Annotated in this window: 53 protein-coding genes; 24 read left to right on the forward strand and 29 right to left on the reverse strand. The window is 65.8% G+C overall.

Going from position 1 to position 57149, the window contains the following annotated elements:
• On the reverse strand, positions 1-334 hold a 334-nt coding region (locus ON31_RS14530; protein WP_039814112.1), incomplete at its 3' end, for a biotin/lipoyl-containing protein.
• Between the two features lie 539 nt (positions 335-873).
• On the opposite strand from ON31_RS14530, the gene ON31_RS14535 reads away from it, so the two are divergent.
• Positions 874-1200, forward strand: a complete 327-nt coding sequence (locus tag ON31_RS14535) for a hypothetical protein (RefSeq protein ID WP_039814114.1) — start codon at positions 874-876, stop codon at positions 1198-1200.
• 6 nt (positions 1201-1206) lie between these two features.
• On the opposite strand, the gene ON31_RS14540 is transcribed toward ON31_RS14535, so the two are convergent.
• The gene (locus ON31_RS14540; protein WP_039814116.1) at positions 1207-1689 is read right to left on the reverse strand and encodes a thioredoxin family protein; all 483 of its coding nucleotides are present in this window, start codon (positions 1687-1689) and stop codon (positions 1207-1209) included.
• 143 nt (positions 1690-1832) lie between these two features.
• Positions 1833-3335, reverse strand: a complete 1503-nt coding sequence (locus ON31_RS14545) for a leucyl aminopeptidase (RefSeq protein ID WP_039814117.1) — start codon at positions 3333-3335, stop codon at positions 1833-1835.
• A 302-nt stretch (positions 3336-3637) separates the two neighbouring features.
• Here ON31_RS14545 and ON31_RS14550 point away from each other — a divergent pair, with 302 nt between their 5' ends.
• Positions 3638-4201, forward strand: coding sequence for an RNA 2'-phosphotransferase (locus ON31_RS14550; protein WP_039814120.1), 564 nt, complete (start codon positions 3638-3640; stop codon positions 4199-4201).
• Here ON31_RS14550 and ON31_RS14555 read toward each other — a convergent pair.
• The gene (locus ON31_RS14555; RefSeq protein WP_039814123.1) at positions 4198-5019 is read right to left on the reverse strand and encodes a TetR/AcrR family transcriptional regulator; all 822 of its coding nucleotides are present in this window, start codon (positions 5017-5019) and stop codon (positions 4198-4200) included. The two genes, ON31_RS14550 and ON31_RS14555, sit on opposite strands and share 4 nt — an antisense overlap.
• Positions 5020-5112: 93 nt before the next feature.
• Between ON31_RS14555 and ON31_RS14560 the strand changes: the two genes are divergently transcribed.
• Positions 5113-5742 (forward strand): GNAT family N-acetyltransferase, encoded by a 630-nt coding sequence (locus ON31_RS14560; RefSeq protein ID WP_255222106.1) that lies wholly within the window; start codon positions 5113-5115, stop codon positions 5740-5742.
• A 77-nt stretch (positions 5743-5819) separates the two neighbouring features.
• Here ON31_RS14560 and ON31_RS14565 read toward each other — a convergent pair whose 3' ends face one another.
• Complete coding sequence (locus tag ON31_RS14565) at positions 5820-6491, reverse strand: alpha/beta hydrolase (protein WP_039814125.1); 672 nt, start codon at positions 6489-6491, stop codon at positions 5820-5822.
• A 145-nt stretch (positions 6492-6636) separates the two neighbouring features.
• Here ON31_RS14565 and ON31_RS14570 point away from each other — a divergent pair, with 145 nt between their 5' ends.
• Positions 6637-7668: a ParA family protein gene (locus tag ON31_RS14570; RefSeq protein WP_081592454.1), complete on the forward strand. Its 1032-nt coding sequence runs from the start codon at positions 6637-6639 to the stop codon at positions 7666-7668.
• On the opposite strand, the gene aztA is transcribed toward ON31_RS14570, so the two are convergent.
• The gene (aztA, locus tag ON31_RS14575) at positions 7646-8362 is read right to left on the reverse strand and encodes a zinc ABC transporter ATP-binding protein AztA (RefSeq protein ID WP_039814127.1); all 717 of its coding nucleotides are present in this window, start codon (positions 8360-8362) and stop codon (positions 7646-7648) included. The two genes, ON31_RS14570 and aztA, sit on opposite strands and share 23 nt — an antisense overlap.
• Positions 8363-8413: 51 nt before the next feature.
• Between aztA and aztB the strand changes: the two genes are divergently transcribed.
• Genes aztB through aztD form a run of 3 tightly spaced genes read left to right on the forward strand, consistent with a single transcriptional unit; the run spans position 8414 to position 12534 of the window.
• Positions 8414-10417 (forward strand): zinc ABC transporter permease AztB, encoded by a 2004-nt coding sequence (gene aztB, locus ON31_RS14580; RefSeq protein ID WP_039814129.1) that lies wholly within the window; start codon positions 8414-8416, stop codon positions 10415-10417.
• Complete coding sequence (gene aztC / locus ON31_RS14585; protein WP_039814131.1) at positions 10414-11316, forward strand: zinc ABC transporter substrate-binding protein AztC; 903 nt, start codon at positions 10414-10416, stop codon at positions 11314-11316. The genes aztB and aztC overlap by 4 nt, the downstream gene beginning before the upstream one ends.
• A 45-nt stretch (positions 11317-11361) precedes the next feature.
• Positions 11362-12534: a zinc metallochaperone AztD gene (aztD, locus tag ON31_RS14590; RefSeq protein ID WP_039814133.1), complete on the forward strand. Its 1173-nt coding sequence runs from the start codon at positions 11362-11364 to the stop codon at positions 12532-12534.
• On the opposite strand, the gene ON31_RS14595 is transcribed toward aztD, so the two are convergent.
• On the reverse strand, positions 12503-13420 hold the full coding sequence (locus tag ON31_RS14595) for an SDR family oxidoreductase (RefSeq protein WP_081592455.1): 918 nt from the start codon (positions 13418-13420) through the stop codon (positions 12503-12505). The genes aztD and ON31_RS14595 overlap by 32 nt on opposite strands.
• Positions 13421-13750: 330 nt before the next feature.
• On the opposite strand from ON31_RS14595, the gene ON31_RS14600 reads away from it, so the two are divergent.
• Positions 13751-15016 carry an LppU/SCO3897 family protein gene (locus tag ON31_RS14600; RefSeq protein WP_115061621.1) on the forward strand — a complete coding sequence of 422 codons (1266 nt, stop codon included), beginning with the start codon at positions 13751-13753 and terminating at the stop codon, positions 15014-15016.
• A gap of 16 nt (positions 15017-15032) precedes the next feature.
• Here ON31_RS14600 and ON31_RS14605 read toward each other — a convergent pair whose 3' ends face one another.
• The gene (locus tag ON31_RS14605; protein ID WP_255222107.1) at positions 15033-15407 is read right to left on the reverse strand and encodes a winged helix-turn-helix transcriptional regulator; all 375 of its coding nucleotides are present in this window, start codon (positions 15405-15407) and stop codon (positions 15033-15035) included.
• A 161-nt stretch (positions 15408-15568) separates the two neighbouring features.
• Positions 15569-16762 (reverse strand): Fic family protein, encoded by a 1194-nt coding sequence (locus ON31_RS14610; protein WP_039814137.1) that lies wholly within the window; start codon positions 16760-16762, stop codon positions 15569-15571.
• A gap of 227 nt (positions 16763-16989) precedes the next feature.
• On the opposite strand from ON31_RS14610, the gene ON31_RS34670 reads away from it, so the two are divergent.
• The 5 genes from ON31_RS34670 to ON31_RS34675 all read left to right on the forward strand — a co-directional run bounded on the left by ON31_RS34670 (position 16990) and on the right by ON31_RS34675 (position 22886).
• The gene (locus tag ON31_RS34670; RefSeq protein WP_051037252.1) at positions 16990-17526 is read left to right on the forward strand and encodes an Rv2240c family protein; all 537 of its coding nucleotides are present in this window, start codon (positions 16990-16992) and stop codon (positions 17524-17526) included.
• A 233-nt stretch (positions 17527-17759) separates the two neighbouring features.
• Complete coding sequence (locus tag ON31_RS14620; protein ID WP_063821497.1) at positions 17760-18122, forward strand: WXG100 family type VII secretion target; 363 nt, start codon at positions 17760-17762, stop codon at positions 18120-18122.
• Complete coding sequence (locus ON31_RS14625; RefSeq protein WP_039814139.1) at positions 18119-19564, forward strand: hypothetical protein; 1446 nt, start codon at positions 18119-18121, stop codon at positions 19562-19564. The genes ON31_RS14620 and ON31_RS14625 overlap by 4 nt, the downstream gene beginning before the upstream one ends.
• A 188-nt stretch (positions 19565-19752) precedes the next feature.
• Positions 19753-20394 carry a hypothetical protein gene (locus ON31_RS36670; RefSeq protein ID WP_147287172.1) on the forward strand — a complete coding sequence of 214 codons (642 nt, stop codon included), beginning with the start codon at positions 19753-19755 and terminating at the stop codon, positions 20392-20394.
• Between the two features lie 671 nt (positions 20395-21065).
• Positions 21066-22886, forward strand: coding sequence for a serine/threonine-protein kinase (locus ON31_RS34675; protein ID WP_157533673.1), 1821 nt, complete (start codon positions 21066-21068; stop codon positions 22884-22886).
• A gap of 10 nt (positions 22887-22896) precedes the next feature.
• Here the strand turns inward: ON31_RS34675 and ON31_RS14635 are convergent, their stop codons facing one another.
• From ON31_RS14635 to ON31_RS36675, 3 genes are all read right to left on the reverse strand, one after another.
• Positions 22897-24750, reverse strand: a complete 1854-nt coding sequence (locus ON31_RS14635; protein WP_147287171.1) for a hypothetical protein — start codon at positions 24748-24750, stop codon at positions 22897-22899.
• Positions 24751-24883: 133 nt separating this feature from the next.
• Entirely contained in the window at positions 24884-25123 is a 240-nt protein-coding gene (locus tag ON31_RS14640) for a hypothetical protein (RefSeq protein ID WP_039814141.1), read from the reverse strand.
• 271 nt (positions 25124-25394) lie between these two features.
• The gene (locus tag ON31_RS36675) at positions 25395-25661 is read right to left on the reverse strand and encodes a hypothetical protein (RefSeq protein ID WP_147287170.1); all 267 of its coding nucleotides are present in this window, start codon (positions 25659-25661) and stop codon (positions 25395-25397) included.
• Between the two features lie 244 nt (positions 25662-25905).
• On the opposite strand from ON31_RS36675, the gene ON31_RS14650 reads away from it, so the two are divergent.
• From ON31_RS14650 to ON31_RS36680, 3 genes are all read left to right on the forward strand, one after another.
• Entirely contained in the window at positions 25906-26796 is an 891-nt protein-coding gene (locus ON31_RS14650) for a helix-turn-helix domain-containing protein (RefSeq protein ID WP_081592457.1), read from the forward strand.
• 17 nt (positions 26797-26813) lie between these two features.
• Positions 26814-27002, forward strand: coding sequence for a DUF397 domain-containing protein (locus ON31_RS14655; protein ID WP_306306420.1), 189 nt, complete (start codon positions 26814-26816; stop codon positions 27000-27002).
• 345 nt (positions 27003-27347) lie between these two features.
• A complete protein-coding gene (locus tag ON31_RS36680; protein WP_157533675.1) occupies positions 27348-27512 on the forward strand; it encodes a hypothetical protein in 165 nt (54 codons plus the stop codon).
• Here the strand turns inward: ON31_RS36680 and ON31_RS14665 are convergent.
• Positions 27487-29799 (reverse strand): N-6 DNA methylase, encoded by a 2313-nt coding sequence (locus ON31_RS14665; protein ID WP_039814151.1) that lies wholly within the window; start codon positions 29797-29799, stop codon positions 27487-27489. The genes ON31_RS36680 and ON31_RS14665 overlap by 26 nt on opposite strands.
• 342 nt (positions 29800-30141) lie before the next feature.
• On the opposite strand from ON31_RS14665, the gene ON31_RS14670 reads away from it, so the two are divergent.
• From ON31_RS14670 to ON31_RS14675, 3 genes are read left to right on the forward strand one after another with little or no spacing between them, the layout of a single operon-like run.
• Positions 30142-31671: a type I restriction-modification system subunit M gene (locus tag ON31_RS14670; RefSeq protein WP_039814152.1), complete on the forward strand. Its 1530-nt coding sequence runs from the start codon at positions 30142-30144 to the stop codon at positions 31669-31671.
• The gene (locus tag ON31_RS35620; protein ID WP_081592458.1) at positions 31668-32882 is read left to right on the forward strand and encodes a restriction endonuclease subunit S; all 1215 of its coding nucleotides are present in this window, start codon (positions 31668-31670) and stop codon (positions 32880-32882) included. Before ON31_RS14670 ends, ON31_RS35620 begins: the two co-directional genes overlap by 4 nt.
• A 38-nt stretch (positions 32883-32920) precedes the next feature.
• Positions 32921-36379: a DEAD/DEAH box helicase family protein gene (locus ON31_RS14675; protein WP_039814154.1), complete on the forward strand. Its 3459-nt coding sequence runs from the start codon at positions 32921-32923 to the stop codon at positions 36377-36379.
• 89 nt (positions 36380-36468) lie between these two features.
• Here ON31_RS14675 and ON31_RS14680 read toward each other — a convergent pair whose 3' ends face one another.
• Both ON31_RS14680 and ON31_RS37555 read right to left on the reverse strand, forming a co-directional pair.
• Positions 36469-38418 carry a UvrD-helicase domain-containing protein gene (locus ON31_RS14680; protein WP_255222108.1) on the reverse strand — a complete coding sequence of 650 codons (1950 nt, stop codon included), beginning with the start codon at positions 38416-38418 and terminating at the stop codon, positions 36469-36471.
• A 65-nt stretch (positions 38419-38483) separates the two neighbouring features.
• On the reverse strand, positions 38484-41180 hold the full coding sequence (locus tag ON31_RS37555) for a DUF4357 domain-containing protein (RefSeq protein ID WP_063821498.1): 2697 nt from the start codon (positions 41178-41180) through the stop codon (positions 38484-38486).
• A 658-nt stretch (positions 41181-41838) separates the two neighbouring features.
• Between ON31_RS37555 and ON31_RS14690 the strand changes: the two genes are divergently transcribed.
• Together ON31_RS14690 and ON31_RS14695 are read left to right on the forward strand one after the other, a co-directional pair.
• On the forward strand, positions 41839-42750 hold the full coding sequence (locus tag ON31_RS14690; RefSeq protein ID WP_370450489.1) for an exonuclease domain-containing protein: 912 nt from the start codon (positions 41839-41841) through the stop codon (positions 42748-42750).
• 15 nt (positions 42751-42765) lie between these two features.
• Positions 42766-43518: a nucleotidyltransferase domain-containing protein gene (locus ON31_RS14695; protein WP_039814156.1), complete on the forward strand. Its 753-nt coding sequence runs from the start codon at positions 42766-42768 to the stop codon at positions 43516-43518.
• 15 nt (positions 43519-43533) lie between these two features.
• Here ON31_RS14695 and ON31_RS14700 read toward each other — a convergent pair whose 3' ends face one another.
• From ON31_RS14700 to ON31_RS14720, 5 genes are all read right to left on the reverse strand, one after another.
• Positions 43534-44106: a hypothetical protein gene (locus ON31_RS14700; protein ID WP_039814158.1), complete on the reverse strand. Its 573-nt coding sequence runs from the start codon at positions 44104-44106 to the stop codon at positions 43534-43536.
• A 77-nt stretch (positions 44107-44183) separates the two neighbouring features.
• A complete protein-coding gene (locus tag ON31_RS14705; protein ID WP_039814159.1) occupies positions 44184-44465 on the reverse strand; it encodes a hypothetical protein in 282 nt (93 codons plus the stop codon).
• Positions 44462-44764, reverse strand: coding sequence for a hypothetical protein (locus tag ON31_RS14710; protein WP_051037255.1), 303 nt, complete (start codon positions 44762-44764; stop codon positions 44462-44464). Before ON31_RS14710 ends, ON31_RS14705 begins: the two co-directional genes overlap by 4 nt.
• Positions 44761-46113 (reverse strand): hypothetical protein, encoded by a 1353-nt coding sequence (locus ON31_RS14715; protein ID WP_039814161.1) that lies wholly within the window; start codon positions 46111-46113, stop codon positions 44761-44763. Before ON31_RS14715 ends, ON31_RS14710 begins: the two co-directional genes overlap by 4 nt.
• Complete coding sequence (locus ON31_RS14720; RefSeq protein WP_039814163.1) at positions 46113-46436, reverse strand: hypothetical protein; 324 nt, start codon at positions 46434-46436, stop codon at positions 46113-46115. The genes ON31_RS14715 and ON31_RS14720 overlap by 1 nt, the downstream gene beginning before the upstream one ends.
• A 145-nt stretch (positions 46437-46581) precedes the next feature.
• On the opposite strand from ON31_RS14720, the gene gcvT reads away from it, so the two are divergent.
• Positions 46582-47682: a glycine cleavage system aminomethyltransferase GcvT gene (gene gcvT / locus ON31_RS14725; RefSeq protein ID WP_039814198.1), complete on the forward strand. Its 1101-nt coding sequence runs from the start codon at positions 46582-46584 to the stop codon at positions 47680-47682.
• 4 nt (positions 47683-47686) lie between these two features.
• Here gcvT and ON31_RS14730 read toward each other — a convergent pair whose 3' ends face one another.
• From ON31_RS14730 to ON31_RS14740, 3 genes are read right to left on the reverse strand one after another with little or no spacing between them, the layout of a single operon-like run.
• A complete protein-coding gene (locus ON31_RS14730; RefSeq protein WP_039814165.1) occupies positions 47687-47869 on the reverse strand; it encodes a hypothetical protein in 183 nt (60 codons plus the stop codon).
• A 46-nt stretch (positions 47870-47915) separates the two neighbouring features.
• Positions 47916-48392 (reverse strand): hypothetical protein, encoded by a 477-nt coding sequence (locus ON31_RS14735; protein WP_039814167.1) that lies wholly within the window; start codon positions 48390-48392, stop codon positions 47916-47918.
• A 50-nt stretch (positions 48393-48442) separates the two neighbouring features.
• A complete protein-coding gene (locus ON31_RS14740; RefSeq protein ID WP_039814168.1) occupies positions 48443-49441 on the reverse strand; it encodes a DUF3558 family protein in 999 nt (332 codons plus the stop codon).
• A gap of 615 nt (positions 49442-50056) precedes the next feature.
• Here ON31_RS14740 and ON31_RS14745 point away from each other — a divergent pair.
• Both ON31_RS14745 and ON31_RS14750 read left to right on the forward strand, forming a co-directional pair.
• Positions 50057-50644: a hypothetical protein gene (locus ON31_RS14745; RefSeq protein ID WP_039814200.1), complete on the forward strand. Its 588-nt coding sequence runs from the start codon at positions 50057-50059 to the stop codon at positions 50642-50644.
• A 10-nt stretch (positions 50645-50654) separates the two neighbouring features.
• Positions 50655-51755, forward strand: a complete 1101-nt coding sequence (locus tag ON31_RS14750) for a branched-chain amino acid aminotransferase (protein ID WP_029929671.1) — start codon at positions 50655-50657, stop codon at positions 51753-51755.
• 67 nt (positions 51756-51822) lie between these two features.
• On the opposite strand, the gene ON31_RS14755 is transcribed toward ON31_RS14750, so the two are convergent.
• The 6 genes from ON31_RS14755 to erpA form a co-directional block, all read right to left on the reverse strand.
• Positions 51823-52215: an Rv1352/Rv1906c domain-containing protein gene (locus tag ON31_RS14755; protein WP_039814170.1), complete on the reverse strand. Its 393-nt coding sequence runs from the start codon at positions 52213-52215 to the stop codon at positions 51823-51825.
• 116 nt (positions 52216-52331) lie between these two features.
• On the reverse strand, positions 52332-53045 hold the full coding sequence (locus ON31_RS14760; protein ID WP_039814172.1) for an MBL fold metallo-hydrolase: 714 nt from the start codon (positions 53043-53045) through the stop codon (positions 52332-52334).
• A 122-nt stretch (positions 53046-53167) separates the two neighbouring features.
• Entirely contained in the window at positions 53168-54034 is an 867-nt protein-coding gene (locus ON31_RS14765; RefSeq protein WP_039814174.1) for an alpha/beta fold hydrolase, read from the reverse strand.
• A gap of 72 nt (positions 54035-54106) precedes the next feature.
• Positions 54107-54961 (reverse strand): homoserine O-acetyltransferase/O-succinyltransferase family protein, encoded by an 855-nt coding sequence (locus ON31_RS34680; RefSeq protein WP_051037256.1) that lies wholly within the window; start codon positions 54959-54961, stop codon positions 54107-54109.
• Between the two features lie 478 nt (positions 54962-55439).
• Positions 55440-56411 (reverse strand): carbohydrate kinase family protein, encoded by a 972-nt coding sequence (locus ON31_RS14775; protein ID WP_039814177.1) that lies wholly within the window; start codon positions 56409-56411, stop codon positions 55440-55442.
• A gap of 262 nt (positions 56412-56673) precedes the next feature.
• Complete coding sequence (erpA, locus tag ON31_RS14780; RefSeq protein WP_029929660.1) at positions 56674-57024, reverse strand: iron-sulfur cluster insertion protein ErpA; 351 nt, start codon at positions 57022-57024, stop codon at positions 56674-56676.
• Positions 57025-57149 lie beyond the last annotated feature (125 nt).

Here is a 57149-nt window from a genome sequence, read left to right on the forward strand (position 1 = left end):
GGGCCGGCTCGGGCGCGGGGGCCGGAGCGGGCTTCTCCTCGGCGGCCGGGGCCGCGGCTTCGGGGGTGGGCGCGGAAGCGGGTGCGGGAGCCTCGTTGGCATCACCGATCACACCGAGTTCGCCGCCGACCTCGACGACGTCGTCCTCCTGGGCGGAAATCTTGACCAGGGTGCCCGCGGCAGGCGACGGGATTTCGGTGTCGACCTTGTCGGTGGAGACCTCGAGCAGCGGCTCGTCGACCTCGACCGTGTCTCCTTCCTGCTTCAGCCACCTGGTCACAGTGCCCTCGGTGACGCTCTCACCAAGAGCCGGCATCTGGACGGAGAAGGCCATGTCCGTTGACTCCTCTGACTGCTCGTCGGGTTAAACAGTTCGTTCTCTCGGCGGGTCTCCACCGCGGGTCGCGGGGTCCCGTACAGCCACAGCCAATTCTGTGGCCCCGGAGATCCGTAGGTTGTTGTTCCGGATACCCATCCTTGCACTACCGCGCGTGCGGCGTGTCACAGGGCGGTCGTTGCGTCCACCTCTCGGGACGGCCACCGCCGCCGTGAGCGGGCGCGGCGACGCGGCGAGCAGCGGTGATAGCCGATCGCGCGTGTCACAACTCACCGCGCGCGAGCGCTGTGACCCGAGAATTCGGGTCGCCACTCTTCCCACCACCTGGGAATGTTCCCGACCTGCCCGACGCCGTGCGCTGGCCCGCGGGCCACGAACTCGCCACCGCCGACTGCGGTCTCGAATCCGAGCACCGCTCGAGCTCCGGCTGTGTATTCGCTGTGGAGTCCGGGCGCGCCCGTCCCCACCTGGTGTTTCGCTGGCAGTATCGAGGGTGGGAAGGAACGTTTCCCAGGCTCCGGAGAGGAGGTTGCCGGATGGGATTCCTGGATCGGCTCCGCGGTGGTGCCGCCGGCGCGCGGGCGGCGGATATCGACTACCTGCGGGACTGGACGCGCACCCGTCGGGGTGTGGAGGCGTTCGTGGAACCGCGGACCACGGTGACGGACGTGTCGGTGGCACTGGTGGCCCACGACGGCGAATGGACCCGCCGGGTGGTGGGTGAGCGTGGCGCGCACCGCTTGTCGGGTGAACTCGGCATCCCCGTCTACGACGTGCGCAAGGTCGGGTATCCGCAGCGCATGCGCGATTACGACGCCCGCCGCCGCATCGAACGGCGGCGCGCCATGCTCGCCGACGACTGACCGGTGTCAGCGTGCCCGCAGGCCCGGCCAGCCGTACTGCGGCGGCCCGCCCGCGAGTCCGGCGCGGTGCGCGGCCGGGGCGGCCGCGGTCTCGGGGGTGGTGGCCTGTTGCTGCGCGGCCTGCTGCTGCCGGAGCTGTTCGGCCGCCTGCCGCCGGAACTCGTCCATATCCATCCACTGCACCTGCTGCACCACGTCTTCCAGCTGCGCGGCGGTCAGGTAGCCGGCGTGCTTGTAGACCGGCAGCCCCTCGCGGAAGGCCATGATGGTCGGGTAGCCGGTGAGTTCGGCCATGGCGGCCAGCGCCGGTTCGGTCTCCCCGTTGACGGTGGCGTGCACGATCTGCGGATGGGTCACCGAGGATGCGTCGTAGACGGGTGCGAAGCGCTTGCACCATCCGCACCAGTCGGCCCAGAAGTCCACCAGCACTATGTGATTGCTCGCCACCACCTGGCGGAAGTCCTGCTGGGTCAGCGCGCGTGTGGCCATTGAGGTCCCTCCCGAACGGCCCGGACCGTGGAGCCGCCCGTCGACTGCATCGGTCCGGATTATTGCACGGCCGTAATCGGCCGTCCGACAGCCGGTTTGCCGTGCGCGGTGGGGCCGGTGCCGACCCCACCGCGCGGTCGCGGCTATTCCGCGGCGATGTCCTCGATGGTCGCGATGAGGGTGCGAACCGGGACGCCCGTGCCACCCTTCGGGGTGTAGCCGAACGGTCCGCCGGTGTTGTACGACGGCCCGGCGATATCGACGTGCGCCCACTGCAGCCCGTCCGTGACGAACTCCTTCAGGAAGAGCCCGGCCGAGAGCATGCCGCCCCAGCGGTGGTTGGTGACATTGGCCAGGTCCGCGATCTTGGAGTTGAGGTCGGCGCGCAGTTCCGCGGGCAGCGGCATGGGCCAACCGTTCTCGCCGACGCTCTGGGACAGGCGGGCCACCCGGTCCCGGAACTCCTCGGTTCCCATGATGCCCGGGGTGCGGGTGCCCAGGGCCACCATCTGCGCCCCGGTGAGGGTGGCGACGTCGATGAGGTAGTCCGGCTCGTCCTCACCGGCGCGCACCATGGCGTCGGCCAGGATGAGGCGACCCTCGGCATCGGTGTTGAGCACCTCGACGGTGGTGCCGCCGTACTGGGTGAGCACATCGCCCGGTCGCTGGGCGGTTGCCGAGGGCATGTTCTCGGCCATGGGCACGGTCGCGGTGACGGTGACCGGCAGGCTCAGCCGGGCGGCGAGCAGGGTGGTGGCGATGACCGCCGCCGCACCCGCCATGTCGGAGGTCATGTTCTCCATGTTCTGCGCGGGCTTGATGGAGATGCCGCCGGTGTCGAAGGTGATGCCCTTGCCGACCAGCGCGACCTTCTTGTCGCCGCCCGCGTAGGTGATGCGGATCAGCCGCGGCGGCCGCGAGGAGCCCTTGCCGACGCCGAGAATGCCACCGTATCCGCCGTCGGCGAGGGCCTGCTCGTCGAGGATCTCCACCTGGAGTCCGGCGGCCTTGGCCAATTCCGCGGCGCGGTCGGCGAATTCGGCGGGGAACAGGTCGTTGGGCGGGGTGTTGACGAAATCCCGTGCGGTGGCGACGGCTTCGGCCACGGCCTGGGCACGGAACAGCGCCTCCTCACCGAATCCCGGGTCGGGCACCAGGAATTCGACCCGCTTGACCGGGGTCTCCTCCGGCTTGGGCGCGGACTTCCCCTTGTACGGCGTGAAGGTGTACGCGCCCAGGTAGAAGCCCTCGGCCGCCGCGCCCAGATCCAGTCCGGACAGCGTGGTGACGGCGGTGTCGACCCCGCTCAGCGCCCGCCCGGCGACACCGGCCGATTTGCGGATCTGCTCCGCGTCGATCTTGTCGAGCGCGCCGAGCCCGACCGCGAGCACACTGTCCACGCCCAGTCCGGCGGGCGCGGGCACCCGGGTCAGTTCCTCGCCCTTGCCCTTGGCCCCGACCGCGGTCAGCGCGGTCAGCAGAGTCGCGCGCGTCTCGGCATCGAGTACGTCGCCGAACGCGTCCGCCGGGGCGATCGCGGGTCCGTCGTCGGAACTCGTGAGTCCGATGACGAGGACATCGGCCTCGCCGATGCTTACGGTGCGTACCAATTCCGGTCCGAGCGAACGATCTGCAACAGCTGTCATGGCTGCCACGTTACTGCGCCCGGTGCGGACCGGCGTCCCGGGCGCGACGGTAGCGGTTGCTGTCGAATTGCGGGTGGGTAACGTAACGCCTCGCATAGGACTTTTCGGGTCAGGCACCAACGCATCCCGCACCGTGTTGAGCGCCGCGGTGGTAGCGGCCGCGATCGTGGCCGCCTTCGCGGTGGGCTTCCTGATCAACCGCTCCGACGAGCCGGCACCGGGTTCCGGCGGGTAGTTCGGGGGACGCGGCACGGCATTATCGCCTGGTGCCGCGCTGCTCGGTATGCGACCGTGATCGGACCATGAACGACAGGGACGTAGTGAAAGTGTCCAAGCGGCTGTCGAACTGGCTGCGGCATCACCCCGAGGCCATCGGCTTGGACCTGGACGCGGCGGGCTGGGTGCCCGTCGCGGCGCTGCTGCGACAGGCGGCCGCGCACGGAAAGGGTTTCACGCGCGCTCAGCTCGACCTCGTCGTCGAGCGGAACAACAAGCGGCGCTTCGAATTCGATGCGAGCGGCACTCGGATCCGGGCACGGCAGGGTCACTCCGTTCCGGTGGACCTCGGCTACGCCCCGGCCGCGCCGCCCGGGCGGCTCTACCACGGCACAGCCCGATCGAACCTCCCACTGATCCGGTCGCAGGGCCTGCTCCCCATGCGCCGCCATGCCGTGCACCTGTCCGCCGATCCGGACACCGCCCGCACCGTGGGCACACGGCACGGCAGCCCGGCCGTTCTCGCCGTGGCGGCGGCGGATATGCACCGCGACGGCCATGAGTTCTTCGTCACCGGCAATGGTGTCTGGCTGGTGGCCGAGGTCCCGCCCCGATACTTGGGCGTCGCGGACTCGACCGCGGTGTCCTAGCGGTTGGATGCCCCGCTGGGCGCGTGCTCGGTGGGGTAGTGGCGCGCGGCGATGCCTTCGAAGAGCAGTGCGAGGCAATCCCCGAGCAGCCGGTCCAGGTCCAGATCGAGGCCCCCGGCTTCGTTTTCGAAGTAGCGCACGAGCATCGGGTGGGATTCGGGGGTGACCATCTCCACTACGTCCTCGGCGGTGGTCTGCGGACCGAGTGGGGCGCGTTCGGAGGTGAGCAGCAGCGCCAGGCCCTGCACCAGGCCGGATACCGACAGGTAGACGGTGAGCATGCTCTCCCGCGTCATACCCGGCCGGTACAGGGCGGTGAAGGCGCGCTCCAGGGAGTCGAGCAGGGTCGGTCCCAGCGGCGGGCGGGTCTGTGCGAGCACCGGCAGCATCCAGGGGTGGCGGCGGTAGAGCTGCCATTCGCCGAGCGCCTCGTAGCCGAGCCCGTCCCGCCAGCCGGTGAGATCGGCTGGGGGCGGCGGGGTTTCGGCGAGCGTCAATTCCGCCATCTCCGCGAGCAGGGTGTCGCGGTCGGGGAAGTGGCGGTACAGGCTGGCGGTCGCCACGCCCAGTTCGGTGGCGAGACGGCGCATGGACAGCCCCTCCAGGCCCTCCCGATCGGCGAGCTCCACGGCCGCACGCACCACGGCGACGGTGGTGAGCCGTCGCGGTGGGCTGCGACGCGGTGGCGCGACCGGCCGCGACCGGGCCCGGTAGGCCCGCGCCTGACAGGACCGTGAGCAGTACCGGCGGCGGCGTCCGCGTGACGGATGCGTGATCGCCTCGCCGCACACCGCGCACTCTGGCGTCTCTGGTTTCATCACGACATCCAGTGTGACGAAATTGTCGTAACCCCGTCGGCATCGCCATACCTTGGCCCTCGAAGACACCGTTCAGATCGGGAGGTTGCAGAGATGGGTACGACGGAGATGGTGACGACGCCGACGGTCCGCCGCGCGGGCTTGGACGAGCTCGACCGGGTGGCCGCGGTCTTCGCCGAGGCGACCGCCGACGAGGTGGTGTTCAGCTGGATCATGGCGGGGCATCCGGAGATCTCCCGGCAGTTCCGCGCGCAGTACGCGCCGGAGATGATCGAGCGCACCATGCGCGAGGACGAGGTGTGGGTCGCCGGGGCCGAGGACGATATCTGGGCGGTCTCGCTGTGGCAGACCGTCACCGGCCGGGAGCGCGTACAGCGCGAAGCCGAGCAGATGCGTGAGCTGTACGAACAGGCTCCGCTGCCGCCCTTCCGGCGTTTGCGGGCGCTGTCGGGTCTGCTGGAGCAGAGCCACCCGACCGAATTCCCGCACCGCTATCTACAGGTCATCGTGACGCTGCCGCAGCACCGCGGCAAGGGCGCGGGGGCCGCCATCGTCACCGAGCGGGCCAAGGCGGCCTCCGAGGCGGGCATCCCCGCCTACCTGGAGGCCAGCACCGAACGCTCCTCGCGGCTGTACGCGCGCTGCGGGTTCGTCCTCGACGGCGACCTCATCGAATTGCCCGAGAACGGTCCCACCCTGCGGCCCATGTGGTTCCGCGGCTGAGATCGACGGTCGGCGGGCGCTCGCCAGCGGTCGGAACAGGCATCCGCCCCGGTCACCGCGACCGGGGTCGGCTGCCTTCACACGGCGACAGCGGGCAGCCCCGGCACGCGTCGGGCAGGCATCGAGGTCCGGCGCACCGCGTCCTGGACGAATTCCAGAATCGCCTCGGTGACCGCGCGATATCCCGGCTCGTGCAGCAGATCGTGCCCGGCATCGAGGAATTCGCGCATCCGCGTACCCGGCCGCTGCGCGCACCACCGCTTGATCGGCGCGATCGGAGCCCGCCGGTCGTCGGAGCCGTGCAGCACCAGCGTGGGAACGCGCGGGGCCGGAACATCCAGGATCGCGGCTCGTTCCGGCGATCCCAGCAGCACCACACCCGACACCGAATCGACCACGGCACCCTGGTCCTGCATGGCGATGAGCGCGGTACCGGCTCCGAGGGAATGCCCGACCATGATCAGCGGTAGCTCGCGGTGTTCGGTTCGCGCCAGTGCGGTGAGCCGCACCGCATTGGCCGCGAGATCGTCGATGGGCGGCATGGCCTCGCTGTCGCCTTCGCTCAGGCCGTGTCCGATGTGGTCGATGCCCCACACGTCGACACCGGATCGATTGGCCGCGCGGCAGAACCGGTGGTAATCGGCGCTCTGCTGTCCGAGCCCGTGCAGCAGAACGACTACCGCCCTGGGGTTTTCGATCGGCCACCTCCGGTAATGCACCAGGCCGCTCACACCCTCGAAATAACGCACCGAGGCATTGTGGCAGATCTGAGGTCGTCCTCATTTGTGTTCTGGCTCACGATAGAGCGCATGATGTTTCGACCCGCCGGTGTCGTAACCGGTCGCGGCGGGCCTGGGTAACTAGGCTGAACCGGATCGTCGCGGCGGTCATGGGATGAAGGGTTTCGAACTGGTGGAGTTGCGCGGTGAGGTGGTGTCCGGGGAGCGTGCGCGCTCGGTGGGATTCGCCGAAGCCGACGGCTTCGACTGGGCGTGGCCCGACAAGAGCGGCCGTATCCTGCACTTCGAACGCCCGCAACGCATCTGGGAGCAGAACCCGGTACCGGGCCGCAGCCGCCCCTACGTGGTCGCCACCTTCAATCTGAAGGGCGGGGTGGGCAAGACGACCACCACCGCGGCGCTGGCGGAGATCCTGTCCGCCGAGTTCGGCAAGCGGGTGCTGCTCATCGACCTCGATCCGCAGCGCAATCTCACCACCATGATGGTCGGTGAACGCCGGGCGGCCGAACTGGATGCCGGTGCGGACACCTTGGCGGCGGTGTTCGGCGATGTGGTGGAGGGCTACCGCCCGCGCGACGCGGCCGGGCTGGTGCAGCCCCGCGTCTCCGCCATGCGCACCGTCACCTCGGTGGACCTGCTGCCGTCCTCGTTGAAACTCATTGCGCTCCAGGACGATCTGACCCACGTCCGGGCGGTGGATCCGACCGCCGTACTGGCCGACTCGCTCAGCGGCGTGCTGTTCGACTACGACTACGTGCTGATCGACTGCCCGCCGAGTCTGGGCCTGGTCACCCAGAACGGCCTGCGCATCGCCGACGGCTACCTCATCCCGACCATTCCGGATTTCATGTCTACCTACGGAATTCCGGCGGTGCAGGCCAGAATCCGGCAGCTGTCGGCGCGGTGGGGCGCTCCCATCGAGGAGTTGGGCGTGGTGGTCACCAAGTACCGCCGCTCCTCGGCCGTGCATCAGCGCATACTCGACGACCTGCGCCGGGACCGTAGTCTGCCGCGCCTGTTCCCGACGCGGATTCCGGAGTCGAATCAGATCGCGGCGGCCGCGGAATACCTCGACTTCGGCAGCCTGCGGCAGAAGTACGGGACCGGTGGACAGTTCCTGGCGTTGCGGGAGCTGACCGACGATTTCCTGTCCACCACCAGGATCAAGCTGGCGTGGGGGCGGTAGCGGGCGGTTCGGCAGCCGGGGCCGTCGCCAGCACCCGTTCTGGCGCTCCGGAGTCGGCGAGTCCGCCGTCGCGCATCAGCAGGCAGTGATCCGCGCCGAGCGCCTCGGCGCGGTCGTGCGTGGCGTGCACGACGGTGACCCCGGACGCGGCGGTTTCCCGGATCGTGCGCGAGATCTGTTGCTGTGCTTCGATATCCAATCCGACGGCAGGCTCGTCAAGCAGCAGTAGGTCCGCTTCCTGCGCCAGTGCCCGGGCGAGCAGCGCGCGCTGACGCTGACCGCCCGAGAGGTCGGTGAGCCGCCGCGCGGCGAGGTGGGCGATTCCCATCCGCTCCAGGCAGTCCGCCACGACGCGTCGGTCGTCGCGGGTGAGCCGCCGCCACGGTCCGCGATGTGCCCAGCGGCCCATGGCCACGGTCTCGCGCACCGTGATCGGGAGGGTCGAGGGCACGCTGCCCTGCTGGACGACGAGCGCGGGTCGGCGGCCGCCGGTGCGTTCGGCGGTGCCCGCCGAGGGGGTGATCACTCCGGCCAGGACGCCGAGCAGGGTGGATTTCCCCGATCCGTTGTGCCCCACGAGCGCGGTCACCCGACCGGCCGGGATGTCGGCCGTGATCTCGTGCAGCACCGCTCGGGATCGATAACCGGCGGTTAGCCCTCGCAGCCGCACCGCCGCGGTGTCGCGATCGTTCACTTCATCACCTAACTTGTATTGAAAATCATTTCCATAATAAGGTGCCGTGTCATGGAATGGCTGTTCGCCCCGTTCGAGGTGTCCTTCGTGCAGAGAGCACTCTGGGGTGGACTGCTCGTCTCCGGTATCTGCGCGCTGGCCGGGACCTGGGTTGTGGTGCGCGGCATGGCCTTTCTGGGCGAGGCCATGGCCCACGGTTTGCTACCCGGCGTGGCCGTCGCCACCCTGCTGGGTGGGAACCAGGTACTGGGCGCGGCGCTCAGCGCCGGGGCGATGGCGGCGGGGGTGACGGCGCTGGGCCGCAATACGCGCTTCGCGGCCGACACCGCCATCGGGCTGCTGTTCGCGGGCATGCTCTCGGTGGGCGTGATCATCGTTTCGCGGTCGCAATCCTTCGCCGTCGACGTGACCGCGCTGCTGTTCGGCGATGTGCTGGCCATTCGCGAGGTCGATCTCGCGTATCTGGCGGTGGCGCTGGGACTTTCGCTGGTGATCGCGGTGCTGGGGCATCGCGCGTTCGTGGCGCTGGCCTTCGACCCGCGCACCGCGCACACCCTCGGGCTGCGCCCGCGCTGGGCGCAGGCGGCGCTGCTCGGCCTGCTCACCCTCGCCATCGTGGCGTCCTTCCACGTCGTGGGCACGCTGCTGGTCTTCGGCCTGCTCATCGCGCCGCCGGCGGCGGCCACCTACTGGTCGCATCGGATTCCGGTGATCATGGCCCTGGCGGTCGCCTTCGGCGGCATCGCCACCTTCGTCGGTTTGCTGGTGTCCTGGTATGCCGGGACGGCGGCCGGAGCCACCATCGCCGCCATCGCGGTCGGGCTGTTCTTCCTGTCGGCCGCGACCTCCCGGCTGCGTATCGCGTTGTCGGCGCGCGTCGTTCGACTGCCCGCCCCGAATGCGAATGCCCTGGTGCTGCTGGCGGCGCTGTCGATGGTGCTGGTCGGGTGCGCCGCACCCGGCGAACCGGAACCGCCCGCCGAGGTGCCGCACGGGTACGTCGAGGGCGCCGAGGAAATGGACTCGGTGCAGTCGCGGCTGGTGGTCGCGGGCTCCGGCGGTGAGCTGCGGGTGATCGATCTGATCACCGAGGAGACCACCGCATTCGACCGGATGCCCGGAATCGTCGGCCTCGCGGGCGACGACCGCTTCGGCTTCCCGCTCACCGCCGCCGCCACCCGCGTGCTGGACGGGGGCGGCTGGACCGTCGACCACGGCGATCACGTGCACTACTACCGTGCGGCCGTCCGGGATATCGGCGAGGTGCCGCACGGGGGAGTGGTCGCCGCGCACAGCGATACGGCGCTCACCGCGCTGATCGGCGCATCGAGCACGCTGCTGCTGGATCGCGCGGAACTGGAGTCCGGTGTCATCGCCGAGCGCGGCAGCGTGGACGGGCTCGCCATCCCGTACGCCGAGCACCTCGTCACCGTGTCCACCGCCGGACGTGTGGAGGTCCGCACCCGCGAGGGCGCGCAGGTCACACCGCTCGCCGGGCAATGCGCCGCGCCGAGCGGTACGGCCGTCACCCGCCGGGGAGTCGTCTTCGGGTGTGCGGACGGTGCGCTGCTCGTCGCGGCCGACGCGGGCCGGTTCTCGGCCACCGAGATCCCCTATCCGCGGCCGGTGCCCGCCGCCGAGCGCGCCTCCCGCTTCACCCATCGCGCGGGTTCGACCACCCTCACCGCGATCGCCGGGGAACGCGGCATCTGGGTGCTCGACATCGCCGCCCGGAGTTGGCGTCTCATCGAATCCGGGCCGGTGCTGGCCGCCAATACCGCGGGTGCCGGGAGCTCGATCCTCGGCCTGACCGGTGACGGCGTGCTGCACGCCTACGATCCCGGCACCGGCGCGGAAACCGCATGGGCACAACTACTCTCCGGGCCGATCGCGGCCGACTCGCCACCGGTCATCGAGGTCGACACCAATCGCGCCTACGTCAACGATGCCGCCGCCCAGGCGATTCACGAGATCGACTACCGCGACAACCTGCGTCGTGCCCGCACCTTCGCCCTCGACATCACCCCCGACCACATGGTGGAGACCGGCCGATGAGATCCCTGCTGAGCACCCTGCTGGCCTGCGCGGCCCTCCTGCTGCTGCCCGCCTGCGGCACCCCCGACGCCGACGGCCCGGAGGTGGTCGTGACCACGAATATCCTCGGCGACATCACCCGGGAGCTGGTAGGTGACGCGGCGAAGGTCACCGTGCTCATGCCGCCCGGTGCGGACCCGCACCAGTTCGGCATCTCCGCCCAGCAGGCCGCCGGGATCGGCAACGCCGCCCTGCTGATCCACAATGGCCTCGGGCTGGAAGAGGGCGTCGAGCGCCACGTCGAAGCCGCCGAAGAGTCCGGTGTCCCAACCCTTTCCGTCGGCGACCAGGTGAACCCGATCGACTACCGCACCAGCGACGGCCCCGACCCGCACTTCTGGACCGACCCGGCCCGCGTCCGCACCGCCGTCGACGTGATCGGTGCGCGTCTGCTCGCGCTACCCGGCGTCGACACCGCGCGGATCCGCGCCAATGTCGACCGCTACCGCGCCGAGATCGAGGCCCTGGACGCCTGGATGACGGCCCGCTTCGATTCGCTCCCGCCCGAACAGCGCCGCCTGGTCACCAACCATCACGTATTCGGTTATCTGGCACAGCGATTCGGTTTCGAAGTGATCGGCGCGATCATCCCCAGCGGCACCGCACTCGCCTCCCCGAGCGCCTCCGACCTGGCCGAGCTCGCCACCGCCGTCCGCACCGCCGGAGTGCCGACCATCTTCGCCGACTCGTCCCAGCCGGACCGGCTGGCCCGCGTCCTCGCCGAACAGGCGGGCGTGCGGGTGGAAGTCGTCGCCCTGCACACCGAATCGCTCACCCCGCCCGGCGGGGGAGCCGACACCTATCTCGACATGATGCGCGCCAACACCGAGGCCATCGTCACCGGCCTCGCGCCGCGCTGATCGTCGACAAGCGTTGCGCACCAACCATGATGAGGAGCACGAACCATGCGTATCCGTAGTAGAGCCGCCTCGGCGGCCGCCCTGTCCGGCCTGCTGGCCTCGGTAGTGGCCCTGAGCGGTTGTGGCACCGACGAGCCGGAGCCCGCCGCCCGCCCGGAGATCGCCAACCCCCTGGCCGTCACCTACGACGGCGGCATCTACCTGCTCGACGGACAGACCCTGAAGGTCGGCGGTGACGTGCAGCTGGACGGCTTCAACCGCGTCAACCCGGCCGGTGACGACACCCACGTCATGGTGTCGACCAAGGAGGGCTTCCAGGTCCTCGACGCCGTCCACGCCGAGCTCACCGACATCACCTTCCCCGGCGCGAAGCCCGGCCACGTGGTCCGCCACGCCGATCGCACGGTGCTGTTCACCGACGGCACCGGCGAGGTCACCATCTTCGACCCGCACGATCTGGAACACGGCAAGCCCGACACCACGAACTACACCTCCGCCGCGCCCCACCACGGCGTCGCCATCGAACTGTCCAACGGCGAACTGGTCACCACCCTCGGCACCGAGGAAAAGCGCACCGGCATAGTGGTTCTCGACTCCGACCGCAAGGAGATCGCCCGCAACGAGGACTGCCCCGGCGTGCACGGCGAATCCACCACCGCGGGCGAGGCCGTGGTGATCGGCTGCCAGACCGGCGTGCTGATCTACCGCGACGGCGTCATCACCAAGGTCACCAGCCCCACCCCGTACGGCCGCATCGGCAACCAGGCGGGCTCCGACGCATCCCCGATCGCCCTCGGCGACTACAAGCAGGACAAGGACGCCGAACTCGAACGCCCGCAGCAGATCTCACTGATCGACACCCGTAATGGCAGCCTGAAGCTGGTCCCGCTCGGCACCAGCTACACCTTCCGCTCGCTGGCCCGCGGCCCGCGGGGCGAGGCCCTGGTCCTCGGCACCGACGGCAAGATCCACGTCATCGACCCGGTCGCCGCGACCGTGACCCGCAGCTTCGACGTGATCGCCCCCTGGGAGGAGCCCCTGGACTGGCAGCAGCCCCGCCCCGCCATCTTCGTCCGTGGTGACGACGTCTACGTGAGCGAGCCGGCCACCAAGCAGATCCACCGCATCGACCTGACCGCGGGCACCACCGCCGCCTCGGTGACCCTGGACGGCACTCCGAACGAGCTCAGCGGCGTCGTCGGCGGCCACGACCACTGATCCGGCGATTCGCTGTCGCCGTGCCGGGCTCATCGAGCCCGGCACGCGCGAAGCAGCGGAAAGCCTCGGCGTTCTCCGCGACCCACCGGCGGTAGGTCCGCCCGGCATTCCCGGTGAGCCGCTGGACCGTATCGCGCACCCGCAGCAGCTCGTCATTGACATCCCCGCCGGTCACATCCAACACCGCATCCGCCGCCTCCGCACCGAACACCTCCACCATGCGCGCCCGCGCCTGCTCGCGGCCGATCTCGACGACCTCGATCTCCCGGCCGAGCTCCGCCGCGATCGCCGCCACCTGCTCGCGCGGCGAGATCCGGGCCGGACCGGTCAACGCGTACGTCTGCCCCCGATGCGCGCGATCGGTGAGCGCGACCCGCGCCACCGCAGCGATATCGGCGGGGTGAATGGTAGGCAGCCCGATATCGGCGAACGGCACCTCGACCGGATGTCCGGCACGAATCGCGTCCGCCCACATGAGAGTGTTGGACGCGAACTGGGTCGGCCGCAGCACGGTCCACTCCATTCCACTGTCCTCGACCATTCGCTCCACGGCCGCATTCTCCGCCGCCGGTCCCAGCCACGGATGGGTGAGCACGGTTATGGACGACACCAGCACCACCTGCCGCACCCCCGCCGCGCGCGCCGCCGCGATAATCTCCCGATCCGGTCCGAACCGCGACAGGTAGAACATGGCCCGCACGCCCTCGAACGCCGGCTTCAACGAAACAGGTTCGGCGAGATCGCCTTCCACCGCCTCGGCCCCCGCCGGAAACGACGCCCGGGTGAGGTCGCGCGCCAGCCCGCGCACCGGCTCGTCTCCCGCCGCGCGCAATTCCGACAACAATGCGCCGCCGATACCTCCGGTGGCTCCCGTAACGAGAATCACGACCGATCTCCTCCTGTCTACCGACAACTGCCGACGACGCTAAAACCTCGAGTCGACTTCAGGTCAAACCGGCGCGGCGATACCGCCTTTCGATATGGGTGGCGTCGTTCTCGGCGCGGGCGCTAGGCTCGTCGCGGCATTACAGGAATGAATACACCGGTGCGCAAGGCGGTTTGACTCCGAACGGCATCCGGATCAGGGGAGGGAATCCGCACAGCCGTATCACCGGCGCGCTGGGCGACATCAGGTGTCGCCTCGTCCGCACGCGCCAGCTGCATCTCGATCCATGACGCACCGCGTTCATTCATTTCCGGGGAGGGCCATCCGACCATGAACAACGACGACCGACCATCCGGTACCGGCATTCCGCCCGCCGTATCGCCATTCGACGAGAATCCCACCGAGGTCCAGAACGTCTGGCCTCGCCCGGAGACATCGCCCGGTGCCCGGTCGCCTGATATTCCGCAGCCCCCTGCTCCGCCCCCGATCGCCCCGCCACCCGCCGGGCCGGTCGGTTATCCGCCACCGTACGTACATCCGGCCTTCCCGCCGCAGTACCCGGCCGCACCGCCCCCACGGTCGCGCCGGTGGATCTGGGTGACCCTCGCCGTCACCATCGTTCTCGTCGCGGCAGCCATCTCGGCCACGTACGTCCTCACCCGCCCGGAGCCCATCGCCCTCGCCGTCGACGACTGCGTCTCGATACTCGACAAAGACAACCCGGTCGAGTACACCTGCGGACAAATCAATGCCGCCTATCGCATCGTCGCACGCGAAAATGTGGTCTATCCAGTGGAATCCGCGTGCATGAAGTATGACGACGCGACCCGCGCCGTACTCGACGACGCCGACCAGGGCTCCGATCCGGATACCGTCCTGTGTCTGGCCCCCACCCGCGTGAACTCGGCCGATCCGGGCGCCATCGAGACCGGCGATTGCGTGAAGGTGACCGACGGCGGCGCGACGGTCACCCGCGTCGCCTGCGCGCCCGAGTCCGGCGTAGCCGAAGTGCTGGCCATCCGACTGCACACCAAGGTCCCCGTCACCGACCGGGCCTGCCACGATGTCCCCCGGGTCCGCCAGGCGTTCGCCTACTCCTCCCTGGGCGGCCGAGCCCTCGTCCTCTGCGTCCGTGCTGCCAACCTCAGCTCGACCGGCAACGCCGAACCCGGCGACTGCGTCAACGAGAACATGACCAGCATTGTCGCGTGCACCCTGCCCGAGGCCGCGGAGCGAGTGCTGACCGTCCGCGTGCAGCACACCGAACCCGTTGCCCCCGAATGCCTCGGCGTCACGGGAGCAACCGGCTTCACCATGAACTCCCACGGCACCACGGATCTGGTGGTGGCCCTGTGCGTCGGCCCCGTCGACGACGCCGATGTCGGCTACGCCATGGCCGGGGACTGTGTCATCCCGCCGGACGAGGGCAACGACTTCCGAGCGACGAAGGCCGATTGCTCCGACCCGGCCGCCAGCGTCCGTGTGACCTCCCGCCACGACACCGACACCGCCGAATGCCCCGGCGACTACGTGGCCCGCATGACCCGCAAACCAGGCGTCACCAACGGCATGACCCTCTGCTTCACCAGCAACTGATCCGCCACGGAGTCGGCTACCCCGCCGACTCCGCCTGCTCCACCGCCCACGCGCAAATAGCCGCCAACGGCGTCTCCAACGACTTCCCCAGCTCACTCAACGCATACTCCACATGCTGCGGCGCCCGCTCCCGATACACCCGCCGCACCACCAGCCCATCCGCCTCCATCCCCCGCAACGTCTCCGTCAACACCTTCTGCGTCACCCCCGGCAACCGCCGCCGCAACTCCGCATGCCGCCGCGGCCCATCCAACAGGGCGTAGATCACCAGAATCCGCCACTTGGACGCGAGTCGCTCCAACGCCTGCCGCGTGGCACAGGACTCCTCGAGTACATCCGGAATCTCCAGCGCCATATCGTTCTCCCACGCCACGGGCACGCTCTCGCCCACCGCTACGGTCTGGGTTCACGGTAGTCGACGAGCTTCGGTGCACCACAGCCCTTCTCACCGATGCTGCTTCAGCGTGGTGGAGTTGTCGGTGTCATCGCAACGTTCCAACTGGTCCCGCAGGGTGGCGGCCGGACTGTGCCGTGTCGTCGCCTGGATCAGGCTTACCGCAGGTGCTCACTTGTACGTTTGCCGATGGCCGCGCTGAGCGCATCCAACTCGGCCAGCACGTCGGTCGCCGCCCAGACACGATTGCGCTTGCTTTCCGAGAGAACTACCAGAATGCCCGCGTCCGTCAGCCTGCCCAGCGCGCGGTAGGTGCTGGCGTCGGTGGTACCCGCGATGCGCTGGGCGGTCTCCGCATTGAGAATCGGCGTGTCCAACAGCGCTTCGATCAGCGCCTCATCGGCTGAGTTCGCCCGCGGTCGTGCCGCCGCCCGCCACCGTGCGGGCAGACTGGCCAGGGCGCACGCCGATTCCTGCGCCGCTTCACTGGCATGGATCGCGGCGAGCGACAGGTACTCGACGAACGGGTCGATCTGCCCCCGTCGGTAGGTGTTGAGGTGTCCGAAGTACCTGCCGGTATCCGCGAGCATCACCGACGCCAGCGGAACAGTCACGCGCTCGGTCAACCCGCGACGGCGCAGGACCGCACTGATGAGAGCCCTGCCGATGCGGCCGTTGCCGTCGGTGAACGGATGAATCGATTCGAACTGGGCATGCGCGAGCGCGGCCTGCGCGAGTATCGGCAGGTCGGCCCGATTGACGAAGGTGATCAGGTCTGCCATCAACTCGGGCACGAGTTCCGGCGGCGGTGGGACGTGTACCGCGTCGATCGGCGTGTAATCGCTGCCGCCGATCCAATTCTGGACATCGCGCAACCGACCGGAATCCCGGGCCGTGTAGTACTCCGGTGCCATCAGCAGCCGGTGTGCGGTCAGCAGATCCTCGATTCCGACGGTCCTCGCGCTGGCGGCATCCACCATGGCGACGAGCGTCTTGACCGCCGCCAACTGGGCCTTCGCCTCATCGCTCGCCTTGCCGCCGCCGACCGCTTTGCCGAAAGCCCGCCACCCCGCATCGATGTGCTCGATCTTCGACGACGCCACCGATTCGCTGCGCAGTAGGAAATCCGCCAGCGGTGCCAGGTGCCGACCGAAGCCGGCTTCGAGCCGCGCGATCGCGATCACAGCCGCCTCATGAGCGCGGGCGACCGCTCCCACGGGGTCATAGTCCAGGTTGGCGATAGGAGGTGGGATCGACGCCTCGATACGCTCCAGGGTGCGGTCGGCCCTGGAGCCCTGCCGCTGACGCGGGTGCCAGGGGCGCTCCTCAACCCGATGCGATGGCCAGTCCATGTGGTCGCACTTTCGGTTGGATTCTCCAGCAAGTATGTTTTAACTATACCTTCCCCATATGAAACGTAGTTAACAACCCCGTTGTTGTATGTTTGAGGTCGATTCCGCCTGTAATCTCAGATCTCGGTCAACCCCTCGCATGACGCGAGACTGCTCACAGGTTCGTTCGGCGCGCCTTCTGCTGTCATAAGTTTGATCGGCTTGTCGACTACGAGGGGGAGTGTTTGATGAACGTGCGTGCTCTCGGGCAGAGCTTTGCCCTGACGGCAGTAGCAGTCGGCCTGATCGCGGCCGGTTGCGCCCGCACCATCGACGGCGAGGCGGTGGCCAATGAGACCGACCGCGCCGCCTACGTCTCCTCGGTATCAAGCTCCGCCGCCGCGGCGACGTCCGCCCGAGCGCACTCCGCCAAGGTCACCGTCTGCGGGGCCTTCTTCAGATCCGCGGTCGACGTCAAATTCAAGCTCAGTGCCTTCAGTCGCGAGCTGGAGGCCCAGCAGGACCGCGAGGCCGCCCGAACCAAGGCTCGCGACGCCGCAACCGCACTGTCCTCCGCCGCCACCACGGTCACCGACGCACTGCGCGACAACCCCTCGATTGCCGCCGTTCTCAACTCGGCCCTGTCCGAATATGCCAGTGCCGCAAAAGACTTCGCATCCGAACTGAACAAGCTGGCCGTCGGCTCGACCTCGCCCGAGGTATTCATCGCCGCCGACGACCGCTACCGCGCGGCCCGCGACGCGGCACTCGACAGTTGCTCGTAGGGGAGCGGAATAACTACCCGATCAAGTAGTCGCCGCATGGCATGCGTGGGTGGCCGGCATATCGGTCGCGGTTCCCGGTCAACCGCCCTGGGATTGTCCAGCAGAAGGATGCCGCTGGCGACGTCTTGCGCTCGTCTTGGCGACGTCAGCTCGGTTGCCATGGACGCGCTCGATAGCTGCGGATCTGGTAGCGTGCCTGGTCAATTGAGTTGGCTTGACAGGGGGTAGGTATCGTGCTGGTCGATCCAGCGATCTTGCGGACGTTCGCGGGGCAGGTCGAGGGCGCGTCGCAAACGATCACAGGGGCGGATTTGGCGGGCAAAGTGAAGACCGCTTTCGACGGGCTGCCTGGTTCGGAGGCGCAGTGGGCTGCGAGTCTGGCTGGCGATTGGTTGCGGCAGCCGCTCGACCAGTTTGCAGGTCAGGTGTCGGCCATGGGCGACGCGGTGCGGGGTGCTGCCGGTACCTACGAAGTGATGGACGAAGACCTCGCCGCCACGTTCGAGGGTCTGATGGTCGATGACCCGAGTTCGGGCGGGTCGCTCTATGGGCCCCTGGGCGACAATATCGAGATCATTGGGGAGCCCGAGCGGTGATTCCGACTCGCACGACCTTCGCTACCTGGGATATCGCTGGCCTCCAGGCTGCCGCCACGACCACCAACAGCAGCGGCAACACCCTGGAAGTGGCGACCCACGAGTTGCAGCGCAATTGTGAGAACCTGCCCGAGATGCGTGGGTGGGAGGGCAAAGCACACGATGCTGCGACAACTATGTTCACCCGGACGTCCCGGCAGGGCCGCTTCTTCAATGACGTCGCGTTGGCGATGGCTGCCGTGCAAGCCAACGCTGGCCAGACCTTTTCCTCATTGAAGACTCGGCTCGACAACGCTGTCACGATGATTGAGTCAGGACCGCTGTTTGTCAACGACTTGTGGGTCGTCCTGCTCAAGCCGGAGCCGATGGACGACGAGCGCTACAAGGCGTTGCAGAATGCCCAGAAGGCGATGCAAACTAACGTGATCAATCCTCTGCTCGTCGAATTCGATGCCGCCGACAAGGATCTGGTACACCGCGTCTTCACGGTCGCCTCCAAGTACACCAGCATTCCTCTATCAATCGCCCAGCTCGTGCCCAAGCCCGACAGCGGTGTGCCTGTCCCCAACACCGAAGACGGACTCGCCCGTCAGGAGCAGATCCAGAAGCAGGACGCCGCGACCACAGTCCGGGATACCCAGGAGCAGGAGTGGTACGGGAACACCAAGACGACGATCACCATGCAGGACGGCAGCAAACATGTAGTCGTCTCGATCGGCAGCATCGAGGACACCAGCGGCTATTCACCTGAGCGATACTCCTACAACGAACTCGGCTTGCCGATGGGCTCGGACGGTCTGCCGCTCGGCTCTCCGCCGACCGGCTGGTCGTATCAGGTGGAGACCGTGTACGACCCCTCCGGGAAAGTCGTCGCGACGACCAGCACCAAAACCGATCCGACATCCGGCTACAAGACAACGGAATCGGTAATCACCGACCAGTCGCGCACCGTGCTGTGGCAGGACGCCGACGGTCGGCGAGGCGGAACGGTCACCGACCTCACGACCGGAACGACCACGCCGATACCCGAGCCGATCATCGACAGATCGCTCAACATGCCCACTACCGCGGACCTCACCCACCCCGTCCTGACCTCGGTTGGCGGGGCGATCTCGGGACTGGAGAACTACGCCGGCAAGACTGGTGCGAGCATCCCGGGCATCAGCGACGCCCAGATCAAATCCGTCGGCATCGGAGCGAAATACGGCGGCCCGGGCCTGAGCCTCGCCGTCACCGCATGGGACGTATGGAACGCAGAGACCGCGACCCAGAAATGCATCGCTGGCATTTCCGGAACGGCCGGCACGGCAGGTGGCGTAGTTGCCGGTGGATTGGCTACAAGCACAGGAATCGGCGCGGTCGCCACGGTTCCCATAGCTATGGGCGGTACTTGGCTGGCTGGATGGCTTGGGAAAGAAATCGGAGAGATGGTATGTCAGTGACGCGATCGGGATTCTCTCGCTATCCCCTCCCTCCTCGATGGCATCGATCACGCTGGATGCGTTGGGCGGGTGTAATCCTCGTTTCAGGATTCGCTCTTTTCCTCATTGGGAACTTGCCTGTTGCAATCGCTCGAGCCGACGTACTTAAGGTTGCGTTCCTGGTAACGGCAGGGGCTGCTTTCAGCTGCATGGCGGTGTTTGGCCTGGCCATGGTTCGCAACACCGGTCGGGCGCGCGTTGATGAAGCATCTATTCGACTTTGTGACGAAGCTACCGTCGTAGATCCTGCGCCGTACATCAAGAGCTCGCGGATCGGGATGATTCTGTGCTTGATACCCGCAGGCGTGATATTCACCTATGGGGCATGGTCCGGCGATCTCAACATACCGCTCACCGGTGGGCAGCGCATATTCTTCCCGTTCGGGGCGATTTTTACCGTATTGTGGGCATTGTACGAAGGCTCGCAGCTTCGAAAAAAGAAGGCGATGGACCTGACATTGAGCCCTTCCAGCCTCTCCTACCCGAGGCCATCGTCTGGAATGGGCTCCGTCGACTGGGGATCGATAGAAGAAGTTAGTTCTGGCATCGAAAAAGGGCGAAGGAACAAGCCCTATGAAGTCATATTGAAAATGGCGGGTAGCTCGAAATCGGAATACCGCGTGATAAATGCTCATATTCCATCGATCGGTGCCGCTGCGACCTACTGGCTGATTCGCTTCTACCACAAACACCCGGAACTTCGTGAAGAACTTGCCGACCACCGAGCCGGTGACCGTATTCGGGCTTATCGGTTGATCGATCAAGACGACTGGATCGTCCGAGGCTCGTAAGAAACCGGACAACGAGACAAGGAGTCGAGTTGCGATCAACTAACAGCCCAGACGGCGATGCGGGTAAATCGGTAGCGAGAAGCCCTTCCGCTGCGAATTCGCCTAAACCAAGTCCGGACCCTTATGCCGACTTTCCGCCCGAGTATCTCGCCATCATGGCCGATGCTGCACGCAGTTCCAGTGAAGCAGCATTAGTGCCAGAGTCTGCCGAACATAGAGTTGACGCAGCTGAAAAAGAGAAGACGCAGCGTCAACAGGAGTGGCTGATTGAGGACGACTATCGGCCGATAATAAGCTATTCCCTGTACAAGCCTGACTGCTGAACTGGGGCTACTGCAGTAATTGCTTTCGTAGCGGGCATCATTACTGACTCTCCATCCTTGAGTGGGGTTGACGACTTCGTTCGGCAGCGCGACTACACCTGTGACCCAGGCCTACCAGAAGATGACCGAGGCAAGAGAGAACAAGCAGTCCGTCTCGATGTTGAGCATCACCAACTCGGCGGGGGCCTAGTCCGATGAGTTATGCGGCGAGATCAGCAGCGTCAGTCTTGGCGCTCGTTGAGGCCGTCCGTGAACCCTTGACGAAGCGTAGCTTCCACATCGTAGAAGATGGCTGCACATCGTCTATGCTGTTCCGGCACTATCGATATCGACCAGCATGGGGGGACAGTGGTTAAGGTCAGCGTGGGCCAAGCATTCGCCGAATTCACTCTCGACGGTCTTCTCGGCAAGGGCGGAATGGGCAGCGTTTATCTTGCCCGGCATCCCCGTTTGCCCCGTCGGGTAGCACTGAAGCTTCTTGCCGCCGAAGTATCCACGGATTCGGAGTTGCGACAGCGATTCGACCGTGAGGCCACAGCCATCGCGCGTCTGGACCATCCCTGCATCGTCGGCATTCACGACCGCGGAATGCACGCAGGTCACCTGTGGATCGCCATGCAGTACATCGAGGGCGTCGACGCCTCCCGCGTCGATCCGCGCGAGATGGCCGTTGAGCGGGCCCTGCGCATCATCACCGACACGGCCTCCGCCTTGGACTACGCACACAGTCAGGGCGTCCTGCATCGTGACGTGAAGCCGGCCAATATCCTGCTTTCCGCCGCTCACACCGGCCGGGAGGAACGTGCGATCCTCACCGATTTCGGCATTGCCCGCCTGGCCGACGCGAACACACAACTCACCTCCACAGGACTGGTCACCGCCACCCTGGCCTTCGCGTCTCCCGAGCAGCTGTCCGCGGAACGCGTCGATTCGAGATCGGACCAGTACTCGCTGGCCTGCACGTTTTTCACGCTGCTGGCCGGGCAGCCGCCCTTCGCATCGACACATGCCGGACAGGTTGTCGCCGCGCATCTCAGCAAGCCATTCCCTCGGCTCAGCGGTATCCGAGCCGATGTGCCCCCGATGCTCGACAACGTGCTGGCTCGCGCCGCCGCCAAACACCCGGGCGGACGATTCGCCAACTGCTCGGAGTTCGCCGCTGCCGCGGCCGCAGCGCTTGCGGGGCAAGCACCTGTGCTGTCTGCACCCTCCTTCCCGCAGGCGGCATCGGGGCCTGTGCCGACCCAGCAGGCTGTGCCGAGATTTCCCGCGCCTCCGCGATACCCACATTCCGGCCCGCGCCCGGCCGCAGTGGCTGCCGCCACTTTCGCGGCGGTCGCGGCGACCGTTGCCGCCGCGGGTGCGCTGCGACTGTGGGTCATCTACTCCGGCATGAAATCCGAGATCAGCCAACTCTCGGGCTACGACAGCGACAAGTACCCACTGGCCTATTTCGGGGTGGGAACCCTTGCCGCGACGTTCATCGCGTTGCTCCTGTTCGGAGGTGCGGGCCTGCTGCTCGCGAAAAAGCCCGTCGGACGTCACCTCGTGCTGTCCGGGACCGCGAGCTATGCGATCGGCGTGCTGCTGGCGCTGACGGCCGACGACCGAGCCTTCACGATATTCGACCTGACAATCGAGAGGGCGGTGTGCGTCGTCGGACTGATCTTTTCGATCGTCGCGGCGATATGCGCGCTACTGCCCTCGGCGGTCCCACGGGATTCACACCGAACCCACGCCCGCCCCGCGTTCGGGCCGGGCGTCATCACCGCGGCGATATCGTCGCTGCTGTGTGCGGTTATTGCCGCAGCGGCCACGTGGCGGATCTCGGACACCTTGGAGTGGTACAGGCAGACCTCCGCCTTCAATCACCGGGTGTGGTTGTTTCTGGCCGCGGGTACCGCGCTACTACTGCTCGTTGGTGTCATCCTGCTGTTCGCCCGAGTTGCCGCCGGACGATTCCTCGTCACCGCGGGCGGTGTCTGCATGATGCTCATCGCTGCGGTTCAGGTGTTCCTCCCCGAACCTGAGATGGATCTGGTCAGCAAGCCGTTGCCGTACCACGGCATGCCCCTGATCACCGCGATCGGTGCTGTCGCGCTGGTGCTCTCGATGATCGCGGTACTGAGTTGCCACGTCCGGTCGACGGTTCGCGTGATGACCGGTTGACCGGGATCGCTCAGCGCGGAATCACCGTGAGCTCCCCCCAGCCCTTGGCGTACAGTGTTCGGGTCTTCGGATCGAAGGCCAGCCCGTCCGGTGTCTTACCTACTCGCTCGATCCTGGTGGTCACGGCGCGCGCCTGGGTGTCGATGACGAGTATCGAATCCAGTACCGGCCCGTCCTCGCTGACCGCATAGGCGGTATGGGATGCCGAATCGACGACGATTCCCCCATGTCCGGAGTTGTCCAGAACCGTGGCCATCGTGTTGTTCGCCAAGTCGAATACCGCGATCTTGTCCCGGCCGGTCGCATAGGCGGTGCGGGTCTGTGGGTCGACGGCGATATGGACCAGGTGGGTGCCATCGGGTCCGGCGATGGCACCGCGCACTCGGTTCGTCTCGAGGTCGACCGCTACGAGCCCCTTCGTCACTGTCCCCGGATGCGATTCGTAGTAGCTGCCAACGACGTAGGCGCTCCGGGTCTCGGGGTCGATACTGACGTCCATCGCGTTGCGCCCCACCGGGATTGTCGCCTTCACCTCGGCCGAGACCGGATCGATCACCGACAGTGTGCTGCGCGCATTGGGCGCACTCTGGTCATCGAATCCGTTCACACTGGTGACATAGACGTTGTGCGTTACCGGGTCCACGGCAACGCCCCAAGATTCCTTTCCCGTGGGAATCGTCGCGGTGACCTGGTTGGTCGTGGTGTCGATGATGGACAGGGTGCCGACCTCGGTGCTGTCGGTCGTGGTGCCCCCGCGCCCAACGACGTAGACCTGGTTCAGTTCGGGATCGATCGCGAGGCCTTCCAGATTGTCGGAGAGCCGGATCGTCGCGGTGACACTGCCGCTTACGGGATCGACGACCGATACGGTCTGGTCACTCTCGTTGGTGGCATAGACCAGGCCGGTCTCCGGATGGACCGCGACGTAGGTGCGGTCCATGGATTGCCCGAGCGCGATAGTCTCGAACGCTGTATCGGTGTCGCCTGTCCAGTAAGTGAAGCCCCCGGCGAACACGAGAATCGCTACGGCCACCGCTGCCGCCGCCGATCCGGCGAAAAGCAGCCCGCGGCCACGAGAACCGAGACGCCACCGCGTCTGCGGGGACTGCGTTCGAACCGCACCGGGATCCGCGGCAGGACCGCGCTGGAACGGTGCGTCCGAGAGATCGGTCCGCACGTCGAGCGAGCCACTCGCCAGACTTCGCATCACCGCTAGGACGACCGGTTGGCGCTCCTGGTCGCCGGTTCGCGGTTCGGGCGCGACACGGATGCGTTCCTGCGGAAAACCGACCCTGACCGCAGCCTCGATCAGTATTCCGACGTGGTGGGCGGACCAGGACTGCGGGTGAATCAGAACGACCCCGGCCGGCCATCGGCCCGCGCGTACAGATTGCGCCCGCTCGACCACCACAGCGAGGATGGCGGCGAAGACCGCAGGAGCCGGTATCACGCCCGCACCGATCTGAAAGGTAGTGTGGCCCGCGTCGATCCAGCTTCTGGGTTCGGCGATGAATCCGACCGCATCGTTAGTGCCGTGCTGCACCGCCATGTCACCGACTTCGATTCGGGCCGGCGATTTGACGAAAACCGCTGCGGGCATTGAATGCCCGGCATCCGACAAGGGCAGCACATGGGGCTGTCCGTAGTCGTCGGCCAATGCCGCTGCGATGTAGGATCTGCCGAAATCCACAGCCAGCCAACCGGCCGGATCAACGCCCACCAATGAAGAACCCCCTCTAGGAACCGCATGCGGCACCGATCGTAGCGCCTGGCTCTTGCCCGGGATGGTGTCACCCGTCGAGTTCTGGCAGTGACGGACAACGAATGCACCATAAGGTCGCCTTGTCGAGCGCGGATCGGTCACTGTTCGCTCGTCGCGGTGTTGTCATCTCCCAGAGGTCGGCTGCTTGGGCATGCGTGCGGAAAGAGCGGGACCTGATCCTCGTTAGGAGCCGCATCGCGGCCTGTGGCTGTGGGTGCGAGCGAACCCGGGCGCGTCAGTGGGCGGTGGCCAGGCGGGCGTGTCTCGGGTGCGTTCGCGCGGGTACGGCGGTTGACCGCATCGGGCGGGCCTCACGCCCGGTAAGGCGCTCGCGCTCCAAGCGGGCGGCGATCGCGGCGACGGTCCGCTCCTCGGCCGGATGGGGTGAGAGGCGCGTTGTGAGCGCGGGTACGACCCAGCTCATGATGCTGCCGGTGGTCGCGCCGATCAGAAACGGCAGCCAGTACGCAATCATGGTGTACCTCTTTCGGATTCGGGATCGTGCGTAGTTCCACCGCTCAGGGTCGCCCCCCACCATGGTTGTGAGGGAGCACCGATAATGCCCTGCGCCGCACGCAAGGTGCGGCATTCGTCGGGGTGGCAGGCGCGGTGCAGTGCGCACGCCTCAGCCGCTTCGAGACGGTTCATCGCGCCGTCGTAGTCGCATCCGGCCAAGGCCAGTGCCCTGGGGGAGACGTATTCCATAGGGTCGGCCTTTCGTTGATTCGGGTGGTGAACCGCCACGGTCAGGGTCGCGCCTCGGGGTGGTCGGGGGACGCCAGGCGGGTTCTGATTCCCGGAATGAAGGAGTTGGGGCGGCTGAAGACCACTTCTTCGGGACGGTCGGCGGGTTGCATGGTTCGCAGTAGGTACTTTGTGCCGCAACGGAGTTCGATAGTCGTATCGGTAATGGACTTGATTCTGGTGCGGGACAGGACGATTCCACGGGTCTCGGACAGCTCGACTACGTGCGCGCCGGGTGTCACCCAGGTGGGAAGTAGGTCGGCCGTCATGATCGAGTTCCCGCTTTCGGTGTCGTCGAGGGTGTGGGTCCACCGGCTGAGCAAGTCCGCGGAATCCGCCGCTCGGGCGATCCGGATTTACCTCCGGGCCTGCGGTTTCCGGTTGCTGAACACTCTCAAGTAGACACCCGCCCGGGCTATTCTGGAGGCTCCGCATCGAAGTTGATCCGTATCTCGTTCGGCAGCCAGCACGGTGCCGCCAGAACGGAGTGACCCGGATAGCGAGGCTAACGATATGGCGGGTTCTACCATCCCCCGGAGAGCGTTGGGCCGGATATTGCACCAACTGCGGGTACAAGCCGGGAAGACTCAGCTGGCCGCAGGATTGATCATTGATGTTTCACCACAGGTCATCGGCAGAATGGAGGACGGAATACCGGTCAAGGTCAGCGGCGTGCAGGTGAAGGAGCTGCTGAGATGTTATGGGGCGGAACCGGAAACGGCTGATCAGGCGCTGGCGCTGTTCGAGGAGGTGAAGGCGGCCAAGGGCGACCCACGGGGCGGGTGGTGGCGTGCGTACAAGGATGTGACGAGTAGTCATTTCGACCACTACATGAATCTGGAAGAAGCCTGCACCAGGCTGACCACTTTCCAAATGACGCTACTGCCCGGTCTGCTCCAGACCCCCGCCTACCGCAGGTCGATGATCCTGGTGAAGGAGCCGGGGCGCTCCGCGCTGGATGTCGAGCGGGAGATCGAACTCGGCATTCGCAGGCGCGTGCGCCTCCTGGAAGACCATGAGTTCGAGATGAATGTGTTTCTGTCCGAAGCGGTCCTGCGGCACCGGGTAGGCGGTCCGGCTGTGATGGCAGAGCAGCTCGGGCATCTGGCCGATATCGGGCAGTCGCCGAACGTGTCCATCCGGGTCGTGCCGCGTGAGGCCGACGGTTACATCGGGCTGGTGGTCGGACAGTTCACCCTGTTCGAGTTCCCCGTGCTCCGGCACAGCGGTTTGCAGGAGCCGCCGGTCGTCTTCGTCGAAGTCTTCACCGGTGCGCTGTTCTTCGAGGACTCCGAGATGATCCAGACGTATCGGACGGCGGTGGCGGACATCGCCGAGGTGGCGTTGGATGAGGGAGATACCAGACAAATGGTTCTCGATTTGGCGAAGGAGTACTCGGCGTGAGTGATACCCCATCCGCAGTGCGGTGGTTCAAGAGCAGCCATAGCCAGCCTCAGGGTGACTGTGTCGAGACCGCGCACCTTCCGGGGGGTGAGGTCGGGGTGCGCGACAGTAAGGACACAGCCGGTGCGGTGCTGGTATTCGGCGGTCCCGAGTGGGACGACTTCACCGCGGCCGTCCGGTCGGGTGCGTTCGACCTGCCCGCGTGAGGCTGGAACGCAACATCGGCGCGGGGGCGTCAGCACATGCTGACGCCCCAAGGGAGACGACCACGCAGTAGGTGCTACTTCTTTGCGACGCCAGCCTGTGGGATGGGTGCCGTCGGCGCGGCGGCCGGGTGGACTCGCGCTGGTCCAGAAGCCATTGCCTCGCGATGCGATTGCGTTGTTTCCCGCCGACAGTGGGCCTCGCCGACAGTGGGCCTCTATGGCGCTGACTCCGTGTCAGTTTCGGTGGGCGGCCGGGCGCGCTGCCGGTAGTTCAGCACTTCGGTGAGGAGAGCGAGGCGGTGCCGCGATCGTTGTGGGACGACGGTGGCGATCGCTTGGAGCAGGGTGAAGCAGAGCACTGAGATGGCAGCCAGCGCGATCAGGCAGATGGACAGGAACTTCGATGTAGTCGCCGCACTAGCCGTAGCCGCCGCGGTCGCGACGGTGAACGTGCCGACGCTCGCGGGGTTCGGCCTGGGCAACCTCATCGGATCTCCAGGGTTCCGGTGACCAGTCGGTCGACGGCCACGTCTCGGAACTCCTCGGCGGCGTCTGCCGCCGCACGCAGAGCCGCCAGTTGCACATTGAGCGCGCGGGCTACCGTCCCGAGTGTGCGTTGCTCGATGATGGGCGGCATCGGAAGGGCGACGGAACCGAGCTCAGGAGCGCTCAGCGAGGGGATGCGTTTGCGGTGCGCCACTTCTCGCAGCCGGGACATGGTGTTAGGTGCCGAGAGTACCGCGAGCAGATACCAGGGATCGAGTTCGTCCTGATTCCGGATTCTGATTCGGAGCAGATTCGTATTGAACACGCGACCCTCCTGGTTCGGTCGCACGATGGCGGGTTCGGTGATCGCTCCGGTGCGAACGATGAGGATATCGTCGGGGAGCAGTCTGAACCTGGACAGCGTGTCGGCGTCGCGGTCGGACAGCCGGGGAGCGTCATCGAGGATGATCCGCTGACCGCGAAGGTTCTTCGGCATCACCATCTCCACTCCGTGCTGGTCGAGGAACTCGATCTCTTGCAGACGTGAGTGGGATGGACCGGCAGTTATCTCGCACACGTCCGTCAACCGGGCTTCGGCGCGATGAGCTGAGGCCGCTGACAACGTACGAGCCACCCATTCGCGCGTCGAGATCACCGCCGCACCGGCGTCCGCTGCCGCGAGCAGCCGGTCGAGCGCGCGGCGTGTTCGGTCGAACGTGCCGAGGGCCGGGTCGACGACCTCTCCTTCCTGGCTGTGGCGTCGCTCGAGGGCTTGGCGGACGAAGTCGCCGGGGTGCAGGCGGAAGTCGGCGTCGCGGATTCTCTCGGCGTCGACCGCAACGGCGTTCCCGCCGTGCGGCAGTGATCGGAGTTCGCCGGTGTGGAGGGCGTCCCGAGCCGCGAAAGCCTGTGCGATGTGGTCGATGTCGATCAGCGTGCCGTGGGGTGCGCCGGGATCACGCCGCCGCATCGTCCGGGCATCGATGAGCAGCACACGGCGGTTGCCCTTCGGACGGGGCGGCTCGAGTATCCACATGATCACGGGGACGCTGGCGACGGGGAAGATGTCGGCGGGCAGCGATATCAGGGCGGCCACGGCGCCCCGGTCGACCAGGTTTGCGCGAATCTGGCGCTCGTGCGCGTCATTCGAGGCGACTGTCAGCTCGGGCAGTAGGACAACCGCACGCCCGTTCGGTCCAAGCCGGGTCACGGCGTACTGCAACCAGGCGAAGTTGTCGTTGTGAGCCGGGGGTTCGCCGAACGGCCACATCGTCGTGTCCCAGGCGGGATTCCGGGGTGATCGCTGACCGAAGTTCGGGTTCGTCACGATCGTGTCGGCATGGTCTGCGGTCGGATGCGTCCACGGGACCGTGTCACCGGTGCGCAGGTGTGCGGCGCGACCGTGCACCGCCAACCGCATACCGGCCACTCGCACCATCCCCGTGCTTACTCCGACTCCTCGGGCGATCGGTTGGCTGCCCTCGGCCGCGCGGGTCGTGACCGCGTGGAGAAGCTCACCGCCACGCAGGTAGGGATCGAGTACGGTGCCGGGCGCCCGGTCCTGTGTCGCGAGCGTCGCCATCAGATTCGCCAATGCGGTGGGCGTGATGTAGTCGCTGCTGTTCCCGACCGCCACCTGGGCCATGCGCTCGAACAGAAGGTCGAAACCTCGCACGCCGAGCTCGGAGCACAGGCCGACGAGCGTGGTCAGCTCGTCGAATCTCCCCTTGCCGATCGCGGCGAGAGCGGCCTTCGCGCCGGTGGGCAGGTTGTGGCGGCGCAGGGCGTGGTCGATGTGGCGAGCCATGATGTCGACATAGCGATGCGGTTCGATGCGTCGGACATGGTTCGCGACGTGGATCCTGTCCCACTGATCGGGGGCGCAGGCCCAGGTATAGGCGATAAGCATTGCCGCTTCGTAGAACTGGTGATCGGGCACACCGTAACCGCGCAACCGCAGGCGGTGCTGTTCGAGTCGTGCGATCCGCGCCCGGATCTCGGCGGGTGCGAGAGTGGTGTCCCGGGGTTGCGAAACATCCTGTGCCGCAGTGAGATTGTAACGGAATCGATCGCCGTAGGTGGTGCCTGCGGGTTCATCCGGGGCCAGCTGGTCGGCGGGAATCTCCCGCGTGTCCAACCATGCTTGCCAATCCGATAGGCGATAGCGATTGCGGGCGCCCTCCCGGGCGACCGGCTTCGGGGCGTCCTCGTGGCGGCGTCGCCAGTTGCTCGGAGTCGAACGTTCCACATCGGAGAGAGCGGCGACCTGGACGAGGGTGAGAAGGTCGGCCTGGTGGGCTGAACCCGGCATTGTTGCCTCACAGTGCTGGTGGATCACGGACGGCTGCGTTGTTCGAAATCGTATGGTGATCGTGAAGGCATCCGCAATGATGACAGCTGTCATGACCATTCAGTCGATGGCGGGTCGGAGGAGGCGAATCGGCTGCGTTTCACCTGCTAAACGCGGAATGATCAGCGGAAACACTCGGTCACGGCGGGCGGACGCCACCTAGTGCAGGCAACTGCGCACTGTCAGTACTCGTAACAGTGTTCGCGGCGGGGTGGGTTCCTGGAAGCGGGCGACTATGCAGCGCTGCTATCGAACCGGTGAACAAGACGGAGAACGTCGGTGCGGTCGGATAACCTCTCAGGCATGATCACTGGGGAACTGCGGAGCAGGATCGACCGGCTGTGGGATGCCTTCTGGTCGAGTGGAATCTCGAATCCGCTGGAGGTGATCGAGCAGGTCACCTATCTGATGTTCCTGAAGCGGCTCGATGAGTTGCAGACGGCCAAGGAGCGGCAGGCGCACTTCACCGGGGAACCGATCGAGAATCCGATCTACGTCAAGCACGACGACCCCGAGCGGGACACCGACCACCTCCGGTGGTCGGTGTTCAAGGAGTTGGGGCCGGACACCATGCTCGCGACCGTTCGCGACGAGGTGTTCCCGTGGCTGCGCACCGCGGGCGGGGAGGAATCCACCTACGCCCACCACATGAAGGACGCGCGCTTCACCATCCCCACCGCGAACCTGCTCACCCGCGCGGTCGACATGCTCGACGACATGACCCTCGGCGAGGGCGACACCAAGGGCGACCTGTACGAGTACATGCTCTCCAAGATCGCCACCGCCGGTCAGAACGGGCAGTTCCGTACTCCGCGCCACATCATCGAACTCATGGTGGAGATGATGGCTCCCGGTCCGAAGGACGAGATCTGTGACCCGGCCTGCGGCACAGCGGGCTTCCTGGTCGGCGCGGCCGAATACCTCAAGCGCACCCACCCGACTGTGCTCACCGACGATGCACAGCGGAATCACTTCCACGCCAGCATGTTCCACGGTTTCGATTTCGACTCCACCATGCTGCGCATCGCCAGCATGAACATGCTCATGCACGAGATCGAGCAGCCCGACATCCGCTACCGCGACTCGCTGGCGCAGACGGTTTCGGTTGAGGCCGAGAAGTATTCGATGATCCTGGCCAACCCGCCGTTCGCCGGCAGCCTCGACTACGAGACCACCGCCAAGGATCTGCTCCAGGTCGTCAAGACCAAGAAGACCGAGCTGCTGTTCCTGGCGCTGTTCCTGCGGCTCCTCAAGCCCGGCGGCCGGGCGGCGGTCATCGTGCCCGACGGCGTGCTGTTCGGATCGACCAAGGCGCACAAGGAACTTCGCAAGATCCTCGTCGACGAGCACGGGCTCGACGCGGTAGTGAAACTGCCCTCCGGTGTGTTCAAGCCGTACGCGGGCGTGTCCACCGCCATCCTGTTCTTCACCAAAGGTGACGCCACGGACAAAGTGTGGTTCTACGAGGTCACCGCCGACGGCTTCAGCCTCGACGACAAGCGCACCGCGCTGCTGCCCGAGGACAAACTCGGCGTCGTCCCTCGAACCCCGCTGGCCGCCGAGGAACACGCCAAGAACAACCTCCCCGACGTGCTGGCCCGGTGGAACCGCCGCCACGCCGACGAAGGCGAACGCGCCCGCACCGAACAGAGCTTCTGCGTGCCCAAGGCCGACATCGCCGCCCAGGATTACGACCTGTCGCTCAACCGGTACAAGGAGATCGTCCACGAGGAGGTCGAGCATCGGCCGCCGCTGGACATCATCGATGAGTTGGAACAGATCGAGGCGGAGATTCAGCAGGGGATGTCGGAGTTGAAGGGGATGCTGGGATGACAACCGTTCCGACTGTGTCGCTCGGGAGCATCACTGAAATACGTTCAGGCATTGGTTTTCCAGTTGAACTTCAAGGTAAAGTTCGCGGGAAGTATCCATTTGCTAAAGTGGGTGATATTTCGCGAACTGCACGGTCGGGTAGTGCGTGGATATATTCGGCCGCCAATTATGTCGATGATGCAGACTTATCGATGCTGCGAGCCAAGATTGTTCCGAGGGGGGCGGTCGTGTTCGCAAAGATTGGTGAAGCTATTCAGCAGAATCTGAGGGTGCTCACAGCGTCCGAATTTCTGGTTGACAACAATGTATTCGCGGTCATTCCGCAACCATCGGTTGATGAGAAGTATCTTTACCATTTCCTGAGGTCGATCGACCTCTATCCGATGGCATCATCCACCACAGTGCCTTCCATAAGGAAAACGGAACTAGCCAAACTTCCAGTTCCTTTGCCGTCACATTCTGAGCAGCAGCGGATTGCGGAGGTGCTGGATCGGGTGGATGCGCTGCGGGAGAAGCGGCGGCAGGCCATCGCCCTCCTCGACGACCTCGCTCAATCCATCTTTCTCGACATGTTCGGCGATCCAAGACTGAATCCCAGCGGGTGGCAAGAGGCCCTCCTGTCGGATGTCGTTTCAGAATTTCGCTATGGGACGTCGAATAAATCGGAGGGCATGGGTTTCCCTGCGCTTCGAATTCCAAACGTCGTGGGAGGGGCGCTGAATCTGACCGAATTGAAGAATGTTCCTGTGACCGACAAAGAGCTGGAACGACTCCGCCTTCAGGAGGGTGACCTTCTGTTTGTGAGAACCAATGGAAATCCAGATTACGTAGGTCGATGTGCGATTTTCTCTCAAAGTGTTGTTGAAAAGTCTGGACTGGATTCCCGCAATGTAATCTATGCCTCATATCTGATCCGCGCAAGGCTGAACATCAAGGAGGCTGATCCGATATTTTTGCGAGAATTCTTGACGAGCTCATTCGGGCGTGCCAAGCTGCGCGAGAATGGGAAAACTTCTGCTGGACAGTACAATATAAATATCGATGGATTGGGTAAAGTTCCGATATTTCTCCCGCCGGTATCTCGCCAGCAAGAATTTGCCGCCAGGTTGACGGCACTGGATTCCCGTCGGCGAACTCAGCGGTGTCACCTCGCCGAACTCGACGCCCTCTTCGCCTCCCTACAATCCCGCGCCTTCCGTGGCGAGCTGTGACATCATGAGCTGAAAGATCTTGTGAGGAGGGGCTTTTCATGACGACCGCCAGCAACTTCGCTTTTCTGCGCACCGAGTGGCCCGAGCTGTTCGAGGAGGCCGTGCGGGCGGAGCGGCTGGCGGTGGCGGATCCGAGGGTGGCGTGCTTCTGGGCGCGGCGGGGGCTCGAGCTGGCGGTGGATTGGCTGTTTCAGATGGATGGGTCGTTGCGGCGGCCGTATCGGAACGAGCTGGCGGCGCTGATCAGTGAGCCGACCTTGCGGCATGTCGCGGGGGCGAAGATCTGCGCGAAGATGGATGTGATTCGGCGGCAGGGGAATATCGCCGTGCATCGGCGGACGCCGGTGACGGCGCAGGACGCCATGACGGCTGTCGCAGAGCTGTTTCACGTCATGTTCTGGGTGGCGCGCACGTACGCGCTCGATCCGGCGCACACACCGGCCGACGGGTTGGGGTTCGATCAGGCGCTGATTCCGAAGCCGGTCCCGGCGGAGGTGCGGCGGCGCAAGCAGGCCGAGATTCAGCAGATGGCGGCCGAGTTCGAGGCGCAGCGACAAGCCCTGGCCGAGACGCGGGCCAAGAGCAAGGAGTACGAGGAGGAGCTGGAGCGGCTACGTGCCGAGGTGAAGGCGGCCAAGGCCGTGAACGCCGCGGTCGCGGATCACCACGACTACAACGAGGCCGAGACTCGCACGAACCTCATCGATATGATGTTGAAGGAGGCCGGGTGGACTCTCAGCGGTGCGAACGATCGCGAGTACAAGGTCACGGGCATGCCGACTCCCAGCGGTGCCGGGCACGTGGATTATGTGCTGTGGGATGACAACGGCAAGCCGCTCGGTGTGGTCGAGGCCAAGCGCACCACCAAGAGCGTCGAGGCCGGTAAGCATCAAGCGCAGCTGTACGCGGACGCGCTGGAGAAGCAGCACGGTCAGCGGCCGGTGATCTTCTACACCAACGGCTACGACACCGAGATCTGGGACGACACCTTCTATCCGTCGCGACCGGTATCAGGGTTCTACACCAAAGACCAGCTGCGCCTGCTGGTTCAGCGTCGCGCGGGCCGGAAGACGTTGGGCAGCACCAAGATCAATGAGGCGATCGCGGGGCGGCACTATCAGAGCCGGGCGATCCGGCGGATCGGCACGCACTTCGAGGAGGACAAGCAGCGGCAGGCGCTGCTGGTGATGGCGACCGGAACCGGCAAGACGCGCACCGTGATCGCGCTGGTCGATCAGCTCATCCGCGCCGGATGGGTGAAGCGGGTGCTGTTCCTCGCCGATCGGCAGGTACTGGTCAATCAGGCCGTCAACGCGTTCAAGGAGCATCTGCCGGGTGTACCGACGGTGAACCTGCTGACGGAGAAGAAGACCGACGCCCGCGTCTACGTCTCCACGTATCCGACCATGCTGAACCTCATCAACGAGTTGGATGACAAGGAGGAGCGGCGTTTCGGGCCGGGCTACTTCGATCTGGTCATCATCGACGAGGCGCATCGTTCTGTGTATCAGAAGTATGGCGCGATCTTCGATCACTTCGATTCGCTGCTGGTCGGTTTGACGGCGACGCCGAAGGACGAGATCGACCGCAACACCTACCGGCTGTTCGGGCTCGAGGACGGAGTGCCGACCGACTCCTATGACCTGGAACAGGCTGTCGCCGAGGGATATCTGGTGCCGCCGACCGCCATCTCGGTGCCGCTGAAGTTCCAGCTGCACGGCATCAGGTACGACGACCTGTCCGAATCGGAGAAGGACAAGTGGGATGAACTCGAATGGGATGAGGACGCCGGTGTCCCGGAGGAGATCCTCGCCGATGATCTGAACCGCTTCCTGTTCAACGCCGACACCGTGGACAAGATGTTGCAGGCGTTGATGGCGACCGGCGGCCGGGTCGACGATGGCGAACGGCTCGGCAAGACGATCATCTTCGCCCGCAACCAGAAGCACGCGAAACTCATCGTCGACCGCTTCGACGCGCTGTTCCCCGAGTTCAAGGGCGAGCACACGAAGCTGATCACCAATGAGGTCAGCCACGCGCAGTCGCTCATCGAACAGTTCGAGAAGCCCGACAGCGCGCTGCGCATCGCCGTGTCGGTGGACATGCTCGACACCGGCCTCGACGTGCCCGCGGTGCTGAACCTGGTGTTCGCGAAACTGGTGCGTTCCAAGACCAAGTACTGGCAGATGATCGGTCGCGGAACCCGCCTGTGCCCCAATCTGTTCGGTCCCGACAAGGACAAGTCCACCTTCGGTGTCTTCGACCTGTGCCAGAACATCGAGTACTTCAACCAGGACATCGCCGCCGCGGAAGCCCGTGTGCAGCCGTCGATGAGTCAGCGGCTGTTCAACGCTCGCGTCGACCTGCTCGCCTATCTCGACGAACTACAGCAACCCGGCCGACGTCCCGCCGAGATCGGCGAGAATGACCCGGCATCGAATCTCGACCTGCGCTGGCAGGTCGCCGACCGGCTGCATGTCGAAGTGGCGAATATGAACCCGCAGAATGTGGAGGTTCGCCACAAGCTGCGCCAGGTGGAGGAATTCAGCGAGCCGACACGGTGGGAAGTGCAGTTCACCTCGGGTGTGCGCGTCAGTTTGGCCCAGATCTCCGGCCTGCCCACCGAATTCAAGGAGTCGGAGAACAGCCCGCAGGCCAAGCGGTTCGACTATCTGGTGTTGCGGTTGCAGCTGGCGACGCTGACCGCCGACCCGAGCTTCACGACGCTGCGTGAGCAGGTGCAGGAGATCGCCTCCTACCTGCTGGACCCCACGTTACAGAGCATCACCGCCATCAAGGCGCAGTACGAGCTTATCGAAGACGTGGCCGGTGACTCCTGGTGGGAGGACGTCACGCTGCCGATGCTGGAAACCATGCGCCGTCGGCTCCGCGGCCTGGTGAAGAACATTCGGCCCAAGAGCGGTCAGAATCCGCTCTACACCGACTTCGAGGACGAGCTCGGCGACATCACCGTGACCGAGATCAAGGGCGTGCCCGGCGGCGGAAAGGGCATGGCGCGTTTCGAATCCAAGGTCCGCACCTATCTGCGCAGCCACGAGGACCTGCTCGCCGTGCAGAAGATCCTGCGCAACCGCCCGATCACCTCCGAGGATCTGGAACAGCTCGAGGGCGTCTTCCTCGCCAACCGCTTCGGCACCGAGGCCGAGATCGAGGAAGCCAAACAGCTGCACGGGGGTCTCGGACTGTTCCTGCGCAAGCTCACCGGTCTCGAGCGGGAAGCCGCGTCCGAGGCGTTCGACGAGTTCCAGTCCGGCAAGAACCTGTCGGCGAACCAGTTGCATTTCCTCAATATGCTCGTCGAGGTCGTTGCCCGGAACGGCATCGTCGAGGTGAAGGATCTGTGGAAGCAGCCATTTCGGGCGTTGGCGCCGACCGGTCCGGAGGAGCTGTTCACCAGTGCCGAGGTCGCGGACCTTGTCGCGATCGTGAAGAATTTTCGTACGACAGCGGTACCGTCCGGTGTCCAGGCCTCGTAGCGGGAAGCACATGTTCGTAGCCCCCTGATGGTCCGGAGGCCTGATTGACCATCAGGGGGCCTGCCACGTGTCTCTGTTCTCGGTTCTAATCAGTCTTGAACAAACCCGATCCAGATGTAGTCTCTCGCTCTGGTCAGCGCGACCATCGTCTGCCGGGCGGCGAGTTCCGCGCGGTCGCGCTCGCCGCCGGACAGCCCGTCCAGCGACTTCGATGGTGCCTCCGTAATGTGGAAGACCGCTGCGAAATCCATGCCCTTGGCGCGATGGACTGTTCCTACCTTGACCACGTCCTGCTGGGTTCCGTCGTAATGCTCGAGCGAGAGCGTCGGTATTCCCGCGCGGCGTAGCGCGTTTCGGTAGTCCTCGGCGGCCTTGTTCGTCGCGGTGATCACCGCGCAGTCGGAGAGGGGCAGGCCGGACTCGGTGATAGCTCGTACTAGACGGCTGCTGGCATCCTTGCGCGAGAACGTCTCCGACTTGGCTTTCCCGCCGGGCAGCACCACCTCGGTGTCACGTAGGACGAAGCCTGGAGCTCCATCGAGATCATCGACACTGTTGGTGGCGTCGATGTGTTTCGCGTACTCGTGGACGGCCTGTCGGTTGCGGTAGTTGGTGCGCAGAACCGCGCCGCGGCCGACTATGGGGATTCCGGCGTCGGAGAGACGCCAGCCGCCCGGGTAGACCTGTTGTTGGCCGTCGCCGACGAGCAGGAGGGGTGAGGCTGGTGTGCCGCCTGCGATTTGGTGGACCAGTTTCAGCTCCATCAGGGTGAAGTCTTGGACCTCGTCCACCACGACCAGGGCATAGGGATCGTCGAGCGGGGCTGCGCGGAGTTCCGTGATGGCCGCGTCGATGGCGTCGTTGAAGTCTGCGACTCCGCGGGCGCTCAGGTTCTTCCGGTAGGGTTCGTAAAGGTCGTCCCATACTGCCTTGCGGCGAGAGTCGTTGAGTAATATGCGGTTCCGGCTAGTACGGTCGATGGCCAGGTACTCGTCCAGGGACGTGATCCCGCGGCCCTTGATAACGCGGTGGATCTCGTCCTTCCAGTAGGTCGGACTGGGCTCAATGGGCGTCAGAACTTCCCGGGCATCTCGCCACGCTCGCGCGAAGGCGTTCTCGACGGCGGCGTCGTTCAGGGTGACCGTGATTCCTCGTTCCTCGAGAAAACGCATCATCCATGCGTGCAGGCCGATGAACTCGGCCCTCTCCTGGGCGTTCGGGGCGAGGCGCAGAAAGCCGGAGCGGTGGTACGCCGGCAGAGTCTTCACAAAGCTCGTGAACAACACCCGTCCGGGCTGATGCTTGACCAGTCTGGCCATTCGATGGAGGGCGACGACGGTCTTTCCGGTGCCGGCCGGTCCGCTGAACCGCGCGGGGCCGTTGAAGTTGCGGTGTACCAGTTCCAGCTGGTTCGGGTCGAGGAATGTCATCCATTCGCTGAACGGGCGGGCCAATACTTTGGCGCGTTCGACCTCGCGCAGTTCCGAGGTGGCGAACAGACTGTCGGATACGGTCTGCGTACCGACCGGGGCACTGTCACTGGAGATCAGTTCGAACCAGGTATTGCGTGCGGATACCGAAAAGGCGATCTGGCGGGCACTCTGCTTCGACAGCTTGGCCCCGCCGAACAGCTGGCGTGGCATGCTTGTCAGATCGGCAGTGGTGTAGGACGCCTCGGCCGGAGTCTCCACGGCCCGATCCATGAGCAGCATGACTTCGACCATGTGGGGGACGTATCTGCTGCGTCCGGCCGTGAGGTTCGCGAACATCTCCTCCGCCCGGGTTCGGATCGCCCGGAGTTCCGAACGGGATGGCACGCTGTCGGCGAAGACGAGTGCGAAGACACCGCCCGGTCCGACGGCGAAGACTCCCGCGCGGTCGGCGGGTGGGAAGTCGGAAGCCCTGTCCACCAACACATGCCACCCGCTGCGCATGAGTGGTACGGAGAGAAAGCGCCGGTGTACGGCCGATAGTGTCGGCAATGCGGCCAACTGCCGATCCACCCACTGACGACGCTGTTCGAAACCCATGTCGGCCATTGCTGGTCCTCCTGTCGATCGCGCTGGAGTTCTTTGCCCACGCCGTGGGTGGGCGGGGTTCAGGTTCAGTCGGTGCCCTTCGCTCCCCTCTCCCACTCGGCGAAGGTCGTTGCCGTGCCGCGGAGTCGCCAGTCCGTTCGGCCGTTGGTAGGACGGCCCACCACCATCGCGGCGGCGGCCGAGGGCGCCTTGAACTGATAGTCGCGAGTGAAGACCGCCGTCCGACCATCGCTGCTGACGGTGATCACGCCAGCCTTCTCGAGGTGGATCCGCAGCCCCCTGTAGCTGTGTTCGCCAGCGGTCCAGCGCGGTCGCACCTGAGATCCCGCTCGGACGGTGAAGTCGCCATCGATGATCTGGGCCGTAGCGAGGAGGCCATCGACTCTCATCTCGAATTCAGGCGACGACACGAGGTGGTCGATATCTGTCGTATCGCCCACCTGCCCTTCGGGTTCCATGCGCGGGAGTGCGTGATGACCCCAGTGCTCCTCCTTGTACCGCTCCATGTGGTCGCCCTGCAGCAGTACCGTCGCGTTTCCCCGTCGCACGCAGAACTCCACCTCGCCCTTACCACCCAGGGCCTTGGTCCGTTTGAGGAATACCGGCCTGATCGCGGGCGCCACGATGACCTGGCAGATCTTCTTGCCCGACACCGCGGGGAATTCGACTCGCACGGTGGCGGCGGTGGTCGTGGACAGGTGGTTCTCGATCATCTCGCGCAGTCGCAGCTCGTACTTGTCGAGATCGGGGACATTGATCGAACGCATATCACCCTCCAGCCCGACTGGGTTGCCGTCATCCTCCACCCCTATGAAGAGTGAGCCGCCATCTGCGTTCAAGAATCCGCATACGGTCCTGACGATGATGTAGCGGCGTTCTGCTTCGGCCTGATTGGTCCTCAGGTCCAGGAATGCGGACGCCTTGAACTCGACGGTGTGGCTCTCGCCTTCGGCGATGAGTTCCTCGGTTGGCACCTGGTTCGACTCGTCCGCGTGGGTGAAGCCGCTGTCCATCGCGGTGGCAATCAGATCGAGCAGGACGGCCTCGCGTTGGGCGATGAAGGTGTCGAAGTCATCATGCAGCAGAACATCCGGATTGATCAGGTGTGTCGCCACATGTGAACGGAGCGCGGGTGCGTCGACGGCACCCATGGCGGTCAGCTTCGCCAGATAGCTCGAAGGGGCCGAACCTCCGAGGATATGACGGTTGGTGTAGGCCGACAGGGGAGTCTTGTTGATGACCGAGTCGTAGATGCCGCGATCGAGGCTCTGCTTCGCGCACCATGCCTGCGGGAATACATGGTGGATATCGATGGCATCGTCGAAGTAGGTAGCGGCATTGATGGGATTGCCGCTGCACCAATCTCGTGCGCCACCGGCCAGCAGCAGGGCGTACACGCCCTTGTAGGCAGCGCTGTTTCGGGTTCTGAGTGTACGCAAGCGTCCCGGTGCGAACTGTGCCTCCGCGACCGTTCGAGGTTCGGCCGATGTGCGTCCGAGAGCCCAATCCACCACGTCGGGGAGGTCACGGGCGAATCGGGTTTCGGTGGTTCCGCTGTAGAGCTCACCGAACACGCCGCACCAATACCATCGCGCGACCTTCTGCTGAACGTCATACCGGTGCCAAGCCTGCCCGAGCGCCGCGCAGATCGCCGCCAAGGGGATCAGCTGTGCGCCGTACGGTACGAACTTCACATCGAAGATATTGCGGTGATGGAGGAACTTCGCGGCCATCAGCAGGCCGTTGACAATCTCCTCACTGGACTTCTTGAAATCGTCCAGGGGCAGTCGCAGCATGTCGACGCGTCGGCAGCCTATTCGAGGCCCGCCCTTCGCGTCGGCGGTACCGGCGGTCTCCCGGCGGCGGTAGGTCGCCAGCAGAGTCACCGCTTGCAGGAAGTCCGTTTCCGATACCGCTGACAGCACACGGAATTTGCCGTCACTCCACTGCATTCGACATTGATCCCAATGCTCGCGCAGGTTGAATTCGTCGGCGGCGTAGGTCGCCGTGAGGAGTTCGAAGACGGTGAGGGTGACGCCGCCGGTATTGACCTTCTCGAATACCTGGCAGACCGCTTCCCGTGGCGTTGTCGCAGGGAGCTCGATCACCGGGACCAGGTACTGCTCGAATCGCTTGATGAACCGCTTATTGAAGCTCTGCCAGACTTCGATCGCCTCCGGTGCGTAATTGTGCAGCTTGGTGAACTGGTAACCCCAGTCGTCTGCATCGAAAACCTGCGACATGGGAAAGAGGCTCGCCTGACATTCCCCCTCCATGGTTGACAGGTCCAGTTCGGTACGCCCGAAGCTGGTTCGGATTGTGCGATCAGCGGGAACGAACCGGAACGCCTCATCCTGGTCGGCGTCATCGTCCAGGGCCAGGTTGATATCGACGTAGAACCAACCCTGCACCTCACGCCGCCGCTCATCGATCGTCGCCACCGGCCGGCCCAGCATCAGAGCCTGGTAGAGCGACGTAATCCGCTGCTGCCCGTCCAGTAGCAGCTGTGTCGCGAGGACGTCGCCGACGAGGTCGACTCCCTCGATGGGACGCTGCTTGAAGCGCGTATGCCCGCCGGCCTGGAGCATCATCAGCGTCCCGACCGGGAAACCCCGTGACACCGAGCCCAGCAGGCTCCGGATATTGTTCTCCGGCCACACCCAACCGCGCTGGAACTCCGGCAGCTGGATCTGGCCCTCCCTGGCCTGCTCGAGAAGACTGCGCAGGAATGGCTTCTTGATCTCGAAGGCCTCGACACTCACCGATAGATCCCCTGGTCGTACGCCTGATGCCCCCGTGGCGTCCGGCGGCTCGACCGTAGCAACGACTGTTGCGAGATATCCTGTGGTTCAGGCAATCTGGCGCAGGATGTCATGAACCTCGAACCGGGACGGAATCGGCATCCGCCATCTCGGTCACATCGAATCGGCGGGATGTGAGTGGACGCGCGATCGTCGAGAACACGTGGTCCGTATCGCAGGGGGTATCGGCCGATACCGATCACCTGGAGAACGGCCATTCGGGTAAGGCAGCCGGTAGCGGCTCAGGTATGCCGGAAAGAAGCGCGACCGGCGCTCAAGCCTCGAGAACCGGTGCGAATGCGCGATTCTCCGCACATCAGGCACGGTCGTCGGGCAAGCTGATACGGCCGCTGCGGTCCTGGGCACCAGGAGGGGTTCGAAGCGCGGCAGCCGTTGCTGAGTTCGATGAAACCGTCCGTCCGGCACTGACTTTGGTGAGGGGTACTGCGGAATTGACCGGGGCTTGGAGCGTATTCGAGTCGCTGCGACTGATGTGGCCGTTACAGATCGAGTTGGGTGGGGTAGGTGTGCGGCCGCTGCCGGTCGTACCGCGGTGAGCGTGGCCGGTCTGTCGTTCGCGGCGCTCGATGTGGAGACCGCGAACTCGGCGCGGGGGAGTGTGTGTGCTATCGGGATCTCCGTTGTACGGGAGGGGACACGGGTTGGTAGTCGTTCGTGGTTGTGTCGGCCGCCGGGGGCCGTGGACTTCTTTGCGCGGCACAACGTTCGTGTGCACGGGATTTCGGCTCCTATGGTGGCCGGGGAACCGGTCTTCGGTGCGGTGTTGCCCGAGATAGTGCGGATGGTGGATGGGTTGCCGGTTGTGGCGCACAATGCCGGGTTCGACAGCGGGGCGGTGCGAGAAGCGTGTGGGCACAGCGGGATCGACGTGCCCGACTGGGACTTTCGGTGTAGCTTGGCGATCGCTCGACGGCATCTGGACTTGGAGAGCTATCGGCTGCCGGATGTCGCTGGGGCGCTGGGGGTCGAGTTGATCGCGCATCACGACGCGGGGGCGGACGCTGCTGCGGCGGCGGACATCGTGGTGGCGTTGGCGAAGCGAGTGGGAGTGGACAGTCTCGCGGAGCTCGAGCGGTTGGGGGAGGTGCGGCCCAGGCGGGTTAGGGACGGTTCGGTGCGGCGTCGGCGGCGCTCCGCGTTCCCGCGTGCGGAATTGGTCATGCCGGAGGTGCGTGGCGGGGATCCGGGGCATCCGTTGTTCGGACAGGTGGTGGTGTTCACCGGGGAGCTGGCGACCATGAGTCGGCAGGAGGCATGGGATGCCATCGCCGCCTGCGGGGCCACACCGGCGCGGAACGTCACCCGGCGGACCACGTGTCTGGTGATCGGGGACGGGTTCGACGGGGTGGATCCCGGCGCGTTCACCACGGTCAAGGCGCGGCGGGTCGAGGAGCTGCGGGCGAAGGGATTCCAGATCGAGGTGATGGATGAGCGACGGCTGCTCACCTGTCTCGATCCGGGGCGACACGCGGCCGGGCCGGGTGCGAAACGGGTCGTGGTGATCTCGTAGCAGGATTGGGTGGATATGAAGTACGACGACGATGGATTTCGCGAGTACGTGGCCGAGCGGCTCGCCGCACTGCCCAACGTGCTTGCGGTCACGCTCGGCGGATCGCGCGCGCAGGGTACGCACTCACCGGACAGTGACTGGGACTTCGGGATCTACTATCGCGGTCCGTTCGATCCTGAGGGTCTGCGCGCGATCGGTTGGGAGGGAGAGGTATTCGATGTCGGTGCGTGGGGCGCCGGTGTGTTCAACGGTGGTGCGTGGCTGACCATCGACGGTCGGCACGTCGATGTGCTCTACCGCGATCTCGACGTTGTCGAACACGAGTTGAAGGAGGCTGGGGAGGGGCGGTTCCATTGGGAACCACTGATGTTCCACCTCGCGGGGATCCCGAGCTATCTCGTCGTGGCGGAACTGGCTGTGAACGAGGTCCTTCGCGGAAGCCTGCCCCGGCCGGAGTTTCCCGACGCGCTGCGGGAGTCGGCACCGAAGCAATGGCGAGAACGAGCGAATCTCACGATGCTGTATGCCAAGAAGGCTTATGTAGCACGTGGTCAGGTAGCCGAGGTCGCCGGTGCACTGGCGACGGCCGCAATGTACACAGCTCATGCCGTACTCGCCGCCCGTGGTGAATGGGTGCTCAACGAGAAGCGGTTGCTCGCCAAGGCTGGCCTGCGGGATATGGATCGCATCATCGCGGAGCTCGGTCAGGGGCCGGATTCCTTGGCCCGTGCGGTCGCCGCGACAGAGCGGTTGTTAGCCGAGCAGTAGGTGCCAGCTCGCGATTCAGCCCGTGTATGTGGTGATTCCCGTGGTGCGAATGTCTTCGAGGGCTTGCGGTGCGTAGAGGTGTGGCTCGAGGTGGACCATATAGCGGAGTAGCGGTTTGCCACGCTTCAGATATGCCTCGACCGTTACCACCAAGCCGCTGGGGCCGATGCCAGAAGATACGACCTGCTGGTAGTCCGACTCTCCACGTGAGTTCTGTTCCCACAGCTCGATCTTTCCCGCGTTGAAGCCCCAGCGAGTTATACCTTCGCGGAGTTCATCGTTCGCCTGCTGAGCTGTGTCGAAGGGACGAAAGAAGACGATCTCATCGTATGGGGCCCCGGCGGAACCGGTCGAGACGAAACCGATGGTGTTCGTCTCCACAGTTTCGGTCCTGTTGGGTCCGAGGAGTTCGAGTGTGATCATGGGCTGATCGGGACCGCCGATGATCGGGCCCATGGCTTGGCCTTCCATACCTGCTGCGGCTTTGGTCAGTTCGCGGTTGCGGAGGTCGAATCGGGCGTGGCCGGTTTGCTTGATCCGTTCGATCCCGGCCGGGGTCAGTTGTGCGAACTCGGTGGTGCTGGGCACGGGTTTCTCCTTGCCGGTCGGGACGGCGCACCCGATGGCCGCCAGCAGGATCGCTGCGATGCACAGCTGTACTTTCCTCAGAACAGATGTCCGATCGCTAAGCCGATGAGAAACGCGATCAGCACGACTACGAAGCCGGCGAATGCGGTGACGAAGCCGACGCCGATCCGGCGGGCGGTACCGGCGAACGGGAGCAGCGCTGAACCTGCCAGTGCCGGTGCGAGGATCGCCCACACCGCGTCGTTCGGGAGCCACCCGATGTAGGGCAATGAGATGCAGATGAGGCCGGCGATGGCTGCGGCGAAGGATTCGGGGCCGAACCAGTCATTGCGGAGGAAGCCGGGGTTCTGGTCGGTCACAGTGTCACCAGCCAGAAGAACAGTAGGAAGGCGCAGGCCGCCGTGGTCCCGAGGGCAGTGCCTCTAGAGGCTGAAGTTCCCTTGCGGAACAGCAGAATCGCGCCGGTCACCATCACGGCTGCGACTATGGAGAACAGCAGATGCCGGGATGGGTCGGCGACGGGGTCCGAGTTGACGATGGCTGAACCGATGGCAGCGAACAGCGCGGCTTCGAAAGCGATCGCGAGGGGCAGCGCGAGTGTTGCCCAGCGCCAGAACGAGCGATCGACTGTCCGGCTGTCGGATTCGTTGTGGATCATTTGGTCACGACCACGACGGATGGCGGGTTGTGCACGCTGCCGAGTTGGGTCGGCGCATTGCGCTGCCAGTCGGGCTGACTGAAGTCGGCCCGGAATGGGTCGAACATTGCGGTACCTCCACCGACTTCGTGATGAAATGGCAGGTTGAACAGAGGGCCCCACTGGCTGCCGGAATCCGCCGCGTCGATGAGCACAGGCCGCGCGGTTCCAGCTGAGTTGTCCTGGTATATCTCGACGGAGGGGTAATCGGTGATGAGTCCACCCGCGGCTATCCGGGCGGTTCCAGGGTTTCCGCTCTCCGGGGCGAATACTATCTCGCCGTTTACGGAATGCCCGGAAAGTGATGAGCCCGGCGGTGCGAACGGATTCACGGCGTCGTAGCGGACCAGTATTGATCCATCCTTCAGCTGTTGCGCTTCTACCTCCGGACGGTCCACCTTGACATCGCCATCGACAGTCACCGAAGGGTTCTGTCTGGTCACGATGATCCCGTTCTCGTAGTCCACATAGGTGACCACACGAGCATGTTCAGGGTCGAAGTAGGGATCCTCCTGGCGATTGTCACCCAGATCGTATTCGGGGAGGTTCGTGACCTGTGCGGCGGGAATGTAGAACGCTGAGCGGACTAAACCCTGGCCCGGAACCGGGTTGATCCGCCCGACAACGATTTCGGGCGATACGCCGTTGTACTTGGGGCTGTAGCTGTTCGGATTGAGCACTTCTGCTGTAGCCCAATCGGCCGGACTGCCGGGTGCCCGGCCGAATACCTGCTGAAAAGCAGCAGCCGAGGTGCGGATGCGTTCGGGATCGGCTCGTGGATCCGTGGATTGGGCGGACACGATCTCGGCGTAGGCGGCAGCGAGGACGGGTGCCGGCGCCGTGGCCTCCAGTTCGCGATTCGCCTGCGAGATCAGAGCTCCCCAGTGGGCGTCGTAGGTCACAAGGGCTTCGACGAGCCCGGACAGCCTCGACAGCTGGATTCCAGCCTCGGAATTCCAGTCCTCGACACCGCCGATGCTCCAGTCGTCGCCGACCGTGATCGGTGGGCGAACGTAGTTGCGGAAGATTGTTTTGATGTCGTCGATCGGGCCGGTCATGTCCCGTACCGCGCCCGCGCATGCGCTCGACAGGTTGTCGTAGGCGATCGCGATGGCACGCATTTGCGTCTGTTCTCGGTCGGCTCTCGACTCGGCGGCGTATCTGGCCTCGCCTTTCCAGGCCAGGTCGTAGATCGTGCCGTGCATGTCGTTCGATGCGGCGATGCACGTGTCGGCGATGTGGGAAGCGTTCTCGGCGACCTTCTGGTAGCCGGTCACATCCCAGTTCAGGACCTGAAGTGGAGTCGGCATCACCCACCGTCCTGCGGTGGTGCCCCGGAGTTGATATCGGTGATAGCCGCGAGACGGCTCGCAATCTCCATGTCGGTGCCGCTGTACGTTTCCGCCGACAGCGCCAGGATGGCGGAGAACTGATTGAACCGGGCCTTCAGCAGGTCCTTCGCCTGTCGGCTACGCGGGTCGGAATCGACCAATGCGCTTCCGACCGATGAGCCGAGCATACCGTTGGCTGCGGGTTCGGCACCCAGGTGGGGAGCGCTGTCGATCTGGGTGGACAGCAGTGCCAGCGCCCCCGCAGCCGCGCGGAGTCCCTCGGGATTCACTTCGAACGTCATACTTCTCCCTGGACCGCCGATACCGAGCAGACTCTAGCGCACCGACTACGGTTGATAGCTGAGTGTCATCACTATCGACGCTGGTGGGGCGGTTTCGGTTCCTGCTGGGCGGGGATTCGCGGGGGTGGCCGATAAGCTCCTACTCGTGACCGACGAGAAGCTGCTGCAGGGACCCATCCACGCCGTTCATGTCGAGCTCGGCGCTACCTTCGCACCGTTCGGGGGGTGGGAGATGCCGGTTTCTTATGCGGGGACGGTGGGGGAGCACACGGCGGTGCGGACCGCGGTGGGGCTTTTCGATGTGAGTCATTTGGGGAAGGCGACCGTCAAGGGGGCGGGGGCGGCGGCGTTCGTGAATTCGGCACTGAGCAATGATCTCGGGCGGATTCGGCCGGGGAAGGCGCAGTACACGTTGTGCTGTACGGACGAGGGTGGGGTGATCGATGATCTGATCGCCTACTACGTGTCGGATGACGAGATCTTCCTGGTGCCGAATGCGGCGAATACGGCGGCGGTGGTGGCCGAGTTGGCGAAGGCCTCGCCGGACGGGGTCACGGTCACCGATGAGCATCGGGAGTACGCGGTGTTCGCGGTGCAGGGGCCGAAGTCGGTGGAGGTGTTGACGGCGCTCGGGTTGCCGACCGAGATGGAGTACATGGCGTACGCCGACGCCGAGTGGGAGGGGCGGCCGGTTCGGGTGTGCCGCACCGGCTATACCGGGGAGCACGGGTACGAATTGCTGCCGCGCTGGGCGGATGCCGAGGCGCTGTTCCGGGCGCTCGTCGCGCAGGTGCGTGCCGCCGGTGGGCAGCCCGCGGGGCTCGGTGCCCGCGATACGTTGCGCACCGAGATGGGGTATCCGCTGCACGGACACGAACTGTCGCTGGAGATCTCGCCGGTGCAGGCTCGTGCCGGGTGGGCGGTCGGGTGGAAGAAGCCGGAGTTCTGGGGCAAGGCCGCGCTGGAGCAGGAGAAGGCGGCCGGGCCGAAGCGAATGCTGTTGGGGCTGAAGGCACTCGATCGGGGTGTGCTGCGGCAGGGGCAGGCCGTGATGCGGGGTGACGAGCGGGTGGGGGAGACCACCTCCGGCACCTTCTCGCCGACGCTCAAGATCGGCATCGCGCTCGCACTGCTCGACACCGCTGCGGGACTCGCGGAGGGGGACGAGGTGGAGGTCGACGTGCGCGGGCGTCGGCTGCGGTGCGAGGTGGTGCGGCCGCCGTTCGTGCAGGCGAAGACCGCCTGAACGGTCACCGGTCCACCGGGTGGCGGCGGTCGATGATGATGGCCGCCACCTGGGGTGCATAGGTGAGGCGAGAGAGTTGTCCGCGCGCAAAAGACATTGCCGCAGAAAGGGTCTCGATCGTCTGCTCCTGCTCGGCGATCTTGCGCTTCTGCTCACGGATAATCCTGGCCGACTCCGTCGGTCTCACCCCCCGGGGCCCCGGCGAAGACGGTTGTCAATCAAACCTTGGCCGGTTATCGGTGCTTGCTCCGTTGTCTTTCCTGAAGCCAGCGCCGAGTAGCGCGGATGGCGATCGTCACCAGTGCCACCAGCGCCGTCGCGCCGATACCGACGAAGATGAGCCAGCGTGGGCTTTCGATGACCGCCGCATCGTCGCGAACACGTAGGGCGATGACCGCTCCCCTTGGGTGCTTCGTACCGACACCCTCTAGTTTCCCGACTCCCGTCCGGCCGTCTGCCAGACGCCACGATCCGGTGCAGGTGTAGCCCCATCCGGGACGCTCGCGGTTGTTGAGCTGACAAACACGCACCTTCCCCGCCACCCGTTCTCCTGTGAGGTAGACCGCCGCATTCGGCATGGAGAAGAGCCCGATGCCGGTCAGACCGACCAGGACGATCACGGTGAGAATTATGAGGTCAGTCGACCAGTTCCGGATCCGCCACACCGCATACTCATCGGTCGACAACACTTTCGCCCCCGCATACTCCATACAGCGAGTATTGCGGATAGCGGTCACCAACTCAGGTGATCGCCGAGCGCCTACGGTCGCCCTGGGGGCAGATGGGGGACCAGGACATCCGCAACGCGGTGGAGTGCGTCGCACAATGCGGGGCGGCCCATCCCGCCGCTGTAGGACGGGCGCGAGGCCCACGCCTCCATGGCCACGATCCCGACCGTACCGCCCCAGCGCACACCCTGCGGTACGTCGAAGGCGAGCATGCACCCGGTATCACCATGCGAGACCGAGTCCACGAACACTGCGGTACGCCCGCCGACGACGACCGGTGTGAATCCGGTGCGCCAATCAGGATGCCCATAGATGTCCGAGCGGAAAAGGCGGGCCTCGGATTCGAGTACGAGGCTGAATCCTTGGCCAGCCCACTCGCAGCGGGCGGATTCCTCGTGCACGCCGGGACTCGATTCTTTCGAGGTGGGGTCGAGCCCGGCTTGTGTCACGGCCGACTCCGGTATCGAGCACGGATCCCAGACGGTGATGGGTGAGGTATCGGGCGGTGAGTCGTCGTTCTCGGGGGCGGAAGGCTGGAGTGTCCATCCGATCGTGGTCGGTGGCGACAGTTGCGGCAGGGCGCCGGCGATGGCGGTGGTGAGTTGCTTCGCGGCTGTGGACAGGCTCGTGCGTAGACTCGGGGAGTCGGTTACCGGCATCGAAGGACCACCGGCCCAATCCATTCCGCTGGTATTCACTTCGATCTCGACGTTGTGGACGCGTGCACGGATTCGCGCTTCTGCCGTATCCACCAGGGATCGGAAGCCGGCCACGAGCACGGCGTCATCACCAACCCCGGACAGCTGGGTGGGGCCATCGATCCGCTCCAGACCGACGGTGTCGGGTCTGACGGTCCGCGTCTTCGCCCAGTGGGTCCGTGATTCGCCGGTGGCCCGCAGGGTCAGTGTCAATGACCGCGACAGCGGTCCGGCCGCCGGGTAGTTCTCTCCGTCCGGCATCGGATCGTCATAAGTGATCGCACAGGTGACTCCCTGCACTATCCGAGCATTCTCGACGTACTGGGTCTGCATCGGAGTGTCTGGTCGATGCAACCCGACAGCGAAATCGCGTAGTTGCGGCTCGAGCAACGGGTCCAACTCGGCGCAGGATGGGACGGAGGTGAATCCTGTCGGTGCTTCCGGCTCGGCGGTGGTAGTGGTGCCGGCCAGTGAGCATCCCGTGGCGATAGCGATAACTCCGGAAGCGGCCACTGCGGCTAGGTATCTGCTCACTATCGTGGCTGCGCGACGCAGGACGCGATGTCGCTCCCGCGACGGCTCCCGACGGACGCTCGCGCGCGAGCCATTTATGCTAGGCAATTCGGGATCGCGTAGGCTGCCTGGCGATTCCGTGGTCAACGGAAGCCCCCCATTTCGATCTTGATGTGTGCGTACGCACGGTAGCAGGGGGGTGGTGGGCGTGAAGTTGTGCGGGGTCGTCGCGGGTCCGGGTGGGGTCGCACGGCTGGTGATGCGGTGGAGCGAGGTGTCGGTGGCGGCTGCTGCTGCCGCCGTGTACTGGCTGCTCGGTGTCCAGACTGTCCGGCATGAATTCCGCTCGCGGTCATCGCGATCGCGGCGGCGTTGGCGGTTGCCCGATGGTAAAGAAGTTGTCGCGCCGCACCCGTCGCCGCGAGACTCGTGCTCATGTCGCGAGTGGACGAAGTCTGTGACGGGCGGTTGGCGTGGACGACGGTGGATCTCGTCGTCATCGAGGACTCGTGTGCGCAGCCATTGCGGATCGCGCTCGAGGAGTTCGGGATTCAGGTCAACTTCCTGACCATCGGGCAGGCCCGGCATCTGGTGGCCGCGCTCGGGGGCGGGCGGCCGGTCGCGCCCTATGTGGTGCTGTGTTGCCATGGGATCGACGGGGCGATTCTGCTGCCGGAACTCGGGGGTGAGATCGCCGCCGCGCAGCCGTTCGACCGGCTCGGGCCGGAGGAGGTGCGTGCGCACTTCCGATTGGCGGGCAGCACCGTGATCTCGCTCGGCTGCGAGACCGGCGACAAGGAGCTGGCGCGGGCGTTCCTCGACAGCGGGGCCGCGGCCTATATCGCCCCGACCGACGCTCCGTACGGGCACGCCAGCCTGTTCGCGGCGCTGTACCTGTTCTACGAACTCACTCAGGAACGCCCGCTCGACGCGGCCGTCGCCAAGCTGCGGGCGCACGATGGGGAGCTGGCCATGTGGGAGTTTTTCCGAGGCGACACCGGCGGCTCCGGACGGGCGAATTAAACTCCCGGTCATGACTGTTGCCGCGCATTTCTCTCGCACCTCGCATCCGGCTCCCACCCCGGTGGAGCGGCGACAGGAGATTCTCGCGGCGCCCGGGTTCGGGCGGTACTTCACCGATCACATGGTGTCGCTGGACTATGTCGACGGCGAGTGGGTGAACGGGCGGGTGCAGCCGTATGCGCCGCTGTCCATGGATCCCTCGACCATGGTGTTCCACTACGGGCAGGCCATCTTCGAGGGGTTGAAGGCGTACCGGCAGTCCGATGGGAGTATCGCGACGTTCCGGGTGGACGCCAACGCGCAGCGGTTCCAGCGGTCGGCGCGGCGGATGGCCATGGCCGAGCTGCCGGAGGAGCTGTTCGTCGAGTCCATCCGGCAGCTGCTCGAGGTGGACGGGGAGTGGGTGCCGCCGGCCGGGGGTGAGGAGTCGCTGTACCTGCGGCCGTTCATGTTCGCGACCGAGGTCGGGTTGGGGGTTAAGCCCGCAGCGGGCTACAAGTACCTGCTACTCGGGTCGCCCGCGGGTGCGTACTTCGCGGGTGGGCTGAAGCCGGTGCGGGTGTGGCTGTCGACCGAATTCGTGCGGGCCGCTCCCGGCGGCACCGGTGAGGCCAAGGTGGCGGGCAACTACGCCGCCTCGCTGCTGGCTCAGCAGGAGGCCGCCGCCAAGGGCTGCGATCAGGTGGTGTGGCTGGACGCGTGCGAGCGCAACTACGTCGAGGAGATGGGCACCAACAACCTGTTCTTCGTCTTCGGCACCGGCTCCGACGCCCGCCTGGTCACCCCGGAACTGTCCGGTTCGCTGCTGCCGGGCATCACCCGCGATTCGCTGATCACCCTGGCCGCCGATGCGGGCTACCGGGTGGAGGAGCGCAAGGTCTCCGTGGCGGAATGGCGCAGCGGCGTCGAATCCGGGGAGATCACCGAGGTGTTCGGCTGTGGCACCGCGGCCGTGGTCATCCCGGTCGGATCGGTCGTCTCCGCCGAGGGTGAATTCACCATCGGCGACGGTGAGCCCGGCGAGGTCACCATGGCCCTTCGCGACACCCTCACCGGAATCCAGCGCGGCACCTTCGCCGACCGCCACGGCTGGATGCGCAAACTCGCCTGAACGTGTGATCAGGGGGAAATGGTGGCGGGACCGGCCGAGTAGCCGCCGCCACCAGTTCCCCCTCGCATCAGCCCTGGTCGGAGGAGCTGGCGGAGCCGCTGGAGTTGGCGGCGGAGCCGGTGGGGAAGGGGAACTGGGCGGTGGTTTTCAGCTTCCAGGTGCCGCAGCCGACGGTGTAGAAGGCCACGTCGCCGGCCTTGATCTCGACGGTGGCTTTGCCGTTGACCGCGCCGCCGGTTTCGATCATGGCGTCGAGTTCGGGGATCTCGGCGCTCAGGCGCGCCCAGCCGCACGCCTGCACAGCGGTCGTGGTGGTGTAGACGCCGGGTTCGATATCGACGCCGACCCGGAAGGTGCCGTCGGAGCCGATGGTGCCGGCGGCGGCCTGGGCGGGTGCGGCGGCGGCCAGGACGGCGGCGGCGGCCAGCGCCGCGCCGTTGAGCCACAGGGCTTTACGCATGAGGTGGAGTCCTTCCCCGACGGGTCGGGACGGGTCCCGGCCCAAGTTGTGAAACAAAAGCGTTTCGCAAGTTAGTCGATGAAGGACCGCACGGTGCAGGTTTCGTGGAAAGCCGATCAGCCGGGCATGAACATGTGCCACTGCTCCAGCGTCTGCGGGCGCATCACGTAATTGCTGTCGCGCACGGCGGAGAGGGCGGCGCTCGGCTCCTGGGAGTACCAGTGGCCGGGGTACACCACCGGGTCGCCCTTCAACCCGGCCAGATAGCGGAGGCTGTGGAACATGGCGTCGGAGTCGCCGCCGGGGAAGTCGGTGCGGCCGCAGCCGTCGACGAACAGGGTGTCGCCCGCGATGAGACGGTCGTCGAACAGGAAGCACTGGCTGCCCGGGGTGTGGCCGGGGGTGTGCAGCAGTTCGATCTCCAGGCCGCCGATCGCGACCTTGTCGCCGTGCTCGTGGCCGGTCAGCTCACTGGGCGCGATATCGGTGACCTGCGCGACCCAGGGCAGCTCCTCCTTGTTGACGTGCACCGGCACATCCACGTTTTCCAGGAGCTCCTTCACGCCGCGCAGGGTGAAACCGAGCATGGTGCCGCCGACGTGATCGGGGTGGTGGTGGGTGGCCAGGACGCCGCTCAGGCGCATGCCGTCACCCTCGGCGATCTCGACCAGCTCGTTCGCCGCGTAGGCCGGATCGACCACCACGCACTCGCCACTGTCGCGGTCGCCGATGAGATACGCGAAATTGCGCATCTGGGTGGCGATCGGATCGCCCACGGCCCAGTCACGGCCGGAGAGCAGTTGGCGGAAGTACACACGGTCGGATCCCATACCGGACACCCTATTGGGCGGGCGGGATCGACGGGCGGGGACTCCCGGCGCCCGCACCGAATGCGGGGACGGTCAGCGCGTGACGCGGTCGGCCGGGTCGCGGTACCGATTCCCCGGTGCGCTCATCCCGCGAGCGCCTCGCGGAGGGCGGCCGCGAAAGCCTCGGGTTCGCCGGTCTGGCCGTATTCGCCGCCGAGGAAACCGCCGTGGTCGCTCGGGAAGATGCGCATCTCGGTGCCGAGGCGCTGGGCGACGGCCTCGCTCGCGCGGCGCGCGAGCTGGCCCTCGGATTCGATGCCACCCGCCAGCACGATGCGGGTCGGGGCCGCGCGCAGGGCGTCGAAGTCGTACTCGTAGTAGGCCAGGGTGGCGAGGTTCTGCGCGAACATCACGTCGTCGCGGCTGCCGTCGTCCTCGGTCGGCATGCCCAACTCGGCGGGGTCGGGGGTGGGCCACTCGGCGAAATCGGCCGGTACCTCGCCCCGATGGCTGGACAGGGTGAGGAATTTGGCCATGGCCGGGCCGAAACCGTGCTCGGTGTAGGTGCGGCACACAGCGGTGGTGGCCGCCAGGGCGTGCGCACGGTCCGGGAGCACCTGCGCGGCGGGCGGTTCGTGCGCCACCAGGGTGCGCACCTGTTCGGGATGCTGCGCCACCAGGGCGAGTGCGTTCACGGCGCCGCCGCTGCTGGCGAACACGTCCACCGGGCCGCGATCCAGGGCGGTGATGAGCCGGTGCAGGTCGTCGGCGTGCTGGTCGGGGGTGGACTCGCGGGCGTCGTCGGTGCGGATGCTGCGCTCCACGCCGCGCGGATCGTAGGTGACGACCGTGCGATCGGTGAAGTATCCGGCCAGGGTGCCGAAACCGGCCGCACCCATGGGGGATCCGATCATCAGCAGGACGGGACCGTCACCGGCCTCGGAGTCGCGGATGTCGTAGGTGAGGATGGCGCCCGGAACCTCGAGCGTGTGTGTTTTCGGCTCGGCCATGATTCGCTCCTTCCGCAGGGGTGTGCTGTGTAGACGAACCGGCGGCGCGGAAATCATCGGCCCGGTGGCGGGTCAGATCGAGGGGATCGGCTGAGGTGCGGGGGCTGCCGGGGTGGTGGCGGTCGAGCGGGCCTGTGCGACGGCTCGAATCCAGTTGGCGAAGAACACTTCCGCGTCGGCGGTCCAGTCGGCCATCACCTCGGCCGGGTGGATCGGCAGTGGGAAGCCGTCGAGCTGGGTCGGGTCGAAGGTGGTGCGGAGGCGGACGGCGAGGTCGAGGAGGGTTTGTTCGGTGTCGTGCGGGAAGTAGCGCGACGGGATGGCGGGGAAGGGGCGCATCGGGTCGGACAGCCAGCGGCGCAGGTCGCGGCGGTGTTCGCGGGCCATGGTGTCGGGCAGGTATTCGGGGTGGCCCTGGAGGAAGATGTGGCGTAGGCCGTCGGGGCCGGTGGCGAGGTGCCATTCGGCTTCCTCGGAGTCGAGCAGAATGTCGACGCCCGCCTCCCGGAGATCGGCGGAAGTCATTGCGTTCCAGCGGGAATGGGGCACCCGCACGGGTGTCGCCAGACCTTCGACCAGTGCGGTGCCGGGATGCGCGCCCGGCTGCACGCCGCCCATGCGGTCCAGGGCGGCACCGTGTACCCAGTGGTCGCACGCACCGTGTGCGCGGTACGGCAGACGGTGACGCTCCAGTCCGTGCAGCAGATGCAGTGCGGCGTGGGCGGATTGGCAGGAGAACAGCAGTGAGGCAGCGCCCGAGCAGTCGCGCAGGATGCGGTCGACCACCGCGAGGCTGGGCTCGGCGGCGATATCCGCGGCCTTGGGTTCACTGCCGCTGATGATGAGGGCGTCCATGGCGGCCAGTGCGGGCCAATCGACGTCGATGCTCGCGCGGAGCGGGTCGATGCCGAAAAACGTGACCGCCACTTCGGATTCGGCCGCCTCCTCTGGGGATGCCCCAGTCGCCTCGGACCGGATTTCCGAGGGGCGGCCGTCCGGGCGACAGGTCGCCGAGGATTCGTCCGACGCGCATCCGGTCGCCGTTCGTCCGGACGCGACGCTCGCCGACGGGCTACCGGTCGCGGCACCGAAACCCGTTGTCCGCCAGCCCAGCCGCGCCGCGCCCGCGGCCACTGCGGCGGCAAAGACTCTGCGAGTCATACTCTCCGGCCGCAGCGACATCAGATCCACGATTCCGATTCGCACGGCTGCACCGCCCGATCGCGGTGCGTCCGATGACGCAAACACTTGTTCAATCCTTCGGAACGGGCGCGATCGGCCGACCGCGTAGATCAGTACAGAGCAGTGATCGGACAGGCGAAATGTCCGCGCAGACAGGTGCCCCGCGCACCGATCACGCGATCAGTGTGCGGGGCTCAGGCGTCCGGCAGGGAACCGGCGGGTGTCAGCGAAGAATTGTTTCGATTTCCGCCGCAGCCTCCGGGCCGTAGGCCGCGCGCAGGCGCTTCACGGCCACATCGTGGTCCAGGGTCCATTCCTGGGTGCCCACGGTTTCCAGAATGTGCACGGCGATAAGGGATCCCAGCTGCGCGGAGCGTTCCAGGCTCAGACCCGCCGTGTGGCCGGTGAGGAAGCCCGCGCGGAAACCGTCACCGACGCCGGTGGGGTCGACCTTCGAATTGTCCGGCACCACATCGACATGCAGTTCGGTGCCGTCCTTGTCGACCACCAACGCACCCTTCACACCCAGGGTGGTAACCCGGATGCCGACCCGCTCGCCGATCTCCGCGGCGGACAGGCCGGTCTTCTGCAGCAGCAGGCCCCACTCGTACTCGTTGGTGAAAAGGTATGCGGCACCGTCGATCAGGCGCAGCGCCTGCTCTCCGTCCAGGCGGGCCAGCTGCTGGGAGGGGTCGGCGGCGAACGGGATCCCGGCGGCGCGGGCCTGCTCGGTGTGCAGCAGCATGGCGTCGGGATCGTTCGCGCCGACCAGCACCAGATCGATGGCGCGGGTGCGGGCCAGTTCGCCGATGGAGATCTCGCGGGCCTCACTCATCGCGCCCGGGTAGAAGGAGGCGATCTGCGCCATGGCCTCATCGGTGGTGCAGACGAAGCGCGCCGTGTGCGCCTCGGTGGACACCTTCACCGCCGAGCAGTCCACGCCATGGGATTCCAGCCACTGCCGATAATCCGCGAAGTCGGGGCCCACCGCGCCGACCAGCAGCGGATTGCGGCCCAGCAGACCCATCGCGTAGGCGATATTGCCCGCGACACCGCCGCGGCGAATGACCAGATCGTCGACCAGGAAACTCAGCGAAACATGTTGCAGCTGATCGGCCAGCAGCACATCGGAGAACTTGCCCGGAAATCGCATGAGGTGATCGGTCGCGATGGAGGCGGACACGGCGATGGTCACGTGCGGAATCCTTCGGTGTCGTGCGCTGTGTTCAAGGCCAGGCGAAGGCACACCTGTATGCGGGACGACAGACGCGGGGGGCGGTGGGATCGGCGGCCGATGCTCGGACGCCCTCCAAAACTACACTGTCCGAGACGGGCGACTCCACCCCCGAGCGGGGGATCGGCGTGCCGATCCGGGCCGGGAGCTACGGGTTCGGTCGCGGCTGGACATGCGTCAGCGCGGAACCCCGTGGCTGGGGTTCCGCGCTGACGGCGCGACTTTAGTTGAAGCTGTCGCCGCAGGCGCAGGAGCCGGTGGCGTTCGGGTTGTCGATGGTGAAACCCTGCTTCTCGATGGTGTCGACGAAATCGATCGCCGCGCCCTGCACGTAGGGGGCGCTCATGCGGTCGACCACCAGGTTCACGCCGCCGAACTCGACGGTCAGGTCGCCGTCGAGGCTGCGGTCGTCGAAGAAGAGCTGGTAGCGCAGGCCGGCGCAGCCACCGGGCTGCACGGCGATCCGCAGCGCGAGGTCGTCGCGACCCTCCTGATCCAGCAGTGCCTTCGCCTTCGAGGCGGCGGCATCGGTCAGCGTCACCCCGTGGGTGGTGGTCTCGTTCTGCACAGTCATGAACTCTCCTAGGGCACCGTGTTCAACCGTGAACTGTGCACGGCTCAAAGGCTGTCAACGCCGCTTCCCCGGCGGCTATTCCTCATCCTACGCGGGACCCGGCGACTCATCCGCCCTACCCACCC

The sequence above is a fragment of the Nocardia otitidiscaviarum NBRC 14405 genome (assembly GCF_000308635.1).
Taxonomy (GTDB): Bacteria; Actinomycetota; Actinomycetes; order Mycobacteriales; family Mycobacteriaceae; genus Nocardia; species Nocardia otitidiscaviarum.

What these genes read in the sequence shown, in the direction of transcription:
- ON31_RS14555 (WP_039814123.1), bottom strand. Translation starts at nt 5,019, where the DNA reads ATGAAACCAGAGACGCCAGAGTGCGCGGTGTGCGGCGAGGCGATCACG.
- ON31_RS14545 (WP_039814117.1), bottom strand. Translation starts at nt 3,335, where the DNA reads ATGACAGCTGTTGCAGATCGTTCGCTCGGACCGGAATTGGTACGCACC.
- ON31_RS14695 (WP_039814156.1), top strand. Translation starts at nt 42,766, where the DNA reads ATGAAGTACGACGACGATGGATTTCGCGAGTACGTGGCCGAGCGGCTC.
- ON31_RS14600 (WP_115061621.1), top strand. Translation starts at nt 13,751, where the DNA reads ATGAACAACGACGACCGACCATCCGGTACCGGCATTCCGCCCGCCGTA.
- ON31_RS14745 (WP_039814200.1), top strand. Translation starts at nt 50,057, where the DNA reads ATGTCGCGAGTGGACGAAGTCTGTGACGGGCGGTTGGCGTGGACGACG.
- ON31_RS14680 (WP_255222108.1), bottom strand. Translation starts at nt 38,418, where the DNA reads ATGGCCGACATGGGTTTCGAACAGCGTCGTCAGTGGGTGGATCGGCAG.
- ON31_RS14670 (WP_039814152.1), top strand. Translation starts at nt 30,142, where the DNA reads ATGATCACTGGGGAACTGCGGAGCAGGATCGACCGGCTGTGGGATGCC.
- ON31_RS36670 (WP_147287172.1), top strand. Translation starts at nt 19,753, where the DNA reads ATGGCGGTGTTTGGCCTGGCCATGGTTCGCAACACCGGTCGGGCGCGC.
- ON31_RS14540 (WP_039814116.1), bottom strand. Translation starts at nt 1,689, where the DNA reads ATGGCCACACGCGCGCTGACCCAGCAGGACTTCCGCCAGGTGGTGGCG.
- ON31_RS14675 (WP_039814154.1), top strand. Translation starts at nt 32,921, where the DNA reads ATGACGACCGCCAGCAACTTCGCTTTTCTGCGCACCGAGTGGCCCGAG.
- ON31_RS14760 (WP_039814172.1), bottom strand. Translation starts at nt 53,045, where the DNA reads ATGGGATCCGACCGTGTGTACTTCCGCCAACTGCTCTCCGGCCGTGAC.
- erpA (WP_029929660.1), bottom strand. Translation starts at nt 57,024, where the DNA reads ATGACTGTGCAGAACGAGACCACCACCCACGGGGTGACGCTGACCGAT.
- ON31_RS14740 (WP_039814168.1), bottom strand. Translation starts at nt 49,441, where the DNA reads ATGCAGACCCAGTACGTCGAGAATGCTCGGATAGTGCAGGGAGTCACC.
- aztD (WP_039814133.1), top strand. Translation starts at nt 11,362, where the DNA reads ATGCGTATCCGTAGTAGAGCCGCCTCGGCGGCCGCCCTGTCCGGCCTG.
- aztB (WP_039814129.1), top strand. Translation starts at nt 8,414, where the DNA reads ATGGAATGGCTGTTCGCCCCGTTCGAGGTGTCCTTCGTGCAGAGAGCA.
- ON31_RS14640 (WP_039814141.1), bottom strand. Translation starts at nt 25,123, where the DNA reads ATGATTGCGTACTGGCTGCCGTTTCTGATCGGCGCGACCACCGGCAGC.
- ON31_RS14560 (WP_255222106.1), top strand. Translation starts at nt 5,113, where the DNA reads ATGGGTACGACGGAGATGGTGACGACGCCGACGGTCCGCCGCGCGGGC.
- ON31_RS14610 (WP_039814137.1), bottom strand. Translation starts at nt 16,762, where the DNA reads ATGGACTGGCCATCGCATCGGGTTGAGGAGCGCCCCTGGCACCCGCGT.
- ON31_RS14710 (WP_051037255.1), bottom strand. Translation starts at nt 44,764, where the DNA reads ATGATCCACAACGAATCCGACAGCCGGACAGTCGATCGCTCGTTCTGG.
- ON31_RS14765 (WP_039814174.1), bottom strand. Translation starts at nt 54,034, where the DNA reads ATGGCCGAGCCGAAAACACACACGCTCGAGGTTCCGGGCGCCATCCTC.
- ON31_RS14650 (WP_081592457.1), top strand. Translation starts at nt 25,906, where the DNA reads ATGGCGGGTTCTACCATCCCCCGGAGAGCGTTGGGCCGGATATTGCAC.
- ON31_RS14720 (WP_039814163.1), bottom strand. Translation starts at nt 46,436, where the DNA reads ATGACGTTCGAAGTGAATCCCGAGGGACTCCGCGCGGCTGCGGGGGCG.
- ON31_RS34670 (WP_051037252.1), top strand. Translation starts at nt 16,990, where the DNA reads ATGAACGTGCGTGCTCTCGGGCAGAGCTTTGCCCTGACGGCAGTAGCA.
- ON31_RS14715 (WP_039814161.1), bottom strand. Translation starts at nt 46,113, where the DNA reads ATGCCGACTCCACTTCAGGTCCTGAACTGGGATGTGACCGGCTACCAG.
- ON31_RS14735 (WP_039814167.1), bottom strand. Translation starts at nt 48,392, where the DNA reads ATGGAGTATGCGGGGGCGAAAGTGTTGTCGACCGATGAGTATGCGGTG.
- ON31_RS14535 (WP_039814114.1), top strand. Translation starts at nt 874, where the DNA reads ATGGGATTCCTGGATCGGCTCCGCGGTGGTGCCGCCGGCGCGCGGGCG.
- aztC (WP_039814131.1), top strand. Translation starts at nt 10,414, where the DNA reads ATGAGATCCCTGCTGAGCACCCTGCTGGCCTGCGCGGCCCTCCTGCTG.
- ON31_RS14750 (WP_029929671.1), top strand. Translation starts at nt 50,655, where the DNA reads ATGACTGTTGCCGCGCATTTCTCTCGCACCTCGCATCCGGCTCCCACC.
- ON31_RS14550 (WP_039814120.1), top strand. Translation starts at nt 3,638, where the DNA reads ATGAACGACAGGGACGTAGTGAAAGTGTCCAAGCGGCTGTCGAACTGG.
- ON31_RS36675 (WP_147287170.1), bottom strand. Translation starts at nt 25,661, where the DNA reads ATGACGGCCGACCTACTTCCCACCTGGGTGACACCCGGCGCGCACGTA.
- ON31_RS35620 (WP_081592458.1), top strand. Translation starts at nt 31,668, where the DNA reads ATGACAACCGTTCCGACTGTGTCGCTCGGGAGCATCACTGAAATACGT.
- ON31_RS14665 (WP_039814151.1), bottom strand. Translation starts at nt 29,799, where the DNA reads ATGCCGGGTTCAGCCCACCAGGCCGACCTTCTCACCCTCGTCCAGGTC.
- ON31_RS14755 (WP_039814170.1), bottom strand. Translation starts at nt 52,215, where the DNA reads ATGCGTAAAGCCCTGTGGCTCAACGGCGCGGCGCTGGCCGCCGCCGCC.
- ON31_RS14570 (WP_081592454.1), top strand. Translation starts at nt 6,637, where the DNA reads ATGAAGGGTTTCGAACTGGTGGAGTTGCGCGGTGAGGTGGTGTCCGGG.